This is a genomic window from Lentilactobacillus senioris DSM 24302 = JCM 17472, assembly GCF_001436555.1.
GTDB classification, from domain to species: domain Bacteria; phylum Bacillota; class Bacilli; order Lactobacillales; family Lactobacillaceae; genus Lentilactobacillus; species Lentilactobacillus senioris.
On sequence record NZ_AYZR01000001.1, the window covers coordinates 1 to 57,671 of the forward strand.

The following is a 57,671-nucleotide window of genomic DNA, read 5'->3' on the forward strand; positions in this document are numbered from 1 at the left end:
TTTTCATCGAATATTTTGTTCAGTTTTCAAAGGTCTACTACTTGTCGTAAGCGCTTTGTATCAGCTCTTGACAACTATTTAAATATACCATTTCGTAAGCTTTACGTCAACTACTTTTTTTAATTTCTTTTTTCATCTCAGCGACTTACGAATCAGCGCATATATTAATATACCAGCTATACCTCATCATTGTCAACAAAAAAAGCTATCTTTTTCAGATAGCTTTTAAAGTTTATTCAGCTGAGTTATCTTCAGGACGCATTGTAGGGAATAATAGCACGTCTCTGATAGATGGTGCATCGGTTAATAACATTACCAACCGATCAATTCCGATACCTAATCCACCTGTAGGCGGCATACCATATTCCAAAGCTTCGATATAATCTTCATCGATTCCTTCGGCTTCGTCGTTACCTGCTGCTCGTTCAGCAGCTTGGGCTTCAAATCGTTGCCGTTGATCAATTGGATCATTCAATTCTGTAAATGCATTAGCAAATTCATTAGTCAAAATGTACAACTCAAAACGATCAGTAAACCGACCATCTTCAGCATTCTTTTTGGCTAATGGTGAGATTTCTACAGGATGACCATAAATAAAAGTTGGTTGTTCCAGCTTAGGTTGAACCATTTCTTCAAAGAAGGCGTTAATAATATGGCCTACCTTCCAATAACTTTCATAGTGGATACCATTGTCATCAGCTAATTTCTTAGCTTCATCATCAGTCATTGGTTGCCAGAAATCAATACCAGTGTATTCCTTAATGGCGTCTACCATATGTTGCCGTTTGAATTCTTTATTTAAATCTACAGTTTGACCTTGATAAGTGATGATTCCATCATCCGTAACTGCCTTAGCAGCAGCTTTGAAAATTCCTTCAGTTTCATCCATTACATCGTGGAAATCAAAGTAGGCAGCATATGATTCGAGCATAGTAAACTCAGGATTATGCTTAGTATCCATCCCTTCATTTCTAAATACCCGACCAATTTCATAAACACGTTCCATTCCCCCAACGATTAATCGCTTAAGGTGTAATTCAAGCGCAATCCGAAGGTATAAGTCGATGTTTAGCGCATTATGATGAGTGATGAATGGTCGTGCACTAGCCCCACCAGCTTGGTTATGTAGCACTGGGGTTTCTACTTCTAAGAAATCTTCACCATCAAGATAACTACGAACAGCAGTGATGATCTTGCTACGTTTGTGGAAACGATCAAAACTATCTCTATTAGCAATCAAATCCAAATAGCGTTGCCGATAAATTTGTTCTTGGTTTTGTAAACCATGGAACTTATCTGGTAACGGACGCAAAGCCTTAGATAAGAATGTAACTTCTTCTGCTCGAACAGTTAATTCACCAGTATCAGTTTTAATAATTTGACCAGTGATTCCTAGGTGATCACCAATATCGGAACGTTTGAAAATGTGGTATTGTTCTTCACCCACGATATCTTTACGAACGTAAATTTGGATTCGACCACTACGGTCCATTAAGTCAGCAAAACCAACTTTACCCTTACCACGTTTAGACATCATTCGACCAGCGATGGTAACTTTCTTGTCCATTTCCATCAAGTCGTCTTTTTCAATGCTGTCAAATTCATTGTGTAAATCGCTAGCAAGGTGGGTCCGAACAAATCGGTGTCCAAACGGATCAATTCCTTCCTCGCGTAGTTCGTCCATTTTTTGGCGGCGAACCAGCAATTGGTCATTCATTTCTTTATCTTTCTTTGCCACTGTAAGGCCTCCAATACTCCTAATATCTTACTTATCATATCACAAATTAGCAGTTTCTTGCTTCTTTGCTTTTCGATCAGCTAATTTATCTAAAAATCCATCCATCAAATCTTGCATTTCAACAGCAGTTTCAGCGTTAACAATCGCTACTTTAGTTCTAGCAGAGCGAGAAATTCCCTTCATGTAGTAACTAATCTGAGTTCTAAACTCTCGACTCGCAGCGTGTTCGCCTTTAAGATCTACTAATCGTTGCAAATGTTCCTTAGCAATTTGGATCTTATCAATTGGGGTGGGCTCTGGTAACAATTCACCGGTTTCTAGATAGTGATTAGTTCGAGACAGCATCCAAGGGTTGCCTTCTACTGCCCGACCAATCATAGCGGCATCGGCTCCGACTTCTTCGATCATTTTCTTAGCGTCTTCTGGAGTCTTGACATCACCATTTCCCATAAACGGAATCGTTAATTGATCTGCTACCTGCTTTAAAAGATCCCAGTCAGCGACGCCTGTGTACATTTGTTTTCTAGTCCGACCGTGCATAGCTACAGCTGACGCTCCTGCTCGCTGAGCCGCCAATGCGTTTTCCACTGCAAAAACGTGGTGCTCATCCCAGCCAGTTCGCATTTTAACCGTAACTGGTTTCTTAACTGCATCCACTACCGCGGCCACCATTTCATAGACTTTATTAGGATCCAATAACCACCGTGCCCCAGCTTCGGTCCGAACTACCTTGTTGACTGGGCAACCCATATTAATATCAATAATATCCGCACTAGTTTTTTGATCTACAAACTTAGCAGCGTTCACCAAAGTATCCTTGTCCCCACCAAAAATTTGAATACTCATAGGATGTTCTTTAGGGTCCACAAACATCATATTGAGCGTTTTTTGGTTTTGGTACATAATGCCGCGATCTGAAATCATTTCGCAGACCACTAACCCAGCCCCAAATTCCTTACAAATTACTCGAAACGCCGAATTGGTTACTCCTGCCATTGGCGCTACTACCAATTGATTAGGGATGGTGACATCCCCAATTTTCCATTCCACTATTGATACACCTCACTATCAACCGTTGACTAGTCTTGTTTAGCTTTGGCTTCAGCAACGATGTCACTTAATTCCTGTTCATCATAATGGTACTGACGATGACAAAAGTTGCAAGTCACTTCTAGTTGTTTATCTTCAGCCAAAATGGTTTCCAACTGATCTAATGGTAAACCAGTTAAATCAGCTGCGAACTGCTCTTTTGAACAGTTACACTTGAATTCTACCGGCATCGTTGTTAAAAAGTCCACCTGATCTTCACCAAAAATCAAATTCAAAATTGCTTCTGGCGTTTGTTCACTCAATAATAACTCAGATAATGGTGGTAGTTGCTTCAATCGTTGTTCTAATGTAGCAATTGCTTCCTCACTGGCCCCTGGCATTACCTGAATGAGATAACCTCCAGCCGCTCCAATCGAGTTATCATCATTTACAAATACTGAAACTCCGACTGCTGATGGGATCTGTTCAGATTGGGCAAGATAAAAGGTGAAATCATCCCCAATTTCCCCAGAAACTAACGGCACACTGCTATTAAATGGTTCGCCATTGGCTTGAAGCTTAGTAACTTCTAAGAAGCCGTCTCGACCTACAGCTTGGCCCACATCAATTTTGTGGTGATCATTTAGTGGCAAATGGGTATGGGGGTTAGCAACGTATCCCTTAACTTCCCCATTAGAATTTCCTTCAGTAGCAATTCCGCCTACTGGGCCTCCACCGTTAATTTTAACGGCAATGGAATTACCGGATTTATCACCAGAGGTCGCTAATAACAGCGTTCCGATCAAAGTACGACCTAAAGCAGCTGACGCAGCGCTCCACGTATCGTGACTTTTTTGCGCGGTAGTAACGACTTGCTTTGCAGTTACTGCATAAGCTCGAAACATACCGTCTTTGGTTAATGATTTAACTAAATAATCTTTCATTTAAATTCCCTTTCATAACAAAAACGAGCTTGGGTTACGCCCAAACTCGCTTAGTTTCATACTTAATAGTCGTTTGAATCATCGTGATCGTCTGGCTTCTTTGGATCAACCAATTCATCAGGCTTTTCAACATCTTCATTAGGATCAACAACCCCATCGTCGTTGTCAGCTTTAGCTTGGCGTCCCATTTGAGCTTGCCGTTCAGCTTCTTTACGTTCCAATTCTCGTTTGGATTCTTCAAATGTAGCAGCGTGTTCACTTGGAAATTCGTTACTATCATCTTCAGCAGGCATCTTACCAGTATTATAAAGGGAAAGAATTTGCTTTTCATCCAGAGTTTCATACTTCAAAAGAGCTTCGGCAATGACCTTGTGTTGTTCAAGGTGTGCTTCAATGATCTTCTTAGCTTCTTGATGGCCTTCATCGGTGAAGCGGCGAACCTCTTCATCAATTTCAGCAGCAGTTGCTTGAGAATAACGTGGACCATATGCTTCTTGATTTGGATTTTCTAATTGAACGTTGCCGAGCTTTTCACTCATCCCATATTGGGTAACCATTGCTCTAGCAAGGTTAGTGGCTTGTTCAAAGTCATTAGAAGCTCCTGATGATTGAGAGTCAAAGATAATTTCTTCGGCAGCTCGACCACCCATCAAACCAGCAATTTGTTCCATGGCGTCTTTCTTAGATAACAACTGTTGGTCTTCTCGAGGCAACATAATGGCGTAACCGCCGGCACGTCCACGAGGTACGATTGTAACTTTGTGAACTACTCGAGCATCATTTAAGACCAAGCCGACAATGGTATGTCCAGCTTCATGGTAAGCCACAGTTTGCCGTTCTTGATCAGAAATTACCCGGTTACGTTTAGCTGGACCAGCAATAACTCGATCTTCAGCTTCGTCCACATCGGCAGCATCAATTTGACGCTTGTTCCGACGAGCAGCAAGTAAAGCAGCTTCATTTAACAAGTTAGCCAAATCGGCACCAACAAACCCAGGAGTTTGTTGAGCAATTTCATGTAAGTCAACATTGTTAGCCAATGGTTTATTCTTAGCATGAACTTTCAAGATGGCTTCTCGGCCGTTAACATCTGGTCGGCCTACCAAGATCTTCCGGTCAAAACGACCTGGACGAGTCAAGGCAGGATCCAAAACATCAGCCCGGTTAGTAGCAGCAATGACGATTACACCTTCATTACCACTAAATCCATCCATTTCAACTAACAATTGGTTAAGGGTTTGTTCACGTTCATCGTGACCGCCGCCCATGCCAGCGCCACGCTTACGACCCACAGCATCGATTTCATCGATGAAGATAATCGCAGGAGCAGCCTTTTTAGCTTGTTCAAATAAGTCACGAACCCGGCTAGCACCAACCCCGACAAACATTTCAACGAAGTCAGAACCAGAAATGGAGAAGAATGGTACATTAGCTTCACCAGCTACCGCTTTAGCCAATAAGGTTTTACCAGTTCCGGGAGGTCCCTCAAGTAAAACACCATGTGGAATAGTAGCGCCAAGTGACGTGAATTTCCGAGGATCTTTCAAAAATTCAACCACTTCTACTAATTCTTGCTTTTCTTCTTCTTCACCAGCAACATCTGAGAAACGTACTTTGTTTTCTTTGCTGTCTGCGGGCTTAGCCTTAGACTTACCAAAACGCATTACGTTGTTGTTGCCACCACCCTGACCACCAGCGCGGCCCATCATCATGTAGAAGAACCAGATGAATAGTAACATTGGCAAAATTGTTAACAAGATATTCATCCAGACACCGCTAGATTCTTCTTGCTTAGCATTCATTTTGACGTTGTTTGCTTGAGCTGCTTTGGTAATTTCAGAGATTGAAGAATTATTTTCTAGAACCGTAGTCGTAAACTTAGTAACTGCCTCTTTTTTGCTGCCACCAAGTAATAGACCAGAATCCACCTCGGCTTCTTGAGGCTTTCGATAATCACCAGTTACCTTATAAACCCCGCCTGACGGCTGGATCGAAAAGTCTTTGACTTTATTATCCTTCAAGCTTTGGACAAATTGACTTGATTGTATTTCTTGTGTTTGAGTTCCATTACTACTTCCGCTAAAGAAGTAAATGACACCCATGATCAACAAGAAAACAACTATATAAAATAGACTATTTTTAAAGAGCCCATTTTTATTTGAGTTCATCGACGCCCTCCTACAAAAAAATTTTCATGTTGATAGTCAAGATACTACCACATTTGACCTTCTTTGACTATTAATTATTTGAATAAATTTCAGGTTTTAAAACTCCAATGTATGGAAGGTTCCGGTATTGTTCTTTGTAATCTAAGCCGTATCCCACTACAAATTCGTTTGGAACCACAAACCCAACAAAATCTGATTTAGCTTCTACCACTCTACCGGTTGGTTTATCTAATAAAGTGCAGACTTTAACTTCATTAGCTCCCCGTTTCAGTAATAGATCGATCAAATATTTAAGGGTCCGTCCAGTATCAACGATGTCTTCTACTAACAACACGTCTCGACCGGCCACGTCAGTAGTAATATCCGTTACCAATTGTACTTCACCACTAGAAGCTAAGCCACCATGATAACTGGAAACATCAATAAAGTCCATTTCCATATATGTATCCGCATTACGAAGTAAATCGGCCATGAAGAAAATAGATCCTCTTAGTACTCCAATCACAACTGGTACTCTATCCTGATATTCAGTTTCCAGTTCTTTACCTAATCGTTGGCACGCCTCAGCGATGTCTTGTCGACTGTATAAAGTCTTTAAAATATCATTATCCATTAACTTTTTCCCCTTCAAAATCTATCTGTTTTTCAAATAATCCATAATTGTCGCCATTAGACTGTTCTTGGTAAGCCACTTGCACACCTACGACGGCTAAAATTTCTTGTTGCTGATTAACTAAAACCTGTACCTGCTTACGTTTAGGTTTCGGGATTTTACGGTTAATTAAGGTTCTTGTTACCTTTTGATGCCCCCCCTTAACCGCAATCACATCACCGCTTTGAACCGGACGGACGATTAATGGAAAATCAGATGCTTGTAAGGATAAATTCCCTAGCTTTGTAGCTCCTACAATGTTAGGCCGCGAAAAAATTCCATAATGGCTATGATTAGTACCTAGGTACCACTGGTTTAATTCTACCACAAGCTCTTTAGTTTGCTGATTTTCCTGCCCATTAATTTGTTTTTCCCGTTCCAAAACCAAACGATCATAATTTCTAATGGCTAACCAGCCACTAGGTAAATTTAATTGTACGTACTTACCACTCTTTTTTTCAACCACATTAGTTAATTCCTGAACCAATCGTTGATTAACATTAGTTAGGTGTAGCCAACTAATCAACAGTTCGGTTACCCAAATGGTTGTTTGAGCCGGCATAGTTTCTCGCAACTTAACCAAATCCAACTCAATTCGTTGGTTAGATTGTTTTAGTATAGCCTGGTTCAAAAGTGGTCGTAATAAAGATGAAAGAGCAGTTAAGCTAGCGGCTAGTTGATTAGCATAGTTAGCAATATGCTCAGCAGCTTGAGGATTTTCCTCTTCCAGTTGTGGAATCAATTCATTGCGATAACGGTTGCGAGTAAATTCCAACTGCTGATTAGTTTCATCTTCATACCACGTTAAATGTTGTTCTACTGCGTAATTCCTTAATTCAGCCTTACTAAAAGTTAACAATGGCCGCAGTAATTGTCCTTCACCCAACGGCCGCCTGTCAGCCATCCCAGTCAGTTCTGCCAGTTGGCCTCCCCGAGTGAGATGCATCAAAACCGTTTCGACCTGATCTCCTTGGTGGTGAGCCGTCAAGACTTTAGTTATGTTTTGTTGCTTCATCTGATCTTCAAAAAAATGATACCGAAATTGCCGGGCAGCTTCTTCTACTCCCGCAACCGGGTGCTCATTTTTACTCCACGTAGCTACTACTAACGGCAACTGCCGTTGTTGGCAATAATGCGTTAAAAATTCTTCTTCTACTTGGCTTTGCTCTCTGAGCTGATGATTAACGTGTGCAACTACTATCTGTGGACCATCAGGCAACTGCTGCAATAAATCTAGCAAAACCATAGAATCCATCCCAGTCGAAACAGCTACTAAAACTCGTTCTCGTGGTTGCCACCACTGATGAATTGTATTTAATTGACTTAACTGCGTGGCTAACTTCATTTTATTCCCTCTTTTAATACAAAAAAGAGCCAGGCAAATGCCTGCCCCATTTATTTATCAGCTACGACGGCCGCCACGACCACCGCGTTTGCCTTCAGTATTACGTTTTAAAGTAGCTAAGCGGTCTTCGCTTTCCTTTAAAAAGCCAGACATTAAGTCGTCAAAACTTGAGCCTTGTTTACCATTGTTTCCGCGAGAATTATGTTGCCCGCGATTCGAATTTGAATGGTTATTACCGCTACGTTCATGACGATCATGATGATTATCACGATGTTCTCCATTATGATGAGGATGATTATCCTCTTTAGGTTTATCTACTGCTTTACGAATAGACAGGCTGATCTTATTATTTTCAACCTTTAAAACCTTTACGGTTACCTCATCACCAACACTTAACACATCGTGAATGTCCTTAACAAAACCATCCGAAACTTCACTGATATGTACTAATCCGGTTTGGTGGTCACCTAAATCGATAAATGCACCAAAATTAGTAATCCCCGACACTTTGCCGGTTACTTTAGCCCCAACTTCAATTGCCATTTAACCAAGTGTTCCTCCTAAAATATAAGTGTCATAAGTATAGCATACTTTAGTTTTAGACGGAAAAGGATTATTAAAAGATCTTACTTATAATCCACCGCTAGTGGTAAATTTAGACAGAATAACGTAGAACCGTTTTCCTTTTTTCTGGAACCACTCTTCTGGCATCTGATAGATAAATTTCTCGGTGAAGATGATTCTTCCGTTCTAATTGGTGCTCCTTGCAAAACCCATCTAATTTAGCAAAAGATTCACTCTCAGTGTCATAAGGCCCAACGTGCAAAATTTGAACAGCCGCTCCGTCTGCGATCGTTTCCCAATTAACCTGGTCTAAATACTGGTTAGGCTTTTTAATACGCACCTTTTCTAAGACCTCCACCAAATCCATTTTCGTCGCTTGTTGGGGTTGTCTGATCATGATTTGGTATTGTAAATCAGCCTTGTCAAATTGTCCTGGAATAATGGGAGCAGTAGGTAATGTCCATAGCCCTTCCAAGGAATAGACAGTGTACTCAAATCCTTGGTTCTTCAACTTCATTCGAATGGCATAAGCCAAGGAATAAAGGGCGGCAATTTGTTCTTTAAACGCAGTTCGATTCGGATCACCTTGTCCTTTAAGAGTTAGAAAATTAAAGGCTGGTACTTCCACGTACATCGGCGTGGTTTTAGGTAAATACAATTCTTTTTCTGCTTTTCGCCACTCATATTTCACCATTGATTCCTCATAAATTAGAAAAAACGGCAGCCATTAAGGTTGCCGTTTTTAATCTTACTTACTACTTGAAACATCGTTAGCTACTTCACTGGGAAAACTATAAACTGTCTCTCCAGGTTTACTGTAGTAATACTTATCACGAATAATTTTTTCACAGTAGTCTTTATCGTTTAATTGTTTAATTTTAGTGTTTAAATTCTTTTGAGTTGCTTTTTTTTTGGTAATCTTTTGCTTTTGAGCCGTAATTTGTGTTTTCACGTGGGCTAAGTTAGCTTGCGCCCGAATAATTTGCACAGTTGAAATTAACGCCAAAATACCAAAAAAGCTAATAATAATAATTGCTCGCCGCTTCCGACGTTGCTTTAAAAGCATTTTTGAGGCTTGTTGAGCGTTTAAATTATTCTGCTGTCTTGTGAAATCATTGTCTAAATGATGAATATTATTTCGTCGTGCCATCATAATTTTCCCCTTAGCGTATCTCAAAGTATAACGATTACAATTTGAGTATACCAAGTAATTAAGGGGCTGTCTAGATGACTTTAATTCGCTTTATAAAACATTAACAATTATTTATTCTTGACTGAAATCCTGCACATATCTTTCACTTAGGATTTCATACATATTAGCAGCATCATCTTTTTTAGTCGTGTCTAACAACTGACTAACCTTAACGGTTAAGGTTTTATTACCAAAAGAAATTTGAACTTCATCTCCAACATGGACTTCTGACGAAGACTTAGCGGGTCGGCCGTTAATCGTAATGCGGCCCTTGTCTGCAATTTCTTTAGCAACTGCTCTACGTTTCACAATTCGTGATACCTTTAAAAATTTATCTAGTCGCATTTCTTTTACCCATCCTTTTTAAAATCTTCTTCATAAACGGAATGGTTAACCATTCTCTGTTAGTTAGTAATCGAGCTCGATAGCTCAACCCTAAAAATTCAACTACGCCAATCGGCACAGTGATTAGCAAAATACCAATTGCCATTAACCTACCAGTTCCCAAGTAAATAGTCAAAACGTTAGCAATCCCATTTACGGTAAGCATCATTATTAGACTAATAACAATTAATCGCCCTAATTTTTCAAAGTTAAAGACAAAACGTAACCATCGGCGACCTAACCAGTTAGCAATTAGTACCATCACCACTAACGATAAGATCGTACTAACACTAGCCCCCAAGACTCCCATCCCTAGGACCATTGGTTTAGTTAATACCATTTTAACTGCTATCCCAGTCAGCACTCCCACCATCAGTGGGTAAAAGCTCCCGACACTTTGTAAAATACTATTTTGAACTAATAAAGCCGTTGCAAAGATTACACTCATCCCGTACACTGCCAAAACGAAATCCTGATCGTGAGAAGCAAACAAGACCAAATTAATTTGAGGCATTAGAGCTGCCATTCCAGCGCTAACAGCTACTGCCAGGAATATGCTAACGTGGGCTAAAGTTTTAGCTCCACGGGCAAATGAGAGTTGATAAGTTTGCTGATAAAAACGGGTTAACAGCGGCAAACTACTGGTGGTAGCGGCGGTGCCAAGCACCAAACCAAACTGAACCAACGTCTGCCCCCGATCATAGGCACCTTTAATGTTTTGTGCGGCGTTTAACGAGAACCCCTGACCGACTAATCCCTTAATCACTGAAAAAGAATCGACTAACTGTAAGAGCACCATTACAGCCGCTACCAAACATACCGTTCCCCCTTCTAGCAAGGTTTGCTTTAACAAGCCAGCTACTCGGGGCCCATTATTGCTTGGAGGATTATCAGGCCAGCTCCCCAATTTATTTCGAGCTAGCAAAATAATCAATGTCGCAAACGCTGCAGCAATTGGAGCCGACAACATTGCGTTGCGTCCCATAATATACGGATCAATGTGATCTTTAGCTGCCCAAACGGCAACTGATAAAATCACAGTTACCCTCACTACTTGTTCAACCACTTGAGAATAAGCCGTAGGATACATGTTCCCAGTTCCTTGGAAATAACCGCGCCCCGTTGCCAAAAATGGGGTAAATAAAAACATCCAGCTGACGGCTCTAATCACCGGAGCCAGTTGCCAATCTCCCATCCACCCTGCAATGGTACGATCACCTAATTGAAGACCTATAAAGATAATCAACACTAACCCGGTTAAAATCCACTGTAAATCACTAATCAAGCGCCGATTAAGTTGCTGATCATCATTTTGAGCTACTAGGTGAGAAATAAATACTGGTAGCCCGCTCAGCGCTATGGTCATTCCAATTCCATAAATCGGATATACCTGTTGATAAACGTAAAAGCCAACGTTTCCCACTAAATTTTGAAATGGAATTTTATAAACTGCACTTAACACTTTAGCAACAATTCCGGTAAGGGTTAAAATGGTCGCTCCCTGCACCATTTTTTGCGCACTGTTATTTTTCATGAGTCTTAGCGTCTAGGCCCTCCTGGTTTTGACGGCGATAATTAGCCAAGTTGGTAAGTAAAATAATTAACTGATTCAACCAATCCTTCATTTGCGGTTGAATAGTGAGTCCTACTACATACCGACCATCAACTTGATTGACCGTGGCCCGGTACTTTGTTTGGGCAATTGCCTTTAACATTGTTTGGCTATCGAACAACTGGCTAGCCTCTGGCGCAAAATTAATGGTCAGCTTAGCATCTTTTTGGCGGATGTTATTAACCAATCCGTAATCTGCATTCATTTTTAACTTAGCTACCGCCAATAAGTTGGCAACCGCCTCCGGATAATCGCCAAAGCGGTCAATCAGGTCGTCGGTAACTTCATCCAATTGTTCTTGATTTTCAACCTGTCTGATTCGCTTATAAAGTTCAATTTTTTGCTGTCCATCAGCCACGTAATCATCTGGCAGGTATGCTTCTACATCAATTTCAATTGCCGCATCAGTTTTCTTGTCAATTTGTTTTCCTTGTTTTTTAGCAACTGCATCTGAAAGCATCTGGGTATATAAATCATATCCCACAGAATCCACAAACCCGTGTTGTTGTTTACCTAAAAGATTCCCTGCTCCTCGAATAGATAAATCACGCATCGCAATCTTAAATCCTGAACCTAACTCGGTGAAATCTCGAATGGCCTCTAACCGTTTTTCGCCAACCTCAGTTAGCATTTTATTAGGTCGATACATAAAGTAAGCGTAGGCCACCCGGCTACTTCGGCCAATACGGCCTCTAAGTTGGTAGAGTTGGGAAAGTCCCATTTGGTCCGCGTTTTCCACAAATAACGTATTTACATTAGGAATATCCACCCCGGTTTCAATAATGGTGGTGGTTACCAAAACATCGTATTCACCATTAATAAAATCATAGAGAATATTTTCCATTTGAACTTCAGTCATTTGACCGTGAATATAGGTAATTCTGGCCTCTGGTACCAGCACCTCTAATTCAGTCACCACTTTTTCAATGTCTTCTACTCGGTTATGCAGATAAAAAACCTGCCCGCCGCGTTCCATTTCCCGACGAATACCGTCAATAATGGAACCCGTATTTTGTTCCATGACATAAGTTTGGATCGGATAACGGTTAGCTGGTGGCGTTTCAATCACTGATAAATCCCGTACCCCCATCATCGACATGTTCAGAGTCCGTGGGATTGGTGTAGCGGTAAGGGTCAAGACGTCGACATCTGAACTCATTTCCTTAATCTTTTCCTTATGCTTAACACCAAAACGTTGCTCTTCATCAATAATTAATAGGCCTAAATCATGAAATTGGACGTCTTTAGACAAAATTCTATGAGTCCCTACAACTACGTCGACACTCCCATCTGCTAGTCCCGCCAGAGTATCTTTCACCTCAGCTCTGGTTTGGAACCGCGACAAGACTCGCACTTCAATTGCAAAATTATTAAACCGGTTCTGCATCGTTTCAAAGTGCTGCTGAGCCAAAATAGTGGTAGGAACTAAAAAGGCTACTTGTTTGCCCACCTCTATGGCTTTGAAGGCTGCCCGTAAAGCTACTTCGGTCTTACCATAGCCAACATCCCCTACTAACAAGCGATCCATTGGGTGCGGCTGTTCCATATCATGCTTAATTTCAGCGGTACTGCGTAATTGATCAGCAGTTTCAGAATACGGAAAGGCGGCTTCAAATTCGTCTTGCAAGCTGTCATCCTTAGGAAAAGCATAACCGGGTTCAGAACTTCGTTTAGCGTAGAGTTCAATTAAGTCATCAGCGATATCTTCAATTTTAGCCGCTACTTTTTGCTTGGTCTTAGCCCACTCGCTGCCCCCTAATTTATTAATCGTCGGGCGCTTATCATTTCCAGCAACGTACTTTTGAATTAAGTTTAATTGGGTCACCGGAATAAATAACTGAGCATTATCTCGATAGGTGATGGTCAGATAATCTTGGTGCTTGCCATCGACTTCCATGGTCTTCATGCCTTCATAACGACCAATCCCGTGATTGACATGGACTACATAATCGCCAGGTTTAAGATCTGAATAACTTTTAATGCGTTCAGCATTATTAAACGTCTGACGTTGGGGCCGTTTTTTGGTCACCTGTCCAAATAATTCTTTTTCGGTCACCACCGCTAATTTAGCGCTGGGAATTTCAAAGCCACTTTGCAATTGCCCAGGAACGATTTGGACGGTGGCCGGTAAAATATTTTCTAGATCGGTCTGGGTGACCCCAATTTCGAAATCAGCTAAGGTTTTGGCGACTTTTTGAACTCGTAACTGTTCGGCCACCAAAATCACTACCGTTTGTTTTTGTTTGCGCCAACGTCCCACCTCAGTTTTCAAAAGTGGCATTTGGGAGAAAAACTGTTGCATCGGTCTGGTAGTCATTTCCACAATGGCGCTTAACTTCATCTGCCCTAGTCCTTTTTGAAATAAGGCAATAATTAATTGAGCGTGCTGATCAGCTTTAAAAACGGTTGTAAAATCATTAGTGTACTCCGTTTTTGCAAGTACTCTCTGATCAATTTGTTGATCAGCTAACCAGTTACCTTGATCAACGGCTAACTGCCGGTTAGTTTCTTGTAAGCGACCGTAATCGTCAAACCAGGTAACGCCATCTGCTGGCAAATAATCTAGCAAAGACGTCTTTTCTGGATATAGCCACTGAGAAAATAATAACCATTTGCTATCGTTTAATCCCGCCATTAAGTCTGCTAGCTGGGGCTTAAGGTTATCGTTTAATAGTTCTGCCTGGTCAGCTTGCTTCATTGCTGCTGTCTGCTTCTCTAATTCTTTAGTAACCTGTTCCGCCGTTATTTGACGTTGCTCATCGGTCATCAACAAATCAGTCGCTGGTAAAATATTTACCGTTTCAATATTTTCAATACTACGTTGATCCGCTGAATCAAAAATACGCATCGAATCTACTTCGGTATCAAAAAAATCAATTCGAACCGGGTACTCGCTGTTCAACGGATAAACATCCACAATCGAGCCTCGAATCGAAAATTCCCCGGGAGCTGCTACCATTTTTTCTGGTGAATACCCCATTTGGTGAAGTTTTAGCTTCAAATCAGCAATCTCAATGTCAGAACCAATCTCTAAGTTTATCGCTGAAGCTTGAAACTGTTCTGGAGTTGGTAACAATCGCCGAATACCAGAAATAGTGGTCACTACGATATTAGCTGGCGCACTCTGTAGCTGATGCAAAGCTCGCACCCGCTGAGCCCTAAAATCGGGAGAGCTAGTCGCTAACTCTGCTGCCGGCATCTCTTCAACTGGAAATAAGGATACTTGATCTTCATTAACTAAGTTAGTTAAATCACTTACCAATTGCTCAGCATGAAATAAAGTATCCACCACTACTACCATGGACTTTTGTTGACTTTGAAATGTACTTGCCATTAATAAGGTAGTTGCCGAACCGCTAATTCCCGTTACCAATTGCCGTGACTGTGGCGTCAATTTTTTGATTAACTCTTGATACTGTGGCAATTGCGTAAGTAATTGATCAAATTCCAAAATTGGCCTCCTAGTTGTACTTATTTTCTAAATCCCTAATCGACATTCCGTTTACCCAATCCAATAATCCCGCTTCAGCTTTATCAATAGCTTGATTCAATAGCGGGGTCTGATCAGCGGTGAATTTACCTAATACATAATCTACTACGCTAACTTGTTTAGGGTGCTCAATTCCCACCTTTAACCGGGCAAATTCTTTGGTGCCTAAGTGTTCAATAATGCTCTTAATACCATTATGACCACCAGCTGAACCCTTATCTCTGAAACGAATCTTTCCCAACGGCAAGTCCATATCATCGTGAACGATAATTACGTCTTCTACTGCCACATCATAATATTCCATTAGTGGATGCACAGCTCTACCAGATTCGTTCATAAATGTAGTAGGTTCTACTACAATCACTTTATGCCCATCAACTACTCCGATACCAAATTTTGCCTCCATTTTTCGATTATTCAGCAAAATTCCATGTTCATTGGCAAATGCCTCTACCGTCATAAAACCAGTATTATGACGCGTTTTAGTATATTGTGGTCCAATATTTCCAAGACCCACGATCATTTTCATTATTAATTACTCCCATCGCTAACACAAACAGCCGAACGGCTTTGCGTTCAGCTAATTAGCTTAAATTTTTATCGTCTCATTATAGCATAGCCCAGATTATTTCACTAAATTGACTTCACCTAATTCCAGCTACCATTCTTTCATGTTATAATGACAAAGGTATCAAAATACTTAACAAGTGAAAGGATGGATTTTATTATGGCTTTAGGTCGTCAAAAAGTCGCCCTAGTTGGTGACGGTGCCGTTGGTTCATCATTTGCCTTTGCAATGATGCAACAAGGAATCGCAGAAGAATTTGTTATTATCGATGTTGTCAAGGAACGTACTGAAGGGGACGCATTGGACTTGGAAGATGCCCAAGTTTTCACTTCTCCAAAGAACATTTACTCTGGTGACTACGATGATTGTTCAGACGCTGACGTAGTTGTTATTACTGCCGGCGCCCCACAAAAACCAGGTGAAACTCGTCTTGACTTAGTTAACAAGAACTTGAAGATTATGCAATCAATCATCAAGCCAATCGTTGACTCTGGCTTTGATGGTATCATCGTGGTAGCAGCTAACCCAGTTGATATTTTGACTTATGCTGCACAAAAATTCTCTGGCTTCCCTAAGGAACGTGTATTCGGTAGTGGTACTTCATTGGACACTAGCCGTTTACAAGTTGCTTTAGGTAAGAAGTTAGGTATTGACCCTCGCGACATCAACGCTTACATCATGGGCGAACACGGGGATTCAGAATTTGCCGCATTGAACGCTGCAACTGTTGGTTCAGTACCATTGATCTCATTGGCTGAAAAAGCTGGTCTTTCAATGGATGACTTGCTTAAGATCGAAGATGACACTCGTAACAAAGCTTACGAAATCATCAACCGTAAAGGTGCTACTTTCTACGGTATCGGTACTTGCTTGATGCGTATTACTAAGGCAATTTTGAACGACGAAAACGCCGTATTGCCTGTTGGCGCACCATTGAACGGTGAATATGGTTTGGATGATATATACATTGGTACTCCTGCCGTAATCAACGCTTCTGGTGTTGCTCAAGTACTTGAAGTACCATTGAGTGCTGACGAAGCTAAGAAGATGCAAGCTTCAGCCGAAACCTTGAAAAAGACTACTGCTGATGGCTTAGCTAACATGTAAGCATCTTTTCTAAACGATCGGAATTTATTCCGGTCGTTTTTTTGTGCTGTGAATCACTTATTAAGTATTTTCAATAAATATTTATTTTCTCCATCAAAAAGCTAAATTCAAACTCGTTAACATCCTATTGGATATGGTATTATAAGGGAGAACTGAACAAATCACTGATTGGAGGAATTGTTATGATTTTAAAAAGCTTAATCAAGCCTAAGGATCGTCTCACCACCGTTACCGAAAGTGTCACCTTGGAAGAAGCATTGAAAGTGTTGGAAGACTCTGACTACCGGTGTGTTCCTATCTTAGATGAAACCGGAACAATTTTCCGGGGTAACATTTACAAGATGCACATCTACCGGCACAAAGCTAATGGTGGCGATATGCAATTACCAGTTACCACCTTGCTTAAAAACGCCACTAAGTTTATTAACGTTAACTCAGCATTCTTCCACGTTTTCTTCTCCATTAAAGATTTGCCATACATCGCTGTATTAGATGAACAAAACAACTTTTACGGTATTCTAACCCACACTCGTTTGCTAGACATGTTGTCTCAGTCTTGGAACGTTAACATTGGAAGTTACGTTCTGACTGTTACCTCTAACGGCGCTCGAGGAGATTTAGAAGATATTACTAAAATCATTACCAAGTACACCGCTATCGCTAGTGTAATCACCTTAGATGCCCAGGATGGCGAACTACTTAACCGAATTATGTTCACCTTACCATCTAGTGTTGATCAAGATCGGGTTAACCGAATTATCGCGGCATTGGAACGAAAAGAATTCAAAGTTCCCGAAGTAGAAAACTTAAGATCAGAAAATCAATAGTCAATAAAAAAGAAGTGACCGCGATGCGGTCACTTCTTTTTTATTTATGTACGTTGCGCACTGGCAACGGTGTCATTAATTCCTAAACTAATTTTAAGGGCTTTATCTACCCGTTTCATAACTTTATCATCTAAATGAGCCACTCTATCTCGTAAGCGCTGCTTATCAATAGTTCGTATCTGTTCCAAAAGAATTACCGAATCACGTTCAACCCCATCTTTAGTAGAAACCCCTACATGGGTGGGCATTTTAGGCTTAGTAATCCTAGCAGTAACTGCCGCTACAATCACAGTAGGACTGTAGTGATTACCGACATCATTTTGAATAATCAAAACCGGACGCATTCCCCCCTGTTCCGATCCCACCACTGGTGAAAGATCGGCATAGAAAACGTCACCCCGTTTAAAAACACTGGAACTCATTAATTCACCTCCTAATGCCACTTTAGGATTCATTATCTCAGAAACTTAAGTAGTTTTGTGCGCCGCTTAGTTAAAACTAACTCGGCGTCTTCTTCTGAGCACGTGAACTCAGCGGTAATTTCTTGATTTAAATTAGCCATTTCTTCATAACCATCCACCAGTGACTTAATCACTTCTGGATCACTTCCATAACGATAAGTAATAAAATCTACTGTTGGCCGTAGAAAATCGAATTGTTGATAAAATCGAGCGACTCGGTTGATGGTTTCTTGACTAACCATAACAGCGAACATACGCTGATTCTGTTCGTCGTTCATTTTTGAAATCCCCCATTATTCAGTAGTGTATCTCATGAATAATATATCATTTTTTTGATTAAGATGCACTAAACATATCTATGAGCCAAACGCGAACTAAAACCACAAATGACGTCATAACCAATGGTATCAATATATTCGGCAATATCTTCAGCCGTAATTTTTTTATCGTTAGATTCGCCCATTAATACCACTTTGGTCCCCGGAACCATTTTATATGGTAGGCGCACCATCATCTGGTCCATACATACCCGGCCAACAATTTCACACTCATGACCATCAATTAGGACATGAAAGCCCTGTAGCTTTCTAGGGACTCCATCGGCGTATCCCACCGGAATGGTCCCAATCCATTCGGCTTGCTTAGCTGTATAAGTAGCTCCATAACCTACAGAACGCCCAGCAGCAATTTGCTTAGTATATACTAACTGAGAAACAAAACTCATAGCTGGTTTTAAAGGATAAGGAGTGGTAGGAATAACGTCTCCGGAAGGATTCAAGCCATAGCCAGCCGCCCCTAAACGCACCATGTTACTACCGCTAAAGTCATGCCACAAACTAGTAGCAGAATTAGCAATGTGCACATACTTAGGACGTTGCTTAACGACCTTCATCATTTCCGTAAACCGACTTTTTTGAAGCTCAAAATATTCAGTGTTAGGATCATCAGCAGTTGCAAAATGGGTAAACAATCCTTCCCATTCCATTACATTAGTATGATGCTCTAAAACAGCAATGGCTTCTTGTAACTCTTCAGCTGTTTGAAAACCAATTCGCCCCATTCCGGTGTCTAAGGCCAAATGAATTTTAACTTTATTGGTTACTGGATACAACTCCAGTACTTCAGCTGCCTTTTCTAGCCAGTCACTAGACGCTGCTGTTAAAGAAATGTTATTGTCAGCTGCTACTTTAGCGTCGATAGCATCCCCAATTCCCAATACTAAAATAGGAGATTTAGCAATTCCACCACGTCGTAATTCTAATGCCTCATCAATAATAGAAACACAAAATCCGTCTGCTCCAGCTCTCTTGGCTACTTGTGCCACTTGAACGGCTCCATGCCCATAACCGTTAGCCTTAACGGTCATAAATAATTCGTCTCCCGCTGGCAAATTGTGCTTAGCGTTTTTTATATTTTCGTAAATTGCTTGTTGATCAATTACCAACTGAGCGAAACGATGATTACCCACTGCCATAATATTATCGTCCTTCCCGTTCTAATATGACTTCGGTCATGACTAGCTCTTTGGTATGTGAAATCGAAATAAAGGCGTTACCAGCAAATGGTTGATATTTGAACTCTGGTTGGCCCTTTTCATTATTTAAAATGCAAATATCGGCGAAGCTAACTGCTGATCCGATTCCAGTCCCGTAAGCTTTGGTATAAGATTCCTTTGCTGAAAAACGACCTGCCACAAATTCCAACTGATGAATTCCTTGACGCTCATGATATTCAGCTAACTCCTCAATGGTTAGCACCTTTGTCAAAAAATTCGGATGTTGATCAATTAAAGTTGCAATTCTGTTTATTTCAGTTAGGTCTACTCCAATTCCTACAATCATAGTTTTTTCCTCGAACTCTAAAAGTGTTAGCCTATATAATACCATAGATTTTAATTTTATGCATCGACTGAGACTACTTCTAAGGCAATTACTAATTATTTCCACAAAAAAACTGAAGTCAATAGACTTCAGTTTTTTTGGGTGTACTAGTCACCATTTTTGATAGTAAAACGACGTTTATTACCGTCTTTACCATGATTATCTTTATTGTTACGACGACGGTCACGATCTCTATCGCGATCACGGTTACGACCGCCACCATTACCGCCGCGGCCTCCGCCGTTACGGTTGCCACCACGACCACCGTTACGGTTACGATCATAATGACGGTTACCACCACGGCCACCACCATTACGGCTGTTGCGACCGCCACCCTTGCCATGACGACGAGGAAGTGGACGTTCTGGGGTAATTTTAACCTTCACATTGTCACGAGTGGTTTCATTTAACAATGCAGCTACCAAGTCAGTAGCTTCATATTCTGATAGCAACTTGTTAGCCATATCAGCATACTTTTCAGTGTTGGTGTGCTTAATTAAGTCCCCAATTTCACTTTCAGCAGCAGTCAATTGGCCTTCAAAGGCTTCAGCATCCGAAGGTGGCTTCAATGGTAACATCCGCACCTTGGTAAGCTTTTCGATTTCACGCAAGTAATCCATTTCGTTAGGGGTAGCAAAAGTAACTGACACCCCGTGTTGACCGGCACGGCCAGTACGACCCACCCGGTGAACATAACTTTCTGGATCTTGAGGAATATCGTAGTTATAAACATGGGTAACTCCAGAAATATCAATTCCTCGAGCAGCCACATCAGTAGCAACTAAGATATCAATCTTACCTTGCTTGAATTCGCGCATAATTTGAGTCCGACGTGATTGAGTCAAGTCACCGTGCAAGCCGGCAGCCTTGTAGCCACGCATTTCAAGTCCCTTAGAAACTTCATCAACCCGGCGCTTAGTCCGGCCAAAGACGATAGTTACTTCTGGTTCTTGAACGTCAAAGAAGCGAGTCATAGTATCAAACTTTTCGTATTCTTTAACTCGAACATAGTATTGATCGATTAAGTCAGTAGTTAATTCCTTAGCCTTAATCTTAACGTGAGTTGGGTCCTTCATGAATTGAACTCCAACCCGCTTGATTTCAGGAGGCATAGTTGCTGAGAAGAGCAAAGTTTGCCGGCCTTCTTCAGGAGTTTCTTTGATGATGGATTCGATGTCTTCTAAAAAGCCCATATTAAGCATTTCGTCAGCTTCATCTAATACCAAGAACTTCAAGTGATCAAGCCGTAATGTCTTGCGGTGAATATGGTCTAAAATTCGGCCAGGAGTTCCTACCACAATTTGGGGCTTGTTCTTCAATGAGTTAATCTGACGACGAATGTCGGCCCCACCATAAACTACTTGAACCTTTGCATGTTCATCCTTACCTAACCGGTAAAGTTCTTCTTGCGTTTGAATTGCCAATTCCCGAGTTGGTGAGATAACCAACGCTTGTACATGGGGATCGTTTAAGTCAATTTGTTGTAAAATTGGTAGACCAAAAGCGGCCGTTTTACCGGTACCGGTTTGGGCTTGGCCAATGACGTCTTGGCCTTTTAATACCAACGGAATAGTTTCCGCTTGAATCGGAGTGGCTTCTTCAAAACCACTAGCTTCGATAGCTGATAAAATGCTATCTGATAATCCTAATTCGCTAAACTTCAAAAATGTTTCCTCCTATATATGAAACAATCAGTGATTCCATAGCCAACTAACGAAAAATCCGTCCGCCATGCTTCGTTGACTACTTGATCAGATAATTATTAATTACGAAATAACTTGTCTAGTTTACTACTTTAAATACCATTAGGCAACCATGATTGCTTAAATAAATCCTTAATCCTTTTGTGGCACCGCTACCAATCAAAAAAAGGAAATCCAATTCTTATGGATTTCCTTTTTCTTCATATCTAATTAGTTAAATCAGCCACTACTTTTTCTAAGTGAAGACCGTGACTAGCCTTCAGCATAACTTCATCTTGAGCCGTTACATCGGCTTGTAAATCAGAACTGAGTTGTTCTAACTGATCAGCAGTATAATAGTGAACATTTTGTGGTTCATACTTAGTTAACAAGCGATCCCGTAATGCCGCCATATCTGATCCAATCAAATAAACAGTGTCGATTTGGTTAGGATCTAAATCAGCTGCCAAATCGGCATGCATTTGGACAGACTGCGCACCTAGCTCTAACATGTCTCCCAAGACAACAATGTGTCGGCCTTCTGTATTAGTTTTACTAAAGGCAGCGAGGACTTCTTTAGCCGCAGTAGGATTAGAATTATATACATCGGATAAAATTGCTTCACCTTTATTACCAGATAGCCATTCTGTCCGGTTTTTAGTGATCGCAAAATGTTCCAAAGCTCCTTGAATTACTTGATCTGGAATTTGGAAAATATTCCCCACTTCAATAGCTGCCAGCGCATTATCGACGTTGTAATCTCCAATTAACGGAATTTTAAAATCGATCGTTGGATCGTCATTAACCTTAAAGGAGGTTTCAAAACGTCCGTCAGCTACCTCCGTAGCATAAAGATCATCGCTAGCTTGGCGGCCAAAGGTCCGTTGTTCCATATCTAAAGTGGTAGCTCGTTCACGTAGTAATGGTTCATCACCATTATAAACAAAGAAGCCATCCTCCTTTAAGCCATGGGTAATTTCCATCTTAGCATCGGTAATTTTATCCCTAGTCCCAAAGAATTCGATATGAGCTTCACCAATCATGGTAATCACCGCTACATCAGGTTGAACTAACTTACTTAAGAAGTCTAACTGACCTGGTCGATCCATTCCTAGTTCGATCACTAAGAATTCAGTATTAGCTTCCATTTGTAAAATAGTGTAAGGCACTCCGATTTCGTTATTAAAATTGTCATAGGTTTTAGTAACGTTAAAATCCTGACTTAAAATAGCCGCAATCATATCCTTAGTAGTAGTTTTCCCGTTACTACCAGTAACTGCCACTACTCGTGGGTTGATTTTAGTTAGATAGTATTGGCTTAATTTTTGATAAGCCGCCAAAGGATCATCAACTACTAAGACCGGCAAATCTTGAGGGCGAAAATCAACCCGTTCTTTGCTCCACAAAGTAGCATTAGCGCCATTTGCAATTGCACTAGCTATGTAATCGTGACCATCATGAGCTCCCTGTAAAGGAACAAACAAGTCGCCAGCTTCAATATTTCGGCTGTCGAAATTAGTACCGGTCACTTCTACTGCTAACTGTTCTTCATTTAGATAAGTTTCATCCGCATTAATTGCTTTGGCAATTTCTGAGACTGCCATTTTCATTTTTAAATCGCTCCAATAGCTTAGTAAATTTATGAATTAATCGCTTAATTGCTTAGGTCCATTCTAGATCCCATTGCGATGTTTGAATATTATACATTAAATTGCCAATGATTTCAGCGTTTTCTGCAATTGACTGAGTACGTAAGATCATGGCTGCTTGATCTGGATTCTTAGGAGCCAACAATGGAATGCGATAAACCTTGCGTCTTTCATTTAAAGCATCGAATAAAATAAACAAACCATCATTACCCTTAGTAATTAAATCTAATAGAATTGGTCGATCAATGTCCTTAATTGCTAATGGTCGTAAAAAGACCCGACGAGAATTATGACTATCCCGCAAATTACGCTTAATACTGATCTCTAGCACATGATTAAATGCTGAAAATCTACGATAATAAGATCGAACCGTCCCGTCTGCTTGCTCCAAATAAATATATTGATTCAATAGCTTGGAAGAAAACGGCCGGTTCATCGGGGTGCCCATATGAGTTAAATATAATAGCTCCGCGATTTCCGGCGCCATTAAACTATTTAACCCATCAATATCATTAAAATCAATAAATTTTTTAGGGTCGCTAGACTTGGATAAGAGATAATGTCTTACCTCGTTAGCCCCACTCACCAAATTAAAACGGGAATGAGAATTATAACCGTTAGCAGCGTTTTCATTGTCTTGTAATAAAACAATATTTTCTGGCAACTGTTCTAAGCCATTCACATAATCAGCAGTGGTAACGCCCATTGATAAAACCATGTTACTAATTGGGTTCGTATTAATAAAAACAAAACTCCCCGGCATTAATTCTCCTCCGTTCTTCGTAGTCTCGTAACTCTAATTGTACACTTAATCACATTAAATGTGTTCAACAAAAAGCCAAAATCTTAATTTCATTAATTTGCGTTTCCACCAGATTACTGGTAGTATAATCTAATTAATATTTTTCGAGGATTGATTAATTATGGTAAAAGTACTTTTTGTTTGTTTAGGTAATATTTGCCGGTCACCAATGGCCGAAGCAATGTTTACTAAACTAGTAGCCGACGAAAATTTAAGTGATCAAATCATAGTAGATTCAGCTGGTACCAGTAGCGAAGAGGAGGGCAATCACGCTCATCCCGGCGCTCAAGCTGAACTGAAGCGTCACGGAATTGATGGTTCGCACTTAATTTCTCGGCCCATTACTACCGCTGATTTTGAATCTGCAGATTTAATTTTAACCATGGATGCTTCCAACAAACACAATCTCGAACGGATGGCTCCTGCTGACGATCGTGATAAAATTCATCTTTGCTATGATATTTTACCGACCAAACAAGGGGACGAGATTCCGGACCCTTGGTATGACCATCGTTTTGATCGGACGTACCGTCAGTTAGCTGAAACCCTTCCAGCTTGGTTAGACGCTATTAAACGCCAAAATCAACTTTAACTAACTATTAACGGGCCCGTTCAAGGCTCGTTTTATTTTGGGCTCAGCTTGATTAAGCGAATAGCTCTTCAAATATCTACCACGTATCATTAGCCTGCCGGCACCAGTGGCATCACAGGTTATTAACGTAATAATTGGACGTTGGGTTTGATTAATCACGTCTACGTCAGTTGCTGCAATGAATTGGCGTTTATAGATTCGATATTCATAAACTGTTTTCATATTAGTGAGATAGATTAATTGACCGGCTTGCGCTTTAGTATATAACGGCCCAAATAAAATATTAGAATCAACCATGTGGTGGCCTGCTAATGGATAATTTCCAGTTCCCATCTTTTGATCCGCTCTCATAGTTCCTGCAGCTAACGCTAAGGTATCATTAGATACCCCTAATTCGATTGGTAAATGCAAGCCAATTTGTGGAATTAAAATTTGGCCGGCTATCTGTACTTTGTTAGGCTGTGAGCGAGCTTTAACTACCTGTTGAACACCCAGACTTTTTACCTTACTGAAATTATAATCTGCTTTTTTCGGTTGCGCTTTAGCAACCTTGTCACGAGTAATTTCAGGTTGATAGCTTTTAATAAGCCAATAACTAACTTGACGGTTAAATATTAACAGCAACGCCACAATCGTGATTATGGCAATTAGGCTGGCTTTAAGGACGGTCTTAATCTTAGATTTTTGAGCCATATACTTCTCCTTTGATTTCTCAATACCAATATTTTAAGTAAGGAAGGTTTACATTTTGACAACTGATTCATCACCCGCGCCGAATAGCTGGCGCAAAAATTTATTTATCCTCTGGTTTGGAACTTTTATGACCGGAATTGGGTTTAGTGAAGTAATGCCGTTTTTATCACTTTACGTTGATTCTTTAGGGAACTTCACCCATGCCCAACTTAGTTTATATAGTGGGTTAGCCTTTTCTGCTACCTACTTAGTTTCAGCAATTGCATCACCACTTTGGGGGCAACTAGCTGATCGAACTGGTAGAAAGGCCATGTTATTACGGGCATCACTTGGGATGGCGTTTGTTTTTGCCTCCATGGGATTAGTTACCAACGTTTGGCAGTTAATCATCGCTCGTTTGATTCAAGGGGTGTTCTCCGGTTACATTAGTAATGCCAACGCCTTAATTGCTACTCAAGTACCTAAAGAAAAGAGTGGGCAAGCATTAGGAACGCTTACTACCGGTGTGGTATCCGGGACTTTATTAGGACCCCTTTTAGGAGGAACGTTGGCTTCTATTTTTACTTACCGAGTTACCTTCTTCATCACCGGTGCCATCTTACTTTCCGTCTTTATTTTAACCCTTTTCTTTGTTCATGAAAAATTTACTCCAGTGAAAAAAACAGAAATGTTAGATACCAAGGGAGTAATTGCTGATCTAAAGGCTCCTAAGTTAGTCTTTGGGATGTTCATTACCACTATGATCATTCAAGCCTCTAATAACTCTATTTCGCCTATTCTCTCACTGTATGTCCGGCAAATTATGCATGGAAGTTTGCAAGCCACCTTCTTTGCCGGAATAGTTGCTTCGATTCCAGGTATTGCTACATTAGTAGCGGCTCCTAAATTAGGAGGACTCGGTGATCGAATCGGCACCGAAAGAGTGTTAATGGCTGGCTTTTGCTTAGCCGTAGTAGTTTATATCCCAATGGCATTTGTTACTAATGTTTGGCAGTTAATTGGATTACGCTTCATTATGGGAATCGCAGACGCCGCTATGTTACCTGCTGTTCAAGCCATTTTAGCTAAAAATACACCTCCTGAAGTTACCGGTCGGATTTTTAGTTGGAATCAGGCCTTTCAATCACTAGGAAACGTTGTTGGCCCTATTATTGGATCGCTAGTTTCTACTCAGTTTAATTATTCGGGAGTATTCATCTCTACATCCGTTCTAGTATTAATTAACTTATTGTTAGTTTCCAAAGAAACTAAGGAACTTCGTAAAAGTCATTAATAAAAACCAGTTAACAAGAGTTAACTGGTTTTTTAGTACAAAAAAACGACCCTTCCGAAGAAGAGTCGTAAATGGTCTGCTTATTTGAGGCCGTATTTCTTGTTGAAACGATCCACTGCACCGTCGGCTTGAGTAAACTTTTGCTTACCAGTGTAGAATGGATGTGAGTCTGATGAAATTTCAACACGAATCAATGGGTAAGTTTTACCTTCAAATTCGGTTGTTTCGTCAGAATGCTTAGTAGAACCAGCTAAAAACTTAGCGCCAGTACTTGAATCTTGAAATACAACTTCGTGGTAATCTGGATGAATTCCTTGTTTCATAATTATCGCTCCTTTGCCCTGAATCATTTGTTGATCCAGAGATTATCGATTAGTCAACTTAATTAGTTTAGCATACGTTTGAACTGCTGACAAGTTAAAACTTAGGTTCTTCAGCCGCTAATGAAACATCAGCGCCAATTGCCCTTAACTTATCAATAATACTACCATATCCTCGCAGGATATTATCAGCTTGCCGAATTTCGGTAGTGCCTTCTGCCATCAGACCGGTGATTACTAACGCAGCACCCGCTCTAATTTCTCCAGCTTCTACAACTGCACCGTGTAAATTAGTTGATGGATCCACCACAATCAATCCCTCTTCAATATCTTCAGAGTAGATTCGAGCCCCCATCCGTTGCAATTCAGCAATGTGTTTAACCCGTTGTGGATAAATAGTATCAATAATTGTACTTCTACCAGTAGCCTTAAATAATAATGGCGTAATGGGTTGCTGTAAATCAGTGGCAAAGCCAGGAAACGGCATTACTTTCACTGAAACCGGCTTAAGATCTTTGGAAGGTCCTACAAAGGCACTGTCTTCATAAATAGTTAGATCACAGCCCATTTCTTCTAACTTAGCAGTAAAGGATTCTAGATGTTCCGGAATAATATTATTAATCCGAATTCCGTCTCCAACCGCCGCAGCCAATGAAAGATAAGTACCAGCTTCAATTCGGTCCGGAATAATCGTGTGGGTGTTTTGAGCAACTAGCTTATCTACCCCTTCGATTCTGATAACATCAGTTCCGGCACCACGAATATTAGCCCCCATATTATTAAGGAAAGTAGCAATATCAATGATTTCTGGTTCTTTGGCAGCATTACCAATAGTAGTAGTTCCTGGAGCTTTAACAGCAGCCAAAATGGCATTAATCGTTGCCCCAACAGAAACCATGTCCATGAAGATTTGAGCCCCATGAAGGCCGTCTTCTCCAGTTTTCATAGTAACCGTTCCGTCTTTTTCGGTAACTTCAGCACCTAATGCCCGAAACGCCTTAATATGTTGATCAATTGGTCGAGGACCAATATTGTCACCACCCGGAAAAGTAACTACTGCCCGGTGAAAGCGTCCTAATAGCGCCCCCATAAAGTAATATGAAGCTCGTAAACTTTTGATGGCCTTACTTGGCAATGGCCCCTCTTCAATATTAGTAGGATCGATGGTTAACACGTCTCCCGTAAAATCTGATTTAACGTTCATGGATTCTAGAATGACCATTAAATTATGGACATCTAAAATATCGGGAACCGAATCAAATCTAACCGGTGTATCAGCCAAAATCGCAGCAGGAATTAGCGCAACGGTGCTATTTTTAGCACCACCAATTGTTATTTCACCGGAAAGTCGGTGTCCACCCTTAACTATTAATTTATTCATCGACAACTTTCCTCACTTTATTACATTCGTCCAATATACTGTATCATCAAATATATTAAAGAAACAGCATTAAAAATACAACACTAAGTGAGAAATTAGGTGAAAATGTAATATTTATCTAATATTAATGTCAACTAAGGACTACTTAGTTTCGTGTTGTTTGTCTGCAGCAGCAACAAAATCACGGAATAAGCCTTCAGGACGGTTAGGACGAGAAATAAATTCTGGGTGATATTGTGCGGCTACGAAGAAATCGTTGGTTGGAATTTCAACTACTTCTACCAAGTGGTTATCTGGAGAAGTACCAGAAATATTCATTCCGTTAGCTTCGAATTCTTTTCGATAAGCATTGTTAAATTCATAACGGTGACGGTGACGTTCAGAAATTTCAGTTTGGTTATCATAAGCCTTAGCAGCTTTAGAACCTGGAACCAAGACACATGGGTAAGCACCCAAGCGTTGAGTTCCACCTAAGTCATGGACGTCTTCTTGATCAGCCATTAAATCAATAATGTTGTGCTTAGTAGTTGGGTTCATTTCAGTTGAGTTAGCATCCTTGTAACCTAAAACGTTTCTAGCAAATTCAACAGAAGCCATTTGCATTCCTAAACAAATTCCCAAGAATGGTACGTTATTTTCCCGAACATAACGAATAGCTTGAATCATACCTTCAATCCCACGATCACCGAAACCACCTGGTACAATCACACCATCGCTATCGCCAAGTAATTCGCTAACGTTATCTGCTGTAATTTCTTCAGAATCAACCTTGTTAAGTTCGATGTCAGCATCTACCACGTAACCAGCAGCCTTCAATGCTTCGGTAACGGAAATATAAGCATCTTGTAAGGCAACGTACTTACCAACAAGAGATATTTTAACCTTCTTTTGTAGATGTTGAACGTGGTATTCTAATTTTTCCCATTCGCTCATATCAGCCTTAGGGGCGTTAATTTGGAAGTGGTCCAATACTTGTTGGTCCATTCCTTGTTCTTGTAAACGAAGCGGAATAGTGTAAAGGGTTGGGGCATCCAAAGATTCAACTACGGCGTCTGGAGTAACGTCACAGAACAACGCAATTTTCTTCTTCATATCCAACGTTACTGGTTTTTCGGATCTAACCACTAACATATTAGGTTGGATTCCAAGGCCACGTAATTCTTTAACACTGTGTTGAGTTGGCTTGGTTTTCATTTCTCCAGCAGCCCGCAAGTATGGGATCAAGGTAGTATGGATATAGAAAGTATTTTCTTCACCATATTCCGTTCTCATTTGTCGGATAGCTTCCAAGAATGGTAGAGATTCAATATCCCCAACCGTACCACCGATTTCGGTAATCACGATATCGGCATTTAAAGTTTTAGCTGCGCGAGTGATTTTTTCTTTGATCATGCCAGTGATATGGGGAATTACTTGAACAGTAGCTCCTAAATAATCACCGTGCCGTTCTTTTTTCAAAACTTCATCATAAATTTTACCAGTCGTTACGTTAGAGTAACGGTTAAGGTTGTTGTCAATGAAGCGTTCATAATGGCCAAGATCCAAGTCGGTCTCGGTACCATCATCGGTAACAAATACCTCACCATGTTGGTAAGGACTCATTGTACCGGGATCCAAATTAATATATGGATCAAATTTTTGAATAGTAACGTTTAAGCCACGATTCTTTAACAAACGGCCTAAAGATGCCGCCACGATTCCTTTTCCTAACGAAGACACAACGCCACCGGTAACAAAAATATATTTGGTCATTATTAATTTCACTCCTCTAAATATTTCGGGTGCTACAACAACAAAAAATTCCCTATTCATCTGAATAGGGAACTGTTTAAAAACTCGTAACTTGCTCAAAGAGCCCAAAAGATATACTACAGGGTTTTTGAACTAACGTCAAGTTAAAATTTATTCATCCCGATTATCAAAATCGAAATCCGCATCAGTACCGTCTTCTGCGTCATCATCGTCATCTTCGCCAATTAACTCAGATTCATCTAAATCAGTTAATTCACCTTCGATGCCATCTGGTAGATCGTCGTCATCATTTGCATCGGTATCATCGACGTCTTCCATATCTTTGCTGTACTTACCAAGGTCTGCAGAACCATCTTCTGCTACCCCTTCATCGTCAACAAATTCTTCGTCTTGATCTTCTGGATCATCATCATCGTAATCGATAACGTCATCGTCGTCAGAAGCATCTGCCAAGAAGGCATTAACTTTACGACGTTTCTTACGCTTAGGCCGATCTTCATCGTCATCATCCGTGTGGACAGTGGCTTCATCAATCGAATCGTATGGGTACCAAGTTCTTAAGCCCCAGGTATTATCCCCCAGCGAGATGAAGCTGCCATCAACGTTTAGGTCAGTATAAAATTGAGCGAGTCGTTCTCTGATCTCTTTGTTACTATCTCCCAAATATTCCTGCACCGCATTTGCTAAATCTGCAAATGGCATGGTATCTCCATGTTTTGCAAGAATCGCGTGGGCAACTTCAATCATCGACAATTCACTTTTATTTTGGCCTTCAAAGACTTCTAATTCCAAACTGGTACACGTCCTTTCAACAGTCTAGGGATAACTATACTCGATTAAATCGTAAATTGCAATCGAATATTGTATTTCCCTAATAACTCTTCACCGGCATACAACAAATAATCAATTGCTAAATTCCCCCGCAACGGGCCATCCGAAATATCGATATCCATATTAGGTGTGACCGTATCAATATCCATCAACCCATACGGAGTTTTATAATGGGCCGTTACTCGTTTACCGGGACTAAATAATAATTGTAGCCGACTACCGGCTGCCCGCGTTAAACGAACATCTCCGTTAGGCATAATTTTAACGGTAACGGGAACTTCGCCTTCTTCTCCTAGTTCAACGTATCGAATATAAATAGTTTCTCCGATTTGGACTAATTGGCCAGTTAAGTCAAACACAAAACTGTTAGAGTCCTCGGCATTTTTCATCATGGTTTCCAAATGAATTTGAACGGGAACTCCCGCACGTAAATTGGCCATTTTATCCCTTCTTTTCTATTTCATTATTGATTTATTATAATCCCAAATGCAAATTCTCGCACCTATTTAACAGTGGTAACTCAAAGATCATTTTTTTGCTATAATAAGGTTAACTATTTTTAACGAAGGAGCTTTCACTATGGCTGTTTCAAGTTCCACGTTGGTAGTAGATTCGGTTTATTCACCAGCTAACCAATTACTATCATTTGCAGATACTAATACCCTGCTAAATACTGCTAGTCAGACCACACAGGGGTTTCTTCACTTTTGGACCACCTCAGCACCAACCGTAATTTTAGGATTAAACGATAAACGTCTTCCTAATTTAACTGCTGGCCTAACTGATTTAACCGCCCATGGTTACCAATATTTTTTGCGAAATTCTGGCGGACTCGCCGTTGTTAGTGACCCCGGAGTTTTAAACGTTTCCTTGATTTTTCATGAGGAGCAGGCGTTAAGCGTGGATACCGGTTATGAAATCATGACCCAGCTAATCCAAAATAGTTTCCCGGAATTGACCATCAAAGCGTTTGAAATCAGTGACTCTTACTGTCCTGGCACGTATGATTTAAGCGTAAACGGCCAAAAGATCGCTGGTATTGCTCAACGCCGGACCAAAAACGCAATTTCGTTGATGTTGTACTTAGGGGTCAACGGCGATCAACTAACCAGGGGCCAAACCATTAGATCATTTTATGACGTTGCAGATGCAGATTATAGTGATGGTCAATTTCCACTGGTTAACCCTAGTGTAATGACCACTTTAAACGATTTAAACCCTGCATTAGGTTCAATCAACGTAGCTAAAGAGCGGATCCTAACAGAATTAAAACGCCAACAACCCGTTGCCCCATTAGCTCAAGGTCAAGAATTCATCAATAGTCCCGCGTACTTAGCAGATCAACAAAAAGCCCTGCGTCAAATGCAGCTCAGAAATCAAGTACTGATTAAGGAGGAACCCTAATGGACTTGCATTCCCAAATGCTAGACCGCGAAAAAGTCTTTCGTGATCCAGTCCACAACTATGTTTACGTTCGGTATCAGGTTATTATGGATTTGATTAATACCACCGAATTTCAACGGTTACGCCGAATTCATCAGCTAGGAACTACCCTATTTACCTTTCATGGGGCTGAACATTCCCGCTTCTCCCATTCATTAGGAGTTTATGAAATCGCTCGTCGAATTTGTGATCGGTTTGCCAGAAACTTTGCAACTCAAACCGAAGGTGACGGCCTCTGGGATCCTAAGGAAGAATTAGTCGCCTTGTGCGCAGCATTACTTCACGATATTGGTCACGGAGCTTATTCTCACACCTTTGAACACATCTTTCATACCAATCATGAGCAAATTACCCAAGAAATTATTACCTCTCCACAAACGGAGGTTAACGCGGTTTTACGCCAAGTTAGTCCTGAATTTCCTGAACAAGTGGCGAGTGTAATTGCGAAAACCTATCCCAACAAGCAAGTAGTAGCAATGATTTCCAGTCAATTAGACGCGGATCGCATGGATTATTTACTTCGGGATGCTTACTTTACCGGCGTTAAATACGGCACTTTTGATCTAAACCGCATTTTAGAGGTGATGCAACCCATCACCGACGGAATTGGTTTTGAGATGAGTGGCATGCACGCCGTAGAGGACTATATCGTTAGTCGTTTCCAAATGTATCAACAAGTGTATTTCCATCCCGTTTCACGTTCAATGGAAGTAGTCTTAAATCGGCTTTTGCTACGAGCATCGGAAGTCTTTAAACAACCAGCTACTACTGATCCTCAAACTCCTTATTTGTTACTGCCATTTTTCAATCAACATTTTGAATTAAATGACTACTTACAATTAGATGACGGGGTTTTAAACACTTATTTTATTCACTGGAAAAATCATGGTGATGACGATCTAAGCGATCTAGCTACCAGATTTATTGATCGTAAACCGCTCAAGTCGGTAAAATATAGTAAAGAGACTGAAGATTTACTGCCCCATTTGCGCAGCCTAGTAGAGCAGGCCGGATTTAATCCTAACTACTATACTGCTACCGATGACAGTTTTGATCTTCCATATGATGCTTACCGTCCTAACGATAAAGAAATCAAATTAATTAATCGGGACCATACCTTGACAGAGTTGTCCGAAGTTAGTTCCATCGTCAGTGCTATCGCGGATAAATCTACTGGAGATCATCGCTTCTTCTTTCCAAGAGAAATTCTACAAAAATCTAATAATATCGATCTATTTCAACCAGAGTACGATGAGTTTAATCGCTACATTCGAAACGATCAATTAATTCACCCAAAGGAGATTCATTAATGTCCATCAAATTAATCGCCATCGATATCGATGGTACCTTACTCGACCCTAATAACCAACTAACCCAGGCCAACATTGATGCCATTAAGGCCGCTAAGCAGGCTGGCATTAAAGTTGTGTTATGTACAGGACGCCCATTAAGTGGAGTGCAACCATATTTAGATCAATTAGGAATCAGTGGAACAGATCAATACGCTATTACTTTTAACGGCGCCATGGTCCAAAATTTAGACGGTAAAGTAATCGTTAACCACACCCTTTCCTTTGACGACTTCTTAGAAACCGAAATGTTAGGACGGAAGTTAAACGTTCACTACCAAATTGAAACTACCGATAAAATTTATGCAGTTAACAAGGCGATTAGTCCTTACACCACTGCCGAAAGCTTCTTAGTCCGGTTACCAGTCGAATACATGGCTCCCGAAGACTTCAACGATCAAATCGTTATGTCTAAAGCCATGTACGTTGATTTTCCGGAAGTTATTAGCCGAGTAAAACCCCAACTACCTGCTAGCTTGAGCGAACATCTCTCAGTGGTTCAAAGCGCCACTTACTTCATCGAAATCATGAATCAACAAGCAACTAAGGGAAACGCTTTAAGTGACTTAGCTAAAAACCTCAACTTCTCAGCAGCTGAGGTCATGGCTATCGGTGATAACGGTAACGATCTTAGCATGATCGAATACGCCGGCACCGGAGTTGCTATGGGTAACGCCATTCCAGAAATTAAAGCGGTCGCTCAAGAAGTTACCGCCACCAATGCTGAAAACGGCGTAGCTGAAGCAATTAAAAATTATGCGCTTTAAAATAAAAACGACGGTAAGCTACAATGCTTACTGTCGTTTTTTTATTTTAAACTATTCGGCTCCTAATCGATAAATCGCAATCATATAACCAATTGTAAGTAAAGCTAAGAAGCCACAAGCCCACCAAATCGTAGCTAAGCCAAAGTAATTTTGCATAACAGCCGAAATCATCGCCCCGATTGCAAAACTCAAAACTAACCCTAAAAAGGTTAGGCCAGATTTTAATTGCTTACGGTTTTTAGTGAATAAATAGCTGGCTAAGCCCACCATCGATTTTTTTAGGTTCCCAGTTGAAAAGACGTTGTTATATCCCTGACCTTCAATTTCATTAAAGGTAGTGGTCTGCATTGCCATTACAAACGCCAGGGCAGGCACAATTGCCACGTTAGGCAAACTAGTTGGTAGCCACCCAACAGTAAAAAAGACTAGAATTTCTAAAATTAAAGTGGGGATACGCCAATAGTGAGTTTTATGGACTTCCTTGATAATCTGACCAATAAAACAGCCCAACGCAAAGGCCAGCATGGTTGCTAACTTGGTCTTCACTCCTAAGAAATCACGGTTCACCACGTTAACACTTAAGAATATAATATTTCCAGTTTGACCAGCAGCCATTACCCCACCGCGTTGCACAAAGGTATAAGCATCAATAAAGCCGCCGATAGCCACCAAAGCATTAGCCATGAACTGAGTTGAATAAAGTTCTGTTAATGTCTCTTTTTTAGGCATGATTCACCTCTTCATAAGATTAAAGCTAAAATACTATTTTAGCATAAAAAAAGAAGCCAACCAAAAGTTTGTGAAAAACTTTTGGTTGGCTTCAATATTTTGCTTAGTCTTTAGCAGGATCAGAACCATTGAAACGAGTAGCAAATAACGGACTCAAAGCGTTATTTTCATTAATTCGTTTAATAGCTTCACCGATTAAAGGCCCAACTGAAATTTGGTGAATTTTGTCGATTTGCTTATCCTTTGGTAATTGGATGGTATCAGTGACCACCAATTCCTTAATTGGAGAAGCTTGAATTCTTTCAATAGCAGGACCCGAAAGTACTGGATGGGTTCCACAAGCATACACTTCAGTAGCACCCGCATCCATTAAAGCTTGGGCTCCTAAAGTTAAAGTTCCAGCAGTATCAATCATATCATCGACCATCAAGCAACGTTTACCTTTAACATCCCCGATGATGTTCATGATTTCTGCTACGTTAGCACGTGGACGGCGCTTATCAATAATGGCAATTGGAGCTTTCAAGAAGTTAGCCAATGCTCTAGCCCGAGTAACACCACCATGGTCAGGAGAAACGATGACCGTATCCTTATCAAAACCCGCATTTAAGAAGAAGTCAGCTAGTAATGGAGCACCAGTCAAATGATCCACGGGAATATCAAAGAATCCTTGAATTTGCGCAGCGTGCAAATCCATAGTGATTACCCGATCAGCACCATCAATTTGCAGCATGTTAGCCACTAATTTAGCGGTGATTGGTTCTCTAGAACGAGCTTTACGATCTTGACGAGCATAACCGTAGTAAGGAATAACAACGTTAATAGTCCCAGCACTGGCCCTTCTTAACGCATCAATCATGATCAGCAATTCCATAAGATTATCGTTTACCGGTGCAGACGTTGACTGCACAATGTAAATATTATCTCCACGAATACTTTCTTCGATATTAATCCGAATTTCGCCATCGGAAAAACGATCAACCGATGTCTTTCCTAACGGCACACCAACCGCAGCAGCGATTTTCTCGGCCAACGGCTTATTAGAATTAAGGGCGAAAATTTTTAACTTAGGGTCAAAATATTGCTGAACCATATGTTCCTCCATTTATTTGATTGTCTGTAGAATTCTATTATTACTCTTATTATACCAATTAGTCGGCGTCATAAGGAAGCTTTTTGTAGTAACCCGCCTTATTTGTTTGCCGAGCTCGGGCAATCGCCATGTCGTATTGGTTGATATCATCAGTAATCGTGGAGCCAGCCGCAATAAAGGAATGATCTGCCACGTTTAATGGAGCTACCAAATTAGAGTTACTGCCGATGAAGGAATCATCGCCAACAGTAGTTTCGTGTTTCTTAGAACCATCGTAGTTAACAAAGACCACTCCACAGCCAACGTTAATGTTTTTACCTAGTTTGGCGTTACCTACGTAAGTCAAATGCCCCACTTTAGTACCGGCACCGATTTCGGATTTCTTCACTTCTACAAAGTTCCCTAAATGAACGTTTTCGCCGATTAATGATTGAGGACGTAAATGACTATCTGGACCAATGTTAGAACCATCCATCATTTCAGAATCTTCAATCATGGATGAAGTAACGGTTACCCCATTGTGAATAGTGGAATTCCGAATTTCTGAGTTAGCGCCAATAAAACAATCTTCTCCAATAACGGTATTGCCTTTAAGTTGAACTCCTGGTTCCACAATGGTATCAGCTCCAATTTGAACATCCACATCGATGTAAGTATCATCTGGATTGACCATTGAAACTCCATTTTTCATGTGAGCAGTATTAATTCGAGCTTGCATAATTTTTGTAGCTTTGGAAAGGGCTACGCGATCATTAACACCCATAGATTCATAAAAATCAGCCATTTGGTAGGCGGCCACGATATCGCCTTGATCCTTCAAAATTTCGATTACGTCAGTAAGGTAATATTCACCCTGAGCATTATCGTTAGTAATTTGGTGTAAAGCCTTGAAGAGAGCTTGGTTGTCAAACACATAAACCCCAGTGTTGATTTCGTTAATGGTGGCTTCATCAGCAGTAGCATCCTTTTGTTCAACAATTTTGGTAACTATTCCAAGTTCATTACGAATAATTCGTCCATAACCAGTTGGATCTGGAGCTTTAGAAGTTAAAATAGTAGCTTTGGCTTGTTTATCTTCATGGTACTTAAAGAGGTTTTCAAACGTTTGAGCAGTAAACAAAGGCGTATCACCACTAACTACCATGGTAGTGCCGTCTAGGTCTGCTAATAGGTCTTCAGCCTGCAATACAGCGTGACCAGTACCCAGTTGTTCTTTTTGCACAACGTATTTAGTTCGATCGCCCAATTCTTCTTCTACTGATTCAGCGCCGTAACCTACGATGGTTACCACATTGTCCATATTAGTTTTTTCCACTTGGGTTAAAACGTGATCGACCATTGATTTACCACAAAGTCTGTGTAGCACTTTGTATAATTTTGATTTCATCCGGGTACCCTTACCCGCTGCTAAAATAATCGTATTTCTAGTTGCCATTAGTGATGAGCTCCTTATTTACTGATAAATTTGTTCAAAATAATTGCCCGGTACCGCTGTGACGGTATCATCATTAGCATCTACGCGCAGTAGTGAAGTATATTCGCCAATTTTACGGTTAGGATGATCTGAACTTTCAGCTACTACCCCGATCCCAACTAAATTAGCATCAAACTCCTGCACCATAGAGATCATTCCAGAAATCGTCCCACCGCCACGCATATAGTCGTCAACAATCAAAACATTGGCGCCAGGTTTCAAGCTGCGTTTAGACAGAGACATTTTTTCAATTCTAGTTGAAGAACCCGATACATAATTTACGTTAACGGTAGAGCCTTCAGTAATTTCAGTATCGTGACGCACGATTACAAACGGTACGTTTAATAAACTAGCCACACTTTGGGCAATAGGCACCCCTTTAGTAGCAATTGTCATTACTGCGTCCACTCGTTGATTCAAGTATTGGGTTGCAAAGATACGACCGATTTGGCGCAAAACCGCTGGGTCACCAAGCAAATCAGACATATAAACATAGCCCCCCGGTAAATAACGGTCGGCCGTGGCCATTTGGGTAGCCAAGTCTGCAATCACCACGTTCGCTTCTTCCTTGAGCATATAAGGTAAAAAGCGAGTTCCTCCTGCAGCCCCCGGAATCGTTTCTAATAATCCAGTCCCCCGGTCTTGAAACGTTCGCTTAAGAATAGTTAAGTCTTCACTAATAGAAGACTTAGCAGAATCATACCGGTCTGCAAAAAAAGTTAGTGGAACAAGGGTATGAGGCCGCTCTAACAAGTAGCGGGTCATGTCAATTAATCTGTCACTTCTTCTGGCTTTCACGTTGTTCACCTCAGGTTTCATGTAATATCCTTTCAAATTTTAACATAAATGTTCGGGTTTTAGTACGGTTAATCAAATTTAGTCAAGGGCTTTACCAAATTTTTCCGAAAGCCAATCAAAAAAGAACTCATCCATCACTGGCGAGTTCTTAAAAAGTTATTCTGTTATTTGACTTTGATAATGATTAACTAGCAATGCAATTCCATAGATGGCAGCCTCAATTACCGCAATGAAAAAGGTTACGGGCCAGTTAGTTAGGTATCCTAGGTATAATCCTAGCCAAACTCCTAAAAGAGCACAGCCTACTGCCGTTAACATCATACCGGAAACCGAATGAGCAAAGTAGCGTGCACTAGCTGCAGGTAAAGTGAGCAAAATAAAGATTAACAGTGAACCCACAATTTGGGCCGCCACGCTCACGCTAAGGGCTAATAAGACTAAAAATACCACCCCTAAGATGTTTACTGCTACTCCGTTAGCTCGCGCTCCAGTAGGATCAAAGGAGGCATCCTTTAGATTGCGATAAACTAGCAAGACCACTAACAAAATAGCCAGTGACAGAATTGACATTTGCCAAACATCGGCGCGACTAATTCCCACCACACTACCAAATAAAATATTAGTAGCGTAACTAGAGCTTTGATCTGATAAAGCTAAAAACAAAATCCCTAACCCAATAAATAAGCCAGAAATTGCACTAATTACAGATTCTCGCCGAGACTCGTTCGTCCCACTAAGTCGCCCCACCAAGATTGAACTGACGATCGTAAATAATAACATTCCATTTAGAGGGCTCCAGCCGGCAAACATTCCAAAGGAAGCTCCTGCAAACCCAATCTCTGACAGGGTGTGAGTCATAAAAGCCATCTTTCTAGCAATCACAAATACCCCCATCACCCCGCTAACAATTGCAATCAATGTGCCAGCAGTGTAAGCATTACGCATAAATTCAAAACTAAACATCGGCTTCTCCCCTCAATTTCATTTCTAATTCTGCAATTGGTCCTTGAGAGTAGCCGTCTGAGCGTAACCACAAGTATTTATTAGGATATTCGTTTACCAGTTCCATATCATGGGAAATAAAAATAATGGTTAATCCTAGTCGCTGATTTAAATCCTTAACTACTCGTAGCAACTCTTGCTTAGTAGTCGGATCTAAGCTAGCCGTCGACTCATCCAAAATCAATAAATTAGGCTCAGCAACTAGTGCTTGAGCTAAATAGGCTTTTTGCTTTTCTCCACCGGAAGCACGTCCCAATGGTCGATTAGCAATTGGAGTCAATTCTAGCTGTTTAATTACCGTTTGTACCCGTTGCCGTTCTTTTTTGGATAGCCAAGGTAATTTCCAACCGGTAAAGTTCAAACTAACAAAATCAGCTATCGTTAGCGGATATTCAGAATCCAAATTACGAAATTGCGGCACATAACCAATTTTTAATTGGGGATTGGTTTCAATTGTCCCGGCCGTTGGTTTTAATTGGCCTAAAATCGTTTTAATTAATGTGGTTTTACCAACACCATTTACCCCTATTACCGCCAAGAAATCTCCTTGATCAACTTGAAAGCTTAGATGGTCAAAAACCGTGGTGCTGCCAAAATTAATTGCCAAATCATTGACACTTAGCATTTTTTCCCTCAAGACGTACCTCACTTTATGTAAAGAGTAACAATTACTATTTTAGTTTAGCGGATTTCAGCTTGATGTCAAACGTTTTTTCGTTCCTAGTTCAAAATAAAAGCACTCAGGTTTAGATCTGAGTGCTTTTATTTATGTTTATTAAATTTTTAAGCGCCCTCACCAACCGGAGCCACTAAATAAACTTCCCGACAAAAGCCGGAAATACTATTATATACCCGTTTAGCCCGGGAAAGCTGCCGACAAATACCAAAAACAGTGGGCCCAGAGCCGCTCATTTGGGCTCCGTCAGCGCCGGCTTTTAACATTCGTTCTTTTAAGATATTAACTTCCGGATGATTTTTTGCCGCTACCGCTTCTAAAGCGTTCCCCATATTAGCCACCATTTGCTCATAATTACCAGTTTGAATAGCAGCAATTAACGCATCAATGTTGGGATGGGATAATTCATCATGCTTGACCGAACGCAATAATTTTAAGGTTGAAATACTAACTCCCGGTTTGGCAATTACCAACCAACAAGCCGGTAACGGCTGTAGGGGCGTGATTTGATCACCTTTGCCAGTCACTAACGCTGGTTTACCATATACACAGTAAGGAACGTCAGAATCTATCTTAAGGCCTAATTCTTCCAATTGACGATCCGAAAAATTAGTCTGATACATATCGTTTAACGTTCGTAACACTGCAGCGGCATCTGAAGAACCACCGCCTAAACCGGCCGAAACCGGAATGCGTTTTTGAATATGGATCGTAATGCCATCATCAATTTGAGCAGCATGCTTGAAGACACGAGCTGCCTGATACGCTAAATTACGATTGCCTTCTGGTAGAAAACCTTTATCGGAGAAAACTTGGATGTGTGAATTAGCACTGGTAGTTTCAATTTGTAAGTCATCAGCCAAATCGACCGAAATCATAACCATTTTCCACTCTAAAACGCCCCTAGCGTATGCATGAGGAGTATCTAGGCCCAAATTAATTTTGGCCGGGGCCCTTACGATTCGTTTCATTACCATTCCCTCCACTTCAGAAGACTTGATTACTAAAATTATACTAGATAAATCTTCAAAAGTCAGTTTCAACCGTTCTCAGGGCAAAATAAAAAGGCCTAAAGGCCCTACATTCTAGTGTATTATTCAAAATCGACCGCAATATTTTGCGTTAAGATGTCGGTGTAGCTGTAAGAAACTCGTTCAAACTTGGCACTTTCCCCATCAAGTTCTACCACAAATACGGCGGGATACGTTTCACGTAAAATACCGTGGCGTTCCGTAACTTTGCGTCTGCCGGCCTGGGCAGTTACCAAAATCGGTTGTCCGATATGGTCGTCTAACTTGTTTTTGATTACTGATAAGCTAATTGGCATATCCCTCACCTCACATTAGCCCATTATATCACTTTTAGCAACAAAAAGCAAAATTTTATCATAACTCGATTTTAAATGCAACTAAAATTTTTTGAAAATTTAATTTAATAATCCTAGTTCATGGAATTTATTAGTGAGTAAAACAAATTGTTTCACGGCTAATTCTTCTGGTCTTCCACTAGGATCGATGTCCAAATCAGTTAATGCAGTGGTAATTTGATCCTTCACTTTGGGCTTTTTACCAAAAACTCCCTGCAAATTATTCCACAAACTCTTCCGCCGATGCATGAAACATCCACGCACAAAGCCAATGAATTTCTTTTGATCATAAGGTTGTTCTCGCTCTTCTGGCTTAGCTGGGACTAAGCTCACAATTGCTGAATCTACCTTAGGAGCCGGAATAAATGCTGAACTGGGTACGGTAAAGGCGATTTCCGGCGTGGTCAATTGTTGGACGATAACTGATAAGGAACCATACGCTTTGTGGCGCGGTGTAGCAGTTAGTCGTTCAGCAACTTCTTTTTGCATCATAACTACGATTTGATCAAATTTAACCGGGTTTTGAATTAAATCTAACACGATAGGAGTAGTGATGTAGTATGGCAAGTTCGCTACTACTTTCACCTTTTCTCCCTTGCCAAAGTATTCAATGACCGTATCAGGTAGGTTAGCTTTTAAAATATCTTGGTTTAAAACGGTTACGTTACCATAAGGGGCCAAGGTATCTTCTAGCACTGGAATCAATTGACTATCGATTTCAAAGGCTAAGACGGATTTAGCGTGTTGGGCTAATAATTCGGTCAGGCCTCCGATCCCAGGGCCAATCTCGATGACGTTATCATCAGGTCCTAACTGAGCTGCTTCCACGATGTTATTTAAGACGTTTAAGTCCGTCAAAAAGTTTTGGCCAAGACTCTTCTTAGCTGATAAATGGTACTGATTTAAAATTGCTTGGGTCCGGACGGGACTTGCAATTGGGGGCATATTATTCATTACGTTCCTCTTCAATAATTTCTTTGACTGTAGTTTCAAAAACTTCCGGGGTAATGCCAAACATTCGCAATCTGTGTTGAAGTTGCTTACCGTTTACGTACCCAATTCCCAGCCGTTCGCCTAATAATTGACGCCGATGTTTCGACTTGGGAGAACCCATCAAGCCAGCGGTAATTAATTCCGCCTGACTGATAAGTTCTGGACTATCTTCATCTTCGGTGTAAACCTGCGATAAAGCTTCAATAATCGCTTGGGAACTAGCATGTTCCACTCCTAGCGAACCTTTATGGTCAGGCACCGCTTGGTCCTTACGTAGGAAAGCATGTTTGGCATTAGGAACAGCCGCCGCAACGGTTTTACGAATTTTCTCTCCCGAAAAGTCAGGGTCGGTAAAAATAATAATTCCCCGTTGCTGGGCTAATTGTTCAATTAATTCTAAAGTTTCATCCGGAATGGCTGACCCGCGAGTTTCAATGGTATCAGCATCCACGGCCATTTGAATTCGTTTGGTATCGTCTTTGCCTTCCACGACGATTACTTCTTTAATTCGTTTCATTAGTCCTCGATTCTAAATAATTCTAAAGTATTTTGGTAGGTAGCACTAGCAATTTCATCCGGATCAACGTCGCGAATTCTGGCAATTGCTTCCACAGTATATAAGGTATACGCTGGCTCATTTTGCTTTCCCCTAAACGGTTCTGGGGCCAAATAAGGAGCATCCGTTTCTACTAACATCCGCTCTAATGGTGTTTTTCGGACGGCATCATGGACTTCATGGGTTTTCTTAAAGCTAGCCACCCCACTATAAGAAACGTGCATGCCTAAATCTAAGAACTTAGCTAACCACTCTGGATCGCCGTTAAAACTATGCAAAATACCGCCTACAGCTTCCACATGTTCTTCCTTTAAAATGCGGTACGTATCTTCAAAGGCATCACGATTATGCACTGAAATTGGTAATTTTAACTGCTTAGCAATTTGAATTTGTTCGCGAAAAACGCGTTCTTGGACTTTTTTGGGGGCAGTAGTTTGGTAAAAATCCATTCCAATTTCACCCACTGCTACTGCCTTAGGATCAGCCAGTTGTTCGATTAAGACGTCTGCCGCCTGTTGATCAAAGTTTAGGGAGTCCTCTGGATGCCAACCCAAAATGGAGTACATATCAGCATACTGATGAGCTAGTTCCAAGCTCTTCGCATTTAATTCCGTATTAGAACCCACGTTAGCAATTTTAACCACCCCTAGTTTACGGGCGTGTTCTTGATACTGCTCAGCTTCGGGGAACAACTGGGAATCGTTTAAATGAGTATGAGAATCAAAAATTTTCATTTATTGCTCCTTAGTCAAAAAAGCCGGGACTAGGTCACCAGCTTTTTCGGTTTTATTCTAATGTTGCGCCGTTTTCCATGTTTTGTGGGACGGTAACTAGTTCAACGGTGCCATCATCGTGTTCTACTGACAGCAACATCCCTTGACTGAGTTGGCCTCTCATCTTGCGTGGTTTTAAGTTGCTAACGGCAATTACCTTTTTCCCAACTAACTTTTCGTAGTCTGGATACCATTTAGCAATTCCGGAAAGAATTTGGCGATCGCCATCGTCACCAGCATCCAATCGGAATTGAAGTAACTTGTCCGCTCCTTCGACCGGCTTAACTGCCTTGATTTCGGCCACTTTAAGTTCAATTTTTTCAAAAGTCTCAAAGCGGGTTTCTTTTTTATCAGAAACTAAGGTAGTAGTTGCAGGATCAAAGTCATCAGCTGCAGCAGCCTTCATTGCAGCCCGACCTTTAGCTTTGCTAGACTTAGTCATTTGCCCAGCTACAAACGCAATTTCTTCTTCCGCATCTAAGCGAGGGAAGATTGGGGTTCCCTTAGCCACCACGTGTGCGTTGGCAGGTAAGTCAGCGTAGCTTAAGTTAGCTAAATCAATGGTTTCGTTTAAGCCCAATTGTTCAAAAATAGCAACTGGAGCCTTAGTCATTACCGGACTGATTAATTCTGCGATTACCCGTAAGCTAGCTGCTAAATGAGCCATTACTGAAGCTAATTGGTCAGCTTGAGCAGGATCTTTAGCTAATTTCCAAGGTTCCGTTTGGTCAATATACTTGTTGCTAAGGCCAATAAACTTCCAAACGGCAGCCAAAGCATCAGCAAAGTGAAGGTTATCCATTAGTTCTTGGAACTCACTAATAGCAGCCTGTGCAGCAGCTTCCAGATCAGCATCAAAATCAGTTACGCCACTAACTAAAGCAGGAATCACACCGTCTTCATACTTGTTAATCATAGAAACAGTTCGGTTCAACAAGTTCCCTAAATCATTAGCCAGGTCGTAGTTAATTCGGTTAACAAAATCTTCTGGTGAGAAGACCCCATCATTGCCGTAAGGTACGGAACGAGTTAGATAGTACCGCAAGGCGTCTAAGCCGTAACGATCAATTAGAGTTTCTGGATAGATTACATTGCCTTTAGACTTGGACATCTTGCCATCTTTCATTACTAACCAGCCATGACCAAAGACTTCCTTAGGTAGTTCTAATCCTAATGCGTGTAAAATAATTGGCCAATAAATAGTGTGGAAACGAACAATTTCTTTGCCGACTAATTGAACGTTAGCTGGCCAAAATTTCTTAAAGAGTCCGTCATCATCACTGTCATAACCTAAGGCAGTAATGTAGTTAGTCAACGCATCAATCCACACATAAACCACGTGCTTAGGATCTGACTTCACTGGAACTCCCCAGCTAAACGTAGTCCGAGAAACAGCCAAGTCTTCTAAGCCGGGTTCAATAAAGTTTTTGATCATTTCGTTCATCCGAGAAGCTGGTTGAATGAAAGTGGGATGTTCATGATAGTATTGCAACAACCAATCTGCATACTTGCTCATTTTGAAGAAGTAGGATTGTTCTTGAACTAACTGAACTTCGTGACCACTAGGAGCCTTACCGCCGGTTACATTGCCGGCTTCATCCCGGTAAACTTCAGCCAATTGACTTTCAGTGAAGTATTCTTCATCCGAAACAGAATACCAACCACTGTATTCACCAAGGTAGATGTCACCTTGATCTAATAATTGTTGGAAGATCTTTTCTACAGCTTGTTCATGTTGGGCGTCAGTGGTCCGGATAAACTTATCGTTAGTAATATCCAGAGTTTTCCATAGCTTTTTAATAGAATCTGCCATGTCATCCACGTATTGTTGAGGAGAAACGCCTAAAGTTTCAGCCTTTTCTTCGATTTTTTGACCGTGTTCATCAGTTCCAGTTAAGAAGAACACGTCATATCCCATTGAGCGTTTAAACCGGGCTAAAGCGTCAGCAATGATAGTAGTATAGGAGTTTCCGATGTGTAATCTTCCTGATGGGTAATAAATAGGGGTAGTAATATAAAATGGTTTTTTGGCTGTGTCCATAAAGCGACCTCTCTTCGTTATGATTTTCATCTCGTAAATTAATAATTAGTGTTTAGTATAGCAAATATTTGCTTACTTGGATGTCGATTTTAAAACAAATCCAGTTGAGTGGGCGATAAGTTATCAAAATGCAAATTAAGTATCTTTTGCAAGGTGAGTGCATTGCCAGCAGCGGCATGACCAGCATTATTATTAAAGATAACTACAACCTGCTTAGAATGCTCAGCTAAGTTTTGAATAGCTTGAGCTAACTGACCTAATTCTTCAGTCGAATAATCGTACAGGGTACGCACGCTTCTAGCTTCCTTACCCGTTTTGGCCCAGCCGGCTAAATTACGACCGTGAAGGCGCACCATTGTTAGTTCTGGGTTGGTTAATTCTAATAGAGGTACTCCTAAATTAGCCGTATGGGGTTCATCTACCACCACTAGAGACATCCCTAGTTCGTTAACCAATTGCACCACATCAACACCGATTCCATTAGCATACCAACTAGGATCTCGTAATTCTACTAAAATCGGTACTTCTGGCAACCAATGACGGATTCGCTGAAGGTAATTAAAAGACTCCACCCGCCTTCTAAATGAAGGGGGAAATTGAAATAAGACCCCGGTGAGTTGGCCAGCTGCTACTAGAGGCGCAATCATTTTGCGGTAATCCTTAAACATTTGTTGCCGTTCACCACCAGTCGCTGGTTCCCCCACTACTTGATCATGAAGAGTCATCAACCGGTTAGCTTTCAAAATAAATTGAAACTCTGCCGGAACCTGTTGTTGCCAACCTTTCACGGTTTCAACGGTGGGCAATGCATAAAAAGGAGTATCCAATTCCACAATTGGAAAATGACCACTATATTCAGTTAACCGAACTTTTCGGCTAGCACCATCAATTAATGCCGGATGATCAGAAAAAGTTGTTAACCCGATCGTAATCACTGTTACCCCTCCTTAAACTCGTAATTCATTAAACACTTCGACAGCATCGGATACCATCATTTGAACATTACTGCCCAAGTTCAATGGTTCTGCGTTAATCGCAACAACCGGAGCAGAACGTTGAAAATCTAGTAGACCAGCAAACGGATAAACCCGCATTGAAGTCCCCACGATGACAACTAAATCAGCTGCCTGCATAGCTGCCACGCTATCAGCAACCACCTGTTCATCAAGCCCTTCACCATATAACACCACGTTAGGTCGTAATTCTCCACCACAAGTTTCATGAAAACGAGAATTCAAATACTGATCAAATGAAACTGATTGCCCGCATTTTTGGCAATAAACTTCAGTCAAATTACCATGGAATTCCAATAAATTCTCAGTTTGAGCCTGGCAGTACAGTCCATCAATATTTTGAGTAATCACAGTGGCTTTACCTTGCCTAGTTAATTCAGCTTGGCGTTCGTGAATGACATTGGGCTTAGCGTCAGGATAATACAAGTTGGTTTTTAAATACTCATAAAACACTTCTGGTTCATTCACCAAACATTCGTGACTGAGATAATACTCAGCTGGCTTATCCTGTTGGCTATTGGTGTAAAGCCCATTTTTGGAACGATAATCCGGAATCCCGGAAGCGGTAGAGACCCCCGCCCCAGTCAAGAAAACAATTTTTTGCGCTTGATCAATTAACTGTTGTAATTCCGTAATTTCCATAATTACTCCCGCACAATATATGGCATAGCCAATTCATCAAAGAGTTCCTTAACAGTCTTGTTGTAAGTTGCCTTAAAGAATTCTGGATCATCTTGGTCATTAGGCGTAGTCATCACAAAAGAATTTTGTTGATCGACTTTGTTAAAGCCCACATACCCCTGTTTACCAGAGTTAACTTCTTTCATATCTGAATGGTAAAGTTCAAACATTTGGTTCACGTTTAACCCTAATTGACGTTCTGACAACACACTAGTTAAGGTAGCAACTTCAGTACTGTGTAATGGTGCTAACTTCCAAGCTGCTAGTTGTTCGTCAAACGCTTTGAACAGTTTAACGACGTTTCTTCTCAACCCAAATGGTGAGTCCGTTGGTTTAGCGGTAATAGTTTGATATAACTTTTCGGCAGCTGCATAAGCAGTAGGAAAATCGTTCCGTAATTGCTCAGCCACTAATTCAAATCGATCGCCATAAAAGACCATGGCGTCTAATAACGTAATTAATTGCAGAGTCTTTTGACTAGGAGTGTCTTTTTCCGGCTTAATAGTAGCGTAAATTCCCTTCATATACATGGCTTCAATTTCTTCGTTGATTAACCCATGCTTACGCTGTTCACTTACCACCACTATGTGACTAACAATGTCGTATAGTTCAGTAATTACGGCTTGAAGTTGTTCATCTAACTCCTGGTTGCCAGAAGTAAGGGAGAAAAAGAGTTGCGGAAAGCCCCGTAAGATCATCATTACATGTAATAATTCATGAGAAGCAGTATAGTTAGGAGCACTTAAATCCGCAATTTGAATATCAATATTTCTGTCAGCTTGAACGGCTTGAGCTTGATCATGCCGCACGTATCCCGATTGAAGTTGGCCAATAAAAGTGACCTTAATTTCACCAGGGAAATAGTTGTTAACTGCGTTAATGAGTCCTTGAACTTCTGAATTTAATTCGATGTTATTTTCTGGCATGTTACTCTCCTTTAGTTTGTCGTATTTTTTCAATCGTTGCTTTGACTAATTGGGAATTGATCGGTTGTTGATGAGCTAATTGGGCTATAACCATCGGCACTTCTGTCGGAGTTGCCCCGTTAGCCATCGCCATTGATTTTAATTGGAGTTTCATATGACCAGCCTGAATTCCTTCGCTCACTAATGCTAACAAAGCCGCCAAATTCTGGGCTAACCCTACAGCCGCAATGACGCTCATTGCCTCTTGAGTAGTCTGAAAATTACTTAACTGTCGATTTACAGACACTAGCTTTAAAACCTTGGTAGCTCCACCGACTAGACCCATCGGTAACGGTAACGTCATTTTACCAATTAATTGATCGTCAACCACTTGCCATTGGCTTAATCCTCGGTATTGTCCATCTCGGCTGGCAAAGGCTTGAACAGCGGCTTCTACAGCCCGCCAGTCATTACCGGTAGCAATTACCGCCGCATCCACGCCATTCATGATACCTTTATTGTGGGTGACCGCACGTTTAGGATCAATTTGGGCAATGTGACTAGCTATCTGGATCCGTTGGGCAATTTCAGCACCGCTGATTTGGGCTTTAGCGAGTTGAGCCACTGGTACTTGGGCACTTACCGTCACTAACTGGTGACTACCTTCATTAGTTAAAATGCTCATGATAATTATAAAATCATGCTGGCGCAGATAGTCGGCAACAGCCTCTGACATGGTATTGACTACGTTAGCGCCCATAGCTTCGCCAACTCCTACCTGTAAATCAACTGAGCAATAATCCGCATCTAATTGCCGAACCGTAACGGCTTTAGCACCGCCACCATAATTTTGCATGGTGGGATGACTAGCATTAGCCACTTGTAAAATAGTTCGTTGATTAGCTACCACAAATTGGGCTAACTGCTCAGCATCTTTACTAGCCACAATTACTTGCCCTTCTACTAATCGTTCAGTTATTTGAGCAGTGATTCCAGCCGTCATCATTAGTTTAGCACCATGACTAGCGGCTGCAATTACTGACGGTTCTTCTGTCACCATGGGGACCACATAATCATGATCGTTTACCCGAATCTGAGGTAAAACACCTTCTGACAAGCGGTAATCAGTTAAATAATTTTCAATCAATGAATCACTTACCTGTGTTGCATTTTGTTTAATCGTAGTGATCTGGTTAGGAGTCAATTGTCGTTGTTGGGCCAATGCTGTTAATCGGTCAGTATAACTTAATCGGTAAAAATGTTTGATTTGATTTGCCATCATAAAAGCCTCCGCTAATGCAAAAGCAAGGCCGCCTAAGATCTCCTCCTAGCCAGCCCCACGTTATTTACTATAGTGTTCGTTTAAATACTCGGTAATAATTCCTTCGCGGACACCACTTTCGGAAAAGTACATTTTGTGCGAGTCAACCATTTCCATCAAAGTTACTAATGGCAATAATCCGCCCACAATAATATCTGCCCGATCAGCTTCCAGGCCAGGAATGGACTGTCGTCGCTTTAAGTTTCCCCGGAGTAAGTTTAAAAAGGTCCGGTTCACTTGTTCCGCCGATAAATGATAACCGTGAATAGCATCTATTCTGGTCATGTGCTGCCGACGGCGATTAATGCGCGCCAACGTGCGACTAGCTCCTCCCAATAATACTAATGGTTGGCGATGAGCAGTATGAAGCCACTTGACACGACCAAATAGCTTGCGTAATCCAAACTGAGCGTTAAATAAGTTAGCCCCGCTAATGGAATCATTGAGGTGGTAACGTTCAGATAGTGTAACAGCACCGACTGGAACGCTGGTTAGATGAACATCTCGACCATTTTCCACCTGTACAATTTCAACACTGGCGCCCCCAATATCTAAGATGAGGCAGTTTTTAATTCCCAACCGGTTCATTACGCCCAGATAATCGTAATAAGCCTCTTGGTGCCCAGTTAACACTTTTACGTTAATATGAATTCGTTTTTTGACTGCCGCTAAGAAATCAGCTTGATTTTTAGCCTGCCGCACAGCCGCTGTAGCAATTCCAATCACGGTAGTATGGTCATACTGAGTATAAATTTTTTGAAAATCAGCAAGGGAATCAATGGTGCGATCCATTGCCTTTTTTTGCAATATCTTTTGCGGACCCATTCCTTCGGATAAGCGACTATCACTTTTGACCCGCTTAATTTCTCGATAGGAACCGTCTGCTTGAATCTGGTTAATTGCCATTCGAACGGAATTAGAACCAATATCCAAGATTACTAGGTTTTCCATCCCAGCCACCCTTTCTGACTCCGTTAGTCAAAATAATTGATTCCAATTGCATCCCGGACTTCTTTTAAAGTTTGGTTAGCAACTACATTAGCTTTGTCGCTACCCTGCTTCAAAATGTCGTATACTCCAGCAATATCTTGGGCGTATTCATTTCTTCTGGTTCGAATTGGATCTAATTTAGCTTGTAAAACGTCGTTTAAGTAACGCTTAATCTTCACGTCTCCAAGGCCACCATGGCGGTATTGTTCCTTTAATTCAGCAACATGGTCTTTGTCATCATCAAAAATATCTAAGTAAGTAAAGACAGTGTTACCCTCTACTTGTCCAGGATCTTCCACGTGAATGTGGTTAGGATCAGTATACATAGACATTACTTTTTTACTTAAAGTATCAGCATCATCGGATAGGTAAATAGCGTTACCTAAGGACTTACTCATCTTGGCATTACCATCTAAGCCAGGAATCCGGCCTTGGCCTTTAGGTGGGAAGTAGCCTTCTGGTTCTACTAGAACTTGTTGATCGTAAACTGAATTAAAAGTCCGCACAATCTCTCTAGTTTGTTCCAGCATCGGTTCTTGATCATCCCCTACAGGGACAGTAGTAGCCTTAAAAGCAGTAATATCTGCTGCTTGACTAATTGGATACATTACAAATCCAGCGGGGACACTTTGGCCAAAATTCTTTTGCCGAATTTCATTTTTCACAGTTGGGTTACGTTCCAACCGGCTCATAGAAACTAAGTTAGAATAGTGTTGAGTTAATTCACTCAACGCAGGAATTTGAGATTGCACTAAAATAGTAGACTTCTTAGGATCAATTCCCACCGCTAAATAGTCTAAAGTAACCTGAATAAGACTGTTTCTAATCTTTTCTGGATCCCGAGCATTATCGGTCAACGCCTGCATATCAGCAATCATAATGTAGGTATCATATCCACCTGAATTTTGTAGTTCCACTCGGTTTTTTAATGAGCCAACGTAGTGTCCAACATGTAACTTGCCAGTTGGACGATCTCCTGTTAAAATAACTTTCTTTGCCATTTTATTCATCCTTTCAAAAAACGCCCTATTGAAAAAACCAATAGGACGTCTTAACGTGGTACCACCTAAATTGCAGCTAATGCCGCCACTCACAACAATAAGGCGTTACCCTTTTATTTAATAACCATTTCGCAACACCAAAATGCTTGCAGCCTAGGCATTTTTCTCTGAATATTTGGTTGCTACTTTTCAATAATATAATCACATATAATTTTACTTATTAATGGTAAAAAAGTCAAAGGTTGATAACATTGACAGGCCTAAAAAATGCAACTAAAATGGTCAAAGCAATTTCGAACGTCATCAAGAAAATGGAGGGTCCTCTTTGAAAAACAGTGAAGAACAACAGGAACAAAAAAGAGTCGATCAAGTCGTCAGTAAGTTAGGTACCCAGATTGCCAAAACAGCAGCTGAATACGATCGTGCACGCACCGAAACTAAAAATGTGCAACAAAACTACTCCACCAACACCTCGGTTAACTATTTTGAAGTCGATGATCGAATTGAAACCAGTGCCGAACTTCAACAACAACGGGGATTAGTTTCACGGTTAACCGAAAACGAATCCATTTTAAAGCGTCAATTAAAAACCTACCAACAACTCCAAAAATCACCTTATTTTGGCAGAATTGACATTGTAGATCCCGGTGAAACCCAACCGGAATCCCTCTATATTGGTACTGCCTCCTTTGTTGATGAAAACGGAGAATTTTTAGTATATGATTGGCGGGCACCGATCTCTAGTATCTACTACAATGGGACTTTAGGTGACGTAACGTACGAAACACCAATGGGTAACCAAACTACCGATCTGGTCAAAAAACGGCAATTTCAAATTAATGATGGTCAAATCATTAACATGTTTGACACTAATGAAACGGTTGGTGACGAGATGTTGCAAACCGTTTTAGGCCAGCAAAATGACGAACAAATGCAAAATATCGTGGCCACTATTCAGCGTGAACAAAATGATATCATCCGTGATACCACTAGTGATTTGCTGGTAGTTCAAGGAGTGGCAGGTTCTGGGAAGACTTCTGCCATTTTGCAACGCATTGCTTTCTTGCTTTATCATAGTCGCGATACTTTAGAAGCTGACCAAATCATTTTATTTTCTCCGAATAAGTTATTTAGTCATTATATTTCTGACGTATTACCTAGCTTGGGAGAACGAAATATGCGTCAGGTGACCTTGGCTGAATTTTTCGACAACCGCTTAAAGGGCCTCCATGTTCAAACCCTCTTCGATAGATACGAAAGTAGCGAACAACTTTCTGCTGCCGAAGTGGCTATTGACGAGGTGAAAGAAAGTGGTGCCTACATGGATACCTTAACTGCCTACTGCGATCAACTAACTGCGGAAGAATTACGGTTCACCCACATCCTATTTAACGGTGAGATCTTCTTTAATAAGGCAGAAATCCAAGAAATTTTTGCCCAATGGCCTACCGCCAAAAAGGTCGCTGACCGGATCCTAGCTACTAAAAACGAACTGATTAAGCGGCTTAAGCGCAGGATCAATCAAGAACTGGATGCCGATTGGGTTAACGAAGAAATCGACGAATTAAGTGACGAACACTACCACGAACTTCTAGGTAATAAACGGCTAGGTGATTTCCAAGACGAAGTTACCGAACGTAAGTACATTGCGACTAAAATTGTTTCTGCCCGTTTACGTCAGGTTTATGATGCTATTTTCAATAATAATTTCTTAGATCCCTACCTACAATACGGCGATTATCTAAAACAATGTCCATTATTGAAGCAATTTAGTTCCCAAGCATATGAACAATTCAATGCTGATATCGAATTACATCAGATTAAGTTAGCGGATAGTGCTCCACTGTTATATCTACGAGATTACATCTGTGGTAGCGCTCAAAATCAGACCATGAAGTACCTATTTATTGATGAAATGCAGGACTACTCCATTGCTCAATTGAAATATTTACGGTATGCCTTTCCCAAAACCAAATGGACATTACTAGGTGACAGTGAGCAGGCGCTCTTTAAAAACGTAGAAGCTCCGGAAGCTTTATTAACTAAGTTACAAACCGCTTTTGGCACTAACAAAGCCCGACTAATTAGCTTAATGCGTTCGTATCGCTCTACCTATCCGATTATGACGTTTGCTAAATCATTACTGCCTAATGGCGATGATATTGAGGCTTTCAATCGACCTGGAGAACTCCCTAAAATCATTATCGATCCTACTGCCGAAGTTGCGATAAACTCCCTCAAAAAAGAAATCACTAATTATTTAAAGGAAGTTAAAACGGTTGCAGTATTAACGAAAAACATGACAGAAGCTCAGCAAATCAACGCTGCTTTAGCCCGTGAATTTAATAGCACCCTCCTGCAAGACGCCGATCGCACCTTACCAACTGGCGTGGTAGTTTTGCCAATCTATCTAGCTAAGGGGTTAGAATTTGATGCGGTAGTGGCCTGGAACGTTTCTCAGGATAATTACTCTGATCAATCTCTTTTAGGGACCCTTTATACCATCATTACTAGGGCAATGCACGCCATCTCCTTAATCTCAGTAGGAGAATTAAGTTCATTGATTGCTAATCCCCACTTAGCATTAGATCAAGTTAGAATTCAAAGAGAATTACAAAAATAATCCAACCAAAAAGAACGACCATTAATGGTCGTTCTTTTTTATAAGCCGTTTCCGGGATTTGAACCCGGGACCTCTGCCTTACCATGGCAACGCTCTACCTTCTGAGCTAAAACGGCAATTTATCTCCCTTTATTATACAAAAAAACGAACCGAAAAGGACCCGGTTCGTTAATCTTTTTAATAATTATCGCCGTTTGTAATCGAGTTTTTGACAATTACATAATCTACTGTCTTAAGACCATTAAGATCTCTGCCCCCAGCATATGAAATGGAAGATTGTAAATCTTCTTGAATTTCAGTATAGGTATCTAAAATAGAACCACGGTATGGCACTAACATTTGCTTACCTTCCACATTTCGATAAGCACCCTTTTGTTTTTCGGAAGCAGATCCCCAATATTGCTTATAAGGTTTGCCGTCAATCATGATTTCGTTACCTGGAGATTCTTGGTGTCCCGCTAACATTGAACCAATCATGACCATCGTAGCTCCAAACCGAATCGACTTAGCAATATCACCATTATAGCGAATTCCACCGTCAGCAATTAATGGTTTGCTAGCAGCTTTGGCACATAATCTCAAAGCAGCTAATTGCCAACCACCAGTCCCAAAGCCAGTTTTAAGTTTAGTAATACAAGCTTTCCCAGGACCGATTCCCACTTTAACTGCATCTGCGCCTGCATTTTCCAAGTCCCGCACTCCAGCAGGCGTCCCCACGTTTCCAGCAATTACAAATGCTTCTGGCAACCTTTCCTTAATGAACTGAATCATTTCAATTACGGCATCACAGTGGCCGTGAGCCACATCGATAGTAATGTAGTCTGGTGTTAACTGGCGTTCTTGTAGCGCTAAAATTAAATCTCGTTCTTCTTCTTTGATCCCCACACTAATTGAAGTGAATAGACCTTCAGCTTTCATTTGTTCCACAAAGCCCAGGCGCCGTTCTGGATTAAACCGGTGCATGATGTAGAAGTATTGCTTGCTAGCTAATAAGCGAGCTAAGTCTTCATCGATGACGGTTTCCATATTAGCAGGCACCACTGGAATTTTAAACGTCATCGGTCCTAAGGTCACACTGGTTTCAGCGTCTTTACGGCTCTTCAAAATCCCCTTGTTAGGTATTAGTTGCACATCTTCATAATCAAATACTGGTGTATTATTCATTAATTACTCTCCCAAATTGGATCTAATACGTTAGTTTGTTCTCGATCTGGTCCTACTGAAAAAGTGGCAATTGGTACCCCAATAATTTCACTCAATCGGTTAAGATAGTTTCTCGCATTAACAGGCAATTCAGCTAATTCATGAACTCCGGTAATATCTTCATCCCAGCCCGGCATTTCTTCATAAATTGGTTCACACTGTTCAATTTCTTTGATGCTAGCTGGATAACGGTGAATCACTTCACCATTAAGTCGATAAGCCACACAAATTTTTACAGTTTCGATATGGGACAAAACGTCCAAGCAGTTCACGGACAAGTGCGTAAATCCGGCTACTCGTTTAGCATGTTGTAAGACAACTGCATCAAACCAACCGATTCGACGCGGCCGCTTAGTAACTACTCCGTATTCGTGGGCGGTTTCTCTAATGTAATCGCCGGTCTCATTCAACAATTCAGTTGGGAATGGACCTTCACCAACTTTAGAAGTATAGGCTTTACATACCCCCACTACATTATCAATCAACGGAGCACCGATTCCGATCCCGGTAGTGACCCCGCCAGCAGGGTTAGAAGAGGTCACGAACGGATAAGTCCCGTGATCAAGGTCTAACATAGTGCCTTGAGCGCCTTCAAACAAGACTTTTTCACCGTTATCCACAGCTTCATTGACTAATTCTGACGTATCCACAATGTAGTCCTTTAATTGTTGCCCTAGTTCTAGGTACCGATTTAACAATGGTTCTAATTCAATTTTTGGTTTATTGTACATTGCCGCAAAGAGTTTATTTTTAATTTTGAGATTTTCTTGCAACTTGTTAGTTAAAATTTCTTCGTCTAACAAATCAACCATCCGAATACCAATTCGTTCGGCTTTGTCCATATAAGCCGGACCGATCCCCTTCTTAGTGGTACCGATTTTGTTGGTTTTGAGTTCTTCTTCATATTCGTCTTGTAGGCGGTGATATGGAAAGATTACGTTGGCACGGTTAGAAATCCGTAAATTACTGGTATCAATACCGTTATCATTCAGGTATTTAATTTCCTTAACTAAAGCTTCAGGATTTACTACCACTCCATTGCCAATTACACACAGCTTATCATCTGCAAAAATACCAGACGGCATTAATTGTAATGCAAAGCGTTTGCCATTAAAAACAATGCTATGACCAGCGTTATCGCCACCTTGATAACGAGCGATTACGTCCGCTTTTTGTCCTAGAAAATCAGTAATTTTACCTTTACCCTCGTCGCCCCATTGAGCTCCGACCACAACGATTGTTGCCATAAATAAAGCACCTCATATCCGAATTATTTTCTGTCATAACTACCGCCTTAGAATAGCAGATGCCAGATTAGTTAGTCAAGGGTTAATCCGAAATATTATAAACTCAAATCATTTAATAATTCGTGTTTAAGGAGATAATTAAATTAAATTTCTTTTTTAAATTCAAAATGCCTTTAAAATCCGAACTAGCTTTGTTATACTAAAATCATCAACTGACGAAGGAGCAACTTAACATGCTATCAAGATACAGTCGGCCCGTAATGGAACAAATTTGGTCGTTAAAAAATCAATACCAAACATGGCTTACCGTCGAAATTGCCATCGATAAAGCCTGGAATCAACTGGGAGTAGTCCCCGATAGTGACCTCGCTTTAATCGAAGCTAACGCGAAGTTCGATACAGACCGCATTGCTGAAATTGAAGCTACCACCCACCACGACGTAGTAGCATTTACCCGTGACGTGTCAGAATCTCTAGGCGATGAAAGTCGTTGGATTCATTACGGTGTTACCAGCACTGACGTGGTGGATACCGCTCAGGCTTTACGGTTAGCTCAAGCTAATGACGTCATCGCTAATGACCTCCAAGAGTTATTAACAACCTTAAAAAGGCTCGCCCTGAAATATAAGGACACCGTTATGATCGGTCGTACCCACGGTGTTCAGGCTGAACCAACCACCTTTGGCCTAAA

The 57,671-nt window shown here is 40.9% G+C and carries 55 protein-coding genes and 1 tRNA gene (1 of these 56 running past the window's edge); 9 read left to right on the forward strand and 47 right to left on the reverse strand.

Features of this window, described 5'->3' with window-relative positions; all coding sequences use genetic code 11:
- Positions 1 to 232: 232 nt before the first annotated feature.
- From lysS to pth, 13 genes are all read right to left on the reverse strand, one after another.
- Positions 233 to 1,717 carry a lysine--tRNA ligase gene (gene lysS / locus FC56_RS00005; protein WP_056977200.1) on the reverse strand — a complete coding sequence of 495 codons (1,485 nt, stop codon included), beginning with the start codon at positions 1,715 to 1,717 and terminating at the stop codon, positions 233 to 235.
- A 60-nt stretch (positions 1,718 to 1,777) separates the two neighbouring features.
- Positions 1,778 to 2,788, reverse strand: coding sequence for a tRNA dihydrouridine synthase DusB (dusB, locus tag FC56_RS00010; RefSeq protein WP_056977104.1), 1,011 nt, complete (start codon positions 2,786 to 2,788; stop codon positions 1,778 to 1,780).
- Between the two features lie 29 nt (positions 2,789 to 2,817).
- A complete protein-coding gene (gene hslO, locus FC56_RS00015; protein WP_056977106.1) occupies positions 2,818 to 3,711 on the reverse strand; it encodes an Hsp33 family molecular chaperone HslO in 894 nt (297 codons plus the stop codon).
- 62 nt (positions 3,712 to 3,773) lie between these two features.
- A complete protein-coding gene (gene ftsH, locus FC56_RS00020) occupies positions 3,774 to 5,879 on the reverse strand; it encodes an ATP-dependent zinc metalloprotease FtsH (protein WP_056977108.1) in 2,106 nt (701 codons plus the stop codon).
- A gap of 70 nt (positions 5,880 to 5,949) precedes the next feature.
- Positions 5,950 to 6,492, reverse strand: coding sequence for a hypoxanthine phosphoribosyltransferase (gene hpt, locus FC56_RS00025; RefSeq protein ID WP_054671810.1), 543 nt, complete (start codon positions 6,490 to 6,492; stop codon positions 5,950 to 5,952).
- Positions 6,485 to 7,876, reverse strand: a complete 1,392-nt coding sequence (gene tilS, locus FC56_RS00030; RefSeq protein WP_056977110.1) for a tRNA lysidine(34) synthetase TilS — start codon at positions 7,874 to 7,876, stop codon at positions 6,485 to 6,487. The genes hpt and tilS overlap by 8 nt, the downstream gene beginning before the upstream one ends.
- A 57-nt stretch (positions 7,877 to 7,933) precedes the next feature.
- Positions 7,934 to 8,419 (reverse strand): S1 domain-containing RNA-binding protein, encoded by a 486-nt coding sequence (locus FC56_RS00035; protein WP_054671800.1) that lies wholly within the window; start codon positions 8,417 to 8,419, stop codon positions 7,934 to 7,936.
- 112 nt (positions 8,420 to 8,531) lie between these two features.
- Positions 8,532 to 9,134, reverse strand: coding sequence for a GyrI-like domain-containing protein (locus FC56_RS00040; RefSeq protein WP_404819885.1), 603 nt, complete (start codon positions 9,132 to 9,134; stop codon positions 8,532 to 8,534).
- A 54-nt stretch (positions 9,135 to 9,188) separates the two neighbouring features.
- The gene (locus FC56_RS00045) at positions 9,189 to 9,593 is read right to left on the reverse strand and encodes an FtsB family cell division protein (protein WP_082620524.1); all 405 of its coding nucleotides are present in this window, start codon (positions 9,591 to 9,593) and stop codon (positions 9,189 to 9,191) included.
- Positions 9,594 to 9,704: 111 nt separating this feature from the next.
- Positions 9,705 to 9,977: an RNA-binding S4 domain-containing protein gene (locus tag FC56_RS00050; protein ID WP_054671792.1), complete on the reverse strand. Its 273-nt coding sequence runs from the start codon at positions 9,975 to 9,977 to the stop codon at positions 9,705 to 9,707.
- Positions 9,964 to 11,550: a putative polysaccharide biosynthesis protein gene (locus FC56_RS00055; RefSeq protein WP_056977114.1), complete on the reverse strand. Its 1,587-nt coding sequence runs from the start codon at positions 11,548 to 11,550 to the stop codon at positions 9,964 to 9,966. The genes FC56_RS00050 and FC56_RS00055 overlap by 14 nt, the downstream gene beginning before the upstream one ends.
- Positions 11,540 to 15,079 carry a transcription-repair coupling factor gene (gene mfd, locus FC56_RS00060; RefSeq protein ID WP_147649640.1) on the reverse strand — a complete coding sequence of 1,180 codons (3,540 nt, stop codon included), beginning with the start codon at positions 15,077 to 15,079 and terminating at the stop codon, positions 11,540 to 11,542. Before mfd ends, FC56_RS00055 begins: the two co-directional genes overlap by 11 nt.
- A 10-nt stretch (positions 15,080 to 15,089) precedes the next feature.
- Complete coding sequence (gene pth / locus FC56_RS00065; protein WP_056977116.1) at positions 15,090 to 15,647, reverse strand: aminoacyl-tRNA hydrolase; 558 nt, start codon at positions 15,645 to 15,647, stop codon at positions 15,090 to 15,092.
- Positions 15,648 to 15,845: 198 nt separating this feature from the next.
- Here pth and FC56_RS00070 point away from each other — a divergent pair, with 198 nt between their 5' ends.
- The gene (locus tag FC56_RS00070) at positions 15,846 to 16,793 is read left to right on the forward strand and encodes an L-lactate dehydrogenase (RefSeq protein ID WP_056977118.1); all 948 of its coding nucleotides are present in this window, start codon (positions 15,846 to 15,848) and stop codon (positions 16,791 to 16,793) included.
- A gap of 182 nt (positions 16,794 to 16,975) precedes the next feature.
- A complete protein-coding gene (gene cbpA, locus FC56_RS00075; protein WP_054671769.1) occupies positions 16,976 to 17,620 on the forward strand; it encodes a cyclic di-AMP binding protein CbpA in 645 nt (214 codons plus the stop codon).
- A 44-nt stretch (positions 17,621 to 17,664) separates the two neighbouring features.
- Here the strand turns inward: cbpA and FC56_RS00080 are convergent, their stop codons facing one another.
- The 7 genes from FC56_RS00080 to FC56_RS00110 all read right to left on the reverse strand — a co-directional run bounded on the left by FC56_RS00080 (position 17,665) and on the right by FC56_RS00110 (position 24,055).
- The gene (locus FC56_RS00080; protein WP_056977120.1) at positions 17,665 to 18,042 is read right to left on the reverse strand and encodes a type II toxin-antitoxin system PemK/MazF family toxin; all 378 of its coding nucleotides are present in this window, start codon (positions 18,040 to 18,042) and stop codon (positions 17,665 to 17,667) included.
- Positions 18,043 to 18,074: 32 nt separating this feature from the next.
- Positions 18,075 to 18,359 carry a hypothetical protein gene (locus FC56_RS00085; RefSeq protein ID WP_054671766.1) on the reverse strand — a complete coding sequence of 95 codons (285 nt, stop codon included), beginning with the start codon at positions 18,357 to 18,359 and terminating at the stop codon, positions 18,075 to 18,077.
- A 68-nt stretch (positions 18,360 to 18,427) separates the two neighbouring features.
- Positions 18,428 to 19,555 (reverse strand): alanine racemase, encoded by a 1,128-nt coding sequence (gene alr, locus FC56_RS00090; RefSeq protein WP_056977122.1) that lies wholly within the window; start codon positions 19,553 to 19,555, stop codon positions 18,428 to 18,430.
- Positions 19,556 to 19,559: 4 nt separating this feature from the next.
- Positions 19,560 to 19,922, reverse strand: a complete 363-nt coding sequence (gene acpS, locus FC56_RS00095; RefSeq protein ID WP_054671763.1) for a holo-ACP synthase — start codon at positions 19,920 to 19,922, stop codon at positions 19,560 to 19,562.
- Between the two features lie 146 nt (positions 19,923 to 20,068).
- Positions 20,069 to 21,625 carry a degradosome RNA helicase CshA gene (gene cshA, locus FC56_RS00100; protein WP_056977125.1) on the reverse strand — a complete coding sequence of 519 codons (1,557 nt, stop codon included), beginning with the start codon at positions 21,623 to 21,625 and terminating at the stop codon, positions 20,069 to 20,071.
- A 245-nt stretch (positions 21,626 to 21,870) separates the two neighbouring features.
- Complete coding sequence (locus FC56_RS00105; protein WP_056977127.1) at positions 21,871 to 23,253, reverse strand: UDP-N-acetylmuramoyl-tripeptide--D-alanyl-D-alanine ligase; 1,383 nt, start codon at positions 23,251 to 23,253, stop codon at positions 21,871 to 21,873.
- Positions 23,254 to 23,305: 52 nt separating this feature from the next.
- Positions 23,306 to 24,055 (reverse strand): hypothetical protein, encoded by a 750-nt coding sequence (locus FC56_RS00110; protein WP_054671757.1) that lies wholly within the window; start codon positions 24,053 to 24,055, stop codon positions 23,306 to 23,308.
- 160 nt (positions 24,056 to 24,215) lie between these two features.
- Here FC56_RS00110 and FC56_RS00115 point away from each other — a divergent pair, with 160 nt between their 5' ends.
- Positions 24,216 to 24,686, forward strand: coding sequence for a low molecular weight protein-tyrosine-phosphatase (locus tag FC56_RS00115; protein WP_056977129.1), 471 nt, complete (start codon positions 24,216 to 24,218; stop codon positions 24,684 to 24,686).
- Here FC56_RS00115 and FC56_RS00120 read toward each other — a convergent pair whose 3' ends face one another.
- Positions 24,687 to 25,379, reverse strand: a complete 693-nt coding sequence (locus FC56_RS00120) for a class A sortase (RefSeq protein WP_056977131.1) — start codon at positions 25,377 to 25,379, stop codon at positions 24,687 to 24,689.
- Positions 25,380 to 25,434: 55 nt separating this feature from the next.
- Here FC56_RS00120 and FC56_RS00125 point away from each other — a divergent pair, with 55 nt between their 5' ends.
- Positions 25,435 to 26,652, forward strand: coding sequence for a multidrug efflux MFS transporter (locus FC56_RS00125; RefSeq protein ID WP_056977133.1), 1,218 nt, complete (start codon positions 25,435 to 25,437; stop codon positions 26,650 to 26,652).
- Positions 26,653 to 26,732: 80 nt separating this feature from the next.
- On the opposite strand, the gene FC56_RS00130 is transcribed toward FC56_RS00125, so the two are convergent.
- From FC56_RS00130 to FC56_RS00150, 5 genes are all read right to left on the reverse strand, one after another.
- Complete coding sequence (locus FC56_RS00130; protein WP_054671745.1) at positions 26,733 to 26,975, reverse strand: type B 50S ribosomal protein L31; 243 nt, start codon at positions 26,973 to 26,975, stop codon at positions 26,733 to 26,735.
- 94 nt (positions 26,976 to 27,069) lie between these two features.
- Positions 27,070 to 28,353 (reverse strand): UDP-N-acetylglucosamine 1-carboxyvinyltransferase, encoded by a 1,284-nt coding sequence (locus FC56_RS00135; RefSeq protein ID WP_056977135.1) that lies wholly within the window; start codon positions 28,351 to 28,353, stop codon positions 27,070 to 27,072.
- Between the two features lie 141 nt (positions 28,354 to 28,494).
- Complete coding sequence (locus FC56_RS00140; protein WP_056977137.1) at positions 28,495 to 30,105, reverse strand: CTP synthase; 1,611 nt, start codon at positions 30,103 to 30,105, stop codon at positions 28,495 to 28,497.
- A gap of 150 nt (positions 30,106 to 30,255) precedes the next feature.
- Complete coding sequence (rpoE, locus tag FC56_RS00145) at positions 30,256 to 30,897, reverse strand: DNA-directed RNA polymerase subunit delta (RefSeq protein WP_056977140.1); 642 nt, start codon at positions 30,895 to 30,897, stop codon at positions 30,256 to 30,258.
- A gap of 44 nt (positions 30,898 to 30,941) precedes the next feature.
- A complete protein-coding gene (locus FC56_RS00150; protein ID WP_056977142.1) occupies positions 30,942 to 31,376 on the reverse strand; it encodes a YwiB family protein in 435 nt (144 codons plus the stop codon).
- A gap of 139 nt (positions 31,377 to 31,515) precedes the next feature.
- Here FC56_RS00150 and FC56_RS00155 point away from each other — a divergent pair, with 139 nt between their 5' ends.
- The 3 genes from FC56_RS00155 to yidA are packed head-to-tail and all read left to right on the forward strand — an operon-like array spanning position 31,516 to position 34,495.
- The gene (locus FC56_RS00155; protein WP_056977144.1) at positions 31,516 to 32,340 is read left to right on the forward strand and encodes a lipoate--protein ligase family protein; all 825 of its coding nucleotides are present in this window, start codon (positions 31,516 to 31,518) and stop codon (positions 32,338 to 32,340) included.
- Complete coding sequence (locus tag FC56_RS00160; protein ID WP_056977146.1) at positions 32,340 to 33,689, forward strand: HD domain-containing protein; 1,350 nt, start codon at positions 32,340 to 32,342, stop codon at positions 33,687 to 33,689. Before FC56_RS00155 ends, FC56_RS00160 begins: the two co-directional genes overlap by 1 nt.
- Positions 33,689 to 34,495, forward strand: coding sequence for a sugar-phosphatase (gene yidA / locus FC56_RS00165; RefSeq protein ID WP_054671738.1), 807 nt, complete (start codon positions 33,689 to 33,691; stop codon positions 34,493 to 34,495). The genes FC56_RS00160 and yidA overlap by 1 nt, the downstream gene beginning before the upstream one ends.
- A gap of 51 nt (positions 34,496 to 34,546) precedes the next feature.
- On the opposite strand, the gene FC56_RS00170 is transcribed toward yidA, so the two are convergent.
- From FC56_RS00170 to trpS, 18 genes are all read right to left on the reverse strand, one after another.
- Positions 34,547 to 35,224 carry a YoaK family protein gene (locus FC56_RS00170; RefSeq protein ID WP_056977148.1) on the reverse strand — a complete coding sequence of 226 codons (678 nt, stop codon included), beginning with the start codon at positions 35,222 to 35,224 and terminating at the stop codon, positions 34,547 to 34,549.
- A gap of 103 nt (positions 35,225 to 35,327) precedes the next feature.
- Positions 35,328 to 36,317, reverse strand: a complete 990-nt coding sequence (locus FC56_RS00175) for a ribose-phosphate diphosphokinase (RefSeq protein WP_056977150.1) — start codon at positions 36,315 to 36,317, stop codon at positions 35,328 to 35,330.
- 58 nt (positions 36,318 to 36,375) lie between these two features.
- On the reverse strand, positions 36,376 to 37,752 hold the full coding sequence (gene glmU, locus FC56_RS00180) for a bifunctional UDP-N-acetylglucosamine diphosphorylase/glucosamine-1-phosphate N-acetyltransferase GlmU (RefSeq protein WP_056977152.1): 1,377 nt from the start codon (positions 37,750 to 37,752) through the stop codon (positions 36,376 to 36,378).
- 18 nt (positions 37,753 to 37,770) lie between these two features.
- Positions 37,771 to 38,589 carry a pur operon repressor gene (purR, locus tag FC56_RS00185; protein ID WP_187116922.1) on the reverse strand — a complete coding sequence of 273 codons (819 nt, stop codon included), beginning with the start codon at positions 38,587 to 38,589 and terminating at the stop codon, positions 37,771 to 37,773.
- 156 nt (positions 38,590 to 38,745) lie between these two features.
- Complete coding sequence (locus FC56_RS00190; protein WP_056977154.1) at positions 38,746 to 39,552, reverse strand: metal ABC transporter permease; 807 nt, start codon at positions 39,550 to 39,552, stop codon at positions 38,746 to 38,748.
- The gene (locus FC56_RS00195) at positions 39,545 to 40,216 is read right to left on the reverse strand and encodes a metal ABC transporter ATP-binding protein (protein WP_056977156.1); all 672 of its coding nucleotides are present in this window, start codon (positions 40,214 to 40,216) and stop codon (positions 39,545 to 39,547) included. Before FC56_RS00195 ends, FC56_RS00190 begins: the two co-directional genes overlap by 8 nt.
- Positions 40,217 to 40,374: 158 nt before the next feature.
- Positions 40,375 to 41,238, reverse strand: a complete 864-nt coding sequence (ispE, locus tag FC56_RS00200; protein WP_056977158.1) for a 4-(cytidine 5'-diphospho)-2-C-methyl-D-erythritol kinase — start codon at positions 41,236 to 41,238, stop codon at positions 40,375 to 40,377.
- A 122-nt stretch (positions 41,239 to 41,360) separates the two neighbouring features.
- The gene (locus FC56_RS00205) at positions 41,361 to 41,594 is read right to left on the reverse strand and encodes a Veg family protein (protein ID WP_054671727.1); all 234 of its coding nucleotides are present in this window, start codon (positions 41,592 to 41,594) and stop codon (positions 41,361 to 41,363) included.
- A gap of 99 nt (positions 41,595 to 41,693) precedes the next feature.
- Positions 41,694 to 42,587, reverse strand: coding sequence for a 16S rRNA (adenine(1518)-N(6)/adenine(1519)-N(6))-dimethyltransferase RsmA (gene rsmA / locus FC56_RS00210; protein ID WP_056977160.1), 894 nt, complete (start codon positions 42,585 to 42,587; stop codon positions 41,694 to 41,696).
- On the reverse strand, positions 42,580 to 43,143 hold the full coding sequence (rnmV, locus tag FC56_RS00215) for a ribonuclease M5 (protein ID WP_054671721.1): 564 nt from the start codon (positions 43,141 to 43,143) through the stop codon (positions 42,580 to 42,582). Before rnmV ends, rsmA begins: the two co-directional genes overlap by 8 nt.
- A complete protein-coding gene (locus FC56_RS00220; protein ID WP_056977162.1) occupies positions 43,143 to 43,916 on the reverse strand; it encodes a TatD family hydrolase in 774 nt (257 codons plus the stop codon). The genes rnmV and FC56_RS00220 overlap by 1 nt, the downstream gene beginning before the upstream one ends.
- Before the next feature lie 52 nt (positions 43,917 to 43,968).
- Entirely contained in the window at positions 43,969 to 45,996 is a 2,028-nt protein-coding gene (metG, locus tag FC56_RS00225; protein WP_056977164.1) for a methionine--tRNA ligase, read from the reverse strand.
- An 89-nt stretch (positions 45,997 to 46,085) separates the two neighbouring features.
- A complete protein-coding gene (locus FC56_RS00230) occupies positions 46,086 to 46,931 on the reverse strand; it encodes a DUF72 domain-containing protein (RefSeq protein ID WP_056977171.1) in 846 nt (281 codons plus the stop codon).
- 12 nt (positions 46,932 to 46,943) lie between these two features.
- The gene (locus tag FC56_RS00235; protein ID WP_056977174.1) at positions 46,944 to 47,651 is read right to left on the reverse strand and encodes an NAD-dependent protein deacylase; all 708 of its coding nucleotides are present in this window, start codon (positions 47,649 to 47,651) and stop codon (positions 46,944 to 46,946) included.
- Between the two features lie 2 nt (positions 47,652 to 47,653).
- Positions 47,654 to 48,616, reverse strand: a complete 963-nt coding sequence (locus FC56_RS00240) for a hypothetical protein (RefSeq protein WP_056977176.1) — start codon at positions 48,614 to 48,616, stop codon at positions 47,654 to 47,656.
- 1 nt (position 48,617) lies between these two features.
- Positions 48,618 to 49,877 carry a hydroxymethylglutaryl-CoA reductase, degradative gene (locus FC56_RS00245; RefSeq protein WP_318635505.1) on the reverse strand — a complete coding sequence of 420 codons (1,260 nt, stop codon included), beginning with the start codon at positions 49,875 to 49,877 and terminating at the stop codon, positions 48,618 to 48,620.
- 60 nt (positions 49,878 to 49,937) lie between these two features.
- Positions 49,938 to 50,867: a Ppx/GppA family phosphatase gene (locus tag FC56_RS00250; protein ID WP_056977208.1), complete on the reverse strand. Its 930-nt coding sequence runs from the start codon at positions 50,865 to 50,867 to the stop codon at positions 49,938 to 49,940.
- 23 nt (positions 50,868 to 50,890) lie between these two features.
- Positions 50,891 to 51,907 (reverse strand): tryptophan--tRNA ligase, encoded by a 1,017-nt coding sequence (gene trpS / locus FC56_RS00255; protein ID WP_056977178.1) that lies wholly within the window; start codon positions 51,905 to 51,907, stop codon positions 50,891 to 50,893.
- Positions 51,908 to 52,232: 325 nt separating this feature from the next.
- Here trpS and helD point away from each other — a divergent pair, with 325 nt between their 5' ends.
- Complete coding sequence (helD, locus tag FC56_RS00260; protein WP_056977181.1) at positions 52,233 to 54,530, forward strand: RNA polymerase recycling motor HelD; 2,298 nt, start codon at positions 52,233 to 52,235, stop codon at positions 54,528 to 54,530.
- A gap of 43 nt (positions 54,531 to 54,573) precedes the next feature.
- Here helD and FC56_RS00265 read toward each other — a convergent pair.
- The 3 genes from FC56_RS00265 to FC56_RS00275 form a co-directional block, all read right to left on the reverse strand.
- Positions 54,574 to 54,646: transfer RNA gene (locus FC56_RS00265), tRNA-Thr, on the reverse strand.
- A gap of 61 nt (positions 54,647 to 54,707) precedes the next feature.
- Positions 54,708 to 55,694, reverse strand: coding sequence for a GMP reductase (locus FC56_RS00270; protein ID WP_056977183.1), 987 nt, complete (start codon positions 55,692 to 55,694; stop codon positions 54,708 to 54,710).
- Positions 55,694 to 56,980, reverse strand: coding sequence for an adenylosuccinate synthase (locus tag FC56_RS00275; protein ID WP_056977186.1), 1,287 nt, complete (start codon positions 56,978 to 56,980; stop codon positions 55,694 to 55,696). The genes FC56_RS00270 and FC56_RS00275 overlap by 1 nt, the downstream gene beginning before the upstream one ends.
- 233 nt (positions 56,981 to 57,213) lie before the next feature.
- Here FC56_RS00275 and purB point away from each other — a divergent pair, with 233 nt between their 5' ends.
- On the forward strand, positions 57,214 to 57,671 hold the 5' end (the start) of the coding sequence (purB, locus tag FC56_RS00280; RefSeq protein ID WP_056977188.1) for an adenylosuccinate lyase. The gene runs 838 nt beyond the window's last position; 458 of the gene's 1,296 nt are visible here — the first part of the coding sequence; its start codon is at positions 57,214 to 57,216; its stop codon lies beyond the right edge, outside the window.

Excerpts from the sequence above, each read along its gene's own strand:
- lysS (WP_056977200.1), bottom strand. The coding sequence starts at position 1,717 with ATGAATGACCAATTGCTGGTTCGCCGCCAAAAAATGGACGAACTACGC.
- hslO (WP_056977106.1), bottom strand. The coding sequence starts at position 3,711 with ATGAAAGATTATTTAGTTAAATCATTAACCAAAGACGGTATGTTTCGA.
- ftsH (WP_056977108.1), bottom strand. The coding sequence starts at position 5,879 with ATGAACTCAAATAAAAATGGGCTCTTTAAAAATAGTCTATTTTATATA.
- hpt (WP_054671810.1), bottom strand. The coding sequence starts at position 6,492 with ATGGATAATGATATTTTAAAGACTTTATACAGTCGACAAGACATCGCT.
- tilS (WP_056977110.1), bottom strand. The coding sequence starts at position 7,876 with ATGAAGTTAGCCACGCAGTTAAGTCAATTAAATACAATTCATCAGTGG.
- FC56_RS00035 (WP_054671800.1), bottom strand. The coding sequence starts at position 8,419 with ATGGCAATTGAAGTTGGGGCTAAAGTAACCGGCAAAGTGTCGGGGATT.
- FC56_RS00040 (WP_404819885.1), bottom strand. The coding sequence starts at position 9,134 with ATGGTGAAATATGAGTGGCGAAAAGCAGAAAAAGAATTGTATTTACCT.
- FC56_RS00045 (WP_082620524.1), bottom strand. The coding sequence starts at position 9,593 with ATGATGGCACGACGAAATAATATTCATCATTTAGACAATGATTTCACA.
- FC56_RS00050 (WP_054671792.1), bottom strand. The coding sequence starts at position 9,977 with ATGCGACTAGATAAATTTTTAAAGGTATCACGAATTGTGAAACGTAGA.
- FC56_RS00055 (WP_056977114.1), bottom strand. The coding sequence starts at position 11,550 with ATGAAAAATAACAGTGCGCAAAAAATGGTGCAGGGAGCGACCATTTTA.
- pth (WP_056977116.1), bottom strand. The coding sequence starts at position 15,647 with ATGAAAATGATCGTGGGTCTTGGAAATATTGGACCACAATATACTAAA.
- FC56_RS00070 (WP_056977118.1), top strand. The coding sequence starts at position 15,846 with ATGGCTTTAGGTCGTCAAAAAGTCGCCCTAGTTGGTGACGGTGCCGTT.
- cbpA (WP_054671769.1), top strand. The coding sequence starts at position 16,976 with ATGATTTTAAAAAGCTTAATCAAGCCTAAGGATCGTCTCACCACCGTT.
- FC56_RS00080 (WP_056977120.1), bottom strand. The coding sequence starts at position 18,042 with ATGAGTTCCAGTGTTTTTAAACGGGGTGACGTTTTCTATGCCGATCTT.
- FC56_RS00085 (WP_054671766.1), bottom strand. The coding sequence starts at position 18,359 with ATGAACGACGAACAGAATCAGCGTATGTTCGCTGTTATGGTTAGTCAA.
- alr (WP_056977122.1), bottom strand. The coding sequence starts at position 19,555 with ATGGCAGTGGGTAATCATCGTTTCGCTCAGTTGGTAATTGATCAACAA.
- acpS (WP_054671763.1), bottom strand. The coding sequence starts at position 19,922 with ATGATTGTAGGAATTGGAGTAGACCTAACTGAAATAAACAGAATTGCA.
- FC56_RS00105 (WP_056977127.1), bottom strand. The coding sequence starts at position 23,253 with ATGAAAATGGCAGTCTCAGAAATTGCCAAAGCAATTAATGCGGATGAA.
- FC56_RS00110 (WP_054671757.1), bottom strand. The coding sequence starts at position 24,055 with ATGCCGGGGAGTTTTGTTTTTATTAATACGAACCCAATTAGTAACATG.
- FC56_RS00115 (WP_056977129.1), top strand. The coding sequence starts at position 24,216 with ATGGTAAAAGTACTTTTTGTTTGTTTAGGTAATATTTGCCGGTCACCA.
- FC56_RS00120 (WP_056977131.1), bottom strand. The coding sequence starts at position 25,379 with ATGGCTCAAAAATCTAAGATTAAGACCGTCCTTAAAGCCAGCCTAATT.
- FC56_RS00130 (WP_054671745.1), bottom strand. The coding sequence starts at position 26,975 with ATGAAACAAGGAATTCATCCAGATTACCACGAAGTTGTATTTCAAGAT.
- FC56_RS00135 (WP_056977135.1), bottom strand. The coding sequence starts at position 28,353 with ATGAATAAATTAATAGTTAAGGGTGGACACCGACTTTCCGGTGAAATA.
- FC56_RS00140 (WP_056977137.1), bottom strand. The coding sequence starts at position 30,105 with ATGACCAAATATATTTTTGTTACCGGTGGCGTTGTGTCTTCGTTAGGA.
- FC56_RS00150 (WP_056977142.1), bottom strand. The coding sequence starts at position 31,376 with ATGGCCAATTTACGTGCGGGAGTTCCCGTTCAAATTCATTTGGAAACC.
- FC56_RS00155 (WP_056977144.1), top strand. The coding sequence starts at position 31,516 with ATGGCTGTTTCAAGTTCCACGTTGGTAGTAGATTCGGTTTATTCACCA.
- FC56_RS00160 (WP_056977146.1), top strand. The coding sequence starts at position 32,340 with ATGGACTTGCATTCCCAAATGCTAGACCGCGAAAAAGTCTTTCGTGAT.
- yidA (WP_054671738.1), top strand. The coding sequence starts at position 33,689 with ATGTCCATCAAATTAATCGCCATCGATATCGATGGTACCTTACTCGAC.
- FC56_RS00170 (WP_056977148.1), bottom strand. The coding sequence starts at position 35,224 with ATGCCTAAAAAAGAGACATTAACAGAACTTTATTCAACTCAGTTCATG.
- FC56_RS00175 (WP_056977150.1), bottom strand. The coding sequence starts at position 36,317 with ATGGTTCAGCAATATTTTGACCCTAAGTTAAAAATTTTCGCCCTTAAT.
- glmU (WP_056977152.1), bottom strand. The coding sequence starts at position 37,752 with ATGGCAACTAGAAATACGATTATTTTAGCAGCGGGTAAGGGTACCCGG.
- FC56_RS00190 (WP_056977154.1), bottom strand. The coding sequence starts at position 39,552 with ATGTTTAGTTTTGAATTTATGCGTAATGCTTACACTGCTGGCACATTG.
- FC56_RS00195 (WP_056977156.1), bottom strand. The coding sequence starts at position 40,216 with ATGCTAAGTGTCAATGATTTGGCAATTAATTTTGGCAGCACCACGGTT.
- ispE (WP_056977158.1), bottom strand. The coding sequence starts at position 41,238 with ATGAAACGAATCGTAAGGGCCCCGGCCAAAATTAATTTGGGCCTAGAT.
- FC56_RS00205 (WP_054671727.1), bottom strand. The coding sequence starts at position 41,594 with ATGCCAATTAGCTTATCAGTAATCAAAAACAAGTTAGACGACCATATC.
- rsmA (WP_056977160.1), bottom strand. The coding sequence starts at position 42,587 with ATGAATAATATGCCCCCAATTGCAAGTCCCGTCCGGACCCAAGCAATT.
- rnmV (WP_054671721.1), bottom strand. The coding sequence starts at position 43,143 with ATGAAACGAATTAAAGAAGTAATCGTCGTGGAAGGCAAAGACGATACC.
- FC56_RS00220 (WP_056977162.1), bottom strand. The coding sequence starts at position 43,916 with ATGAAAATTTTTGATTCTCATACTCATTTAAACGATTCCCAGTTGTTC.
- metG (WP_056977164.1), bottom strand. The coding sequence starts at position 45,996 with ATGGACACAGCCAAAAAACCATTTTATATTACTACCCCTATTTATTAC.
- FC56_RS00235 (WP_056977174.1), bottom strand. The coding sequence starts at position 47,651 with ATGGAAATTACGGAATTACAACAGTTAATTGATCAAGCGCAAAAAATT.
- FC56_RS00240 (WP_056977176.1), bottom strand. The coding sequence starts at position 48,616 with ATGCCAGAAAATAACATCGAATTAAATTCAGAAGTTCAAGGACTCATT.
- FC56_RS00245 (WP_318635505.1), bottom strand. The coding sequence starts at position 49,877 with ATGATGGCAAATCAAATCAAACATTTTTACCGATTAAGTTATACTGAC.
- FC56_RS00250 (WP_056977208.1), bottom strand. The coding sequence starts at position 50,867 with ATGGAAAACCTAGTAATCTTGGATATTGGTTCTAATTCCGTTCGAATG.
- trpS (WP_056977178.1), bottom strand. The coding sequence starts at position 51,907 with ATGGCAAAGAAAGTTATTTTAACAGGAGATCGTCCAACTGGCAAGTTA.
- FC56_RS00270 (WP_056977183.1), bottom strand. The coding sequence starts at position 55,694 with ATGAATAATACACCAGTATTTGATTATGAAGATGTGCAACTAATACCT.
- FC56_RS00275 (WP_056977186.1), bottom strand. The coding sequence starts at position 56,980 with ATGGCAACAATCGTTGTGGTCGGAGCTCAATGGGGCGACGAGGGTAAA.